We start from the raw sequence: 55889 nt of genomic DNA on the forward strand, positions 1-55889 counted from the left end.
AGCCTGATCAAGGGCTCCGTGCCGGTGCGCCCGGACGTGGATACCGCCGCCTTCGACAGCTGCGGCCAGACCGGCCTCGGCCTCCTGAAGGACGAGACCCGCCAGATCGGCAATCCGGAGATGCTGTCGAGCGCGGACCTGGTCGGCTCGGTGCGGGACGTGATCACCGAGTACTGGAACAGCCCGGACATGACGACGGACGCCTTCGTGGATCAGTTCGTGGAGGCCCTGGAGGTCGCCGGCTGAGGCCGTCAGCCGCGGGTCGCGCCCGCCTTCCTCCGACCGGTCCGGTGTTCGCCGGACCGGCGGACGGATCCAGGCGCGCCCGCCCTTCCCCGCGTCGTGCGGTCGGCCGGATCCCGTCGGCCGAACGGCGATCGCTCCTGACCGTCATGGCCGGAGTCCGCCGATCCGGCGCCATCCTGGCGCCGGATCGGTCGGATCCCTCGAAGTCGGAGACGCCCATGCGACCGCGTCGTCAGATCGCCACCGGTACGATTGCCCTCCTGCCCGTCTGGGCGGTGGTGGTGGTGGCCTACCTCGGCACCATCGCCTGGACGGTGCTCATCTCCTTCACCGGCTCGCGCACCCTGCCGGTCTATGATTTCGTGGGCTTCGCCCAGTACGAGCGCCTGTTCGGCACCAGCCGCTGGATCGTCTCCATCGGCAACATCGCCACCTTCGGGGTGCTCTTCATCGGCTGCTGCCTGATTATCGGCTTCCTGCTCGCCGTGGCGCTCGACCAGAAGGTGCGCGCCGAGGGGGCGCTGCGCACCATCTATCTCTATCCCTACTCCATGTCCTTCATCGTCACCGGCCTCGTCTGGCAGTGGATCATGAACCCGGAGCTCGGCCTGCAGCGCAGTCTGCGCGACGCCGGTTTCGAAAGCTTCACCTTCGACTGGGCGGTGAACCGCGACATGGCCATCTACGCGGTGGCGGTGGCGGGCATCTGGCAGGCCTCCGGCCTCGTCATGGCCATCCTGCTCGCGGGCCTTCGCGGCATCGACCAGGATCTCTGGAAGGCCACCAAGGTGGACGGCATCCCGACCTGGCGGGTCTACCTCTCCATCGTGCTGCCGCTCCTCAAGCCGATGATCGTCACCGCCGTGGTGCTCCTCTCCGTGGCGGTGGTGAAGGCCTACGACCTCGTGGTGGCGCTCACCCGGGGCGGGCCGGGCATCGCCAGCGAAGTGCCGGCCAAGTTCGTCATGGACAACCTCTTCGAGCGCTCCAACATCGGCCTCGCCACGGCCGCCTCCACGGTCATGCTGGTGACCGTGCTGACGGCGCTCGTTCCCTGGCTCTACGCGGAATACTTCCGCGGCGCGAAAGGACACGGCTGATGACCGCCCCGTCCGCCACGCTTCACCGCTCCGCCGCCGGCGTCGTGCCCCGCGGCGCCCGGCCGAAGACCCTCACCGCCGGCCGGATCGGCCTCATCGTCTTCCTCGCCGTGTCGGCCGCCTACGTGCTGACCCCGCTCTACGTGATGGTGGTGACGTCGCTGAAGACCATGGAGGAGATCCGCCTCGGCGCCATCTTCGCCCTGCCGGCGGCGCCGACCGTGGAGCCCTGGATCGCCGCCTGGTCCACCGCCTGCACGGGCCTCACCTGCGAGGGCATCCAGGTCGGCTTCTGGAACTCCGTCGCCATCCTGGTGCCGAGCGTCGTCTTCTCGGTGCTGGCCGGCGCCATCAACGGCTACGCCCTCGCCTTCTGGCGGCCGCGCGGCTCCAACCTGCTGTTCGCCTTCCTGCTCCTCGGCGCCTTCATCCCGGTGCAGGTCTTCCTCTATCCGCTGGTGCGCATCTCCGCCCTTCTCGGCGTCTACGGCACCTTGCCGAACATCGTCGCCATCCACGTGATCTTCGGCCTGCCGATCACCACGCTCCTCTTCCGCAACTACTACGCGGGCGTGCCGATCGAGCTCTTCAAGGCCGCGCGGGTGGACGGGGCCGGCTTTTGGCGGATCTTCTTCCAGGTGATGCTGCCGATGTCGACGCCGATCGTCATCGTCGCCTGCATCCTGCAGGTCACCGGCATCTGGAACGACTTCATCCTCGGCCTCGTCTTCGCCGGCCGCGAAAACCTGCCGATGACGGTGCAGCTCAACAACGTGGTCAACACCACCACGGGCGAGCGCCCCTACAACATCCACATGGCGGCGACCATCCTCACCGCCGCCGTTCCGCTCCTCGTCTACTTCGTCTCGGGCCGCTGGTTCGTCCGCGGCATCGCCGCGGGCGCGGTGAAAGGATGACAGCCATGCACGCCACCCTCCCCACCTCCGTGCCGCTGCGGTCGACCGCCCCCGTGGAGACCAGCGTCTCGGTCCGCGACCTGAAGATCGCCTACGGCTCCCTGACGGTCCTCGACAAGCTCTCCATCGATGTGGCCAAGGGCGAGTTCCTGGTGCTGCTCGGCCCGTCGGGCTGCGGCAAGTCCACCCTCCTCAACGCCATCGCCGGGCTGATGGACATCACCGACGGCGAGGTCTGGATCTCCGGCCGCAACGTCACCTGGGCCGAGCCCAAGGACCGCGGCATCGGCATGGTGTTCCAGTCATACGCGCTCTATCCGCGCATGACGGTGGCCGAGAACATGTCGTTCGGCCTGCGCATCGCCCGCCTGCCGAAGGCGGAGATCGCCGCGCGGGTGGACCGGGCGGCCAAGCTCCTCCACCTGACGCCGCTTCTGAAGCGCCGGCCGGCGGAACTCTCCGGCGGCCAGCGCCAGCGCGTCGCCATCGGCCGGGCGCTGGTGCGGGCGGTGGACGTCTTCCTCTTCGACGAGCCGCTGTCCAACCTCGACGCCCAGCTCCGGTCGGAATTGCGCATCGAGATCAAGAAGCTGCACCAGTCGCTCGGCAACACCATGGTGTACGTCACCCACGACCAGATCGAGGCGATGACGCTCGCCGACCGGATCGCCGTCATGAAGGGCGGCGTCGTGCAGCAGCTCGCCCCGCCGCAGGAGATCTACAGCCGGCCGGCCAACCGGTTCGTCGCCGGCTTCCTCGGCTCGCCCGCCATGACCTTCCTCTCCGGCACCCTGCGCGGCCGGGCGATCGACCTCGGCGGCGGCGTGACCGTCCCGCTCGACGGCTACGCCTTCGCCAGCCCGGAGCGGCTGACCGGCGCGGCGGAGCTCGGCGTCCGGCCGGAGCACGTGGCGCTCGTGGCGCCCGGCGCGCCGCCGCCGTCCCCCGGCGCCCACCGGGCGACCGGCACGGTGACGATGATCGAGCCGACCGGCGCCGACATGACGCTCTGGACCGACATCGCCGGCCAGCCTCTCACCATCCGGGCGCCGGCGGACCTTTCCGTCGCCGTCGGCGATCCGGTGCGCTTCTCCCTCGACCTCACCCGGGCGTCCCTCTTCGACGCCGAGACCGGCGCGCGGCTCTGACCCCTGCCGCCGCTTCCCGAGCCCTTCCCGTTCCGCCATCCCGGAGACCGGCCCCATGGCCCCCGCCAGCGACCTTTCCTTCCAGCTCTATTCTTCGCGCAACTTTCCGCCGCTGATCGACCAGCTCCGCACCCTGAAGGCGCTCGGCTATGCCAACGTGGAGCCCTACGGCGGCCTCTACGGAGACCTGGAGGCCCTGAAGGCGGGCCTCGACGAGACCGGCCTCACCGCCCGGAGCGGCCATTTCGCCCTCGACCTCCTGCGTGACGACCTCGACGGCGCCGTCCGCATCGCCGAGCGCCTCGGCATGGAGCTGATCGTCGCCCCTTATCTCGACGCGGCCCGCCGGCCGGCGGACGCCGCCGGCTGGCAGGCGCTCGCCGCCGATCTTGCCAAGATCGCCGCGGCCCTCAGGGCGCGGGGCTACGGTTTCGCCTGGCACAACCACGACTTCGAGTTCGTGGCGCTGTCCGACGGCAGCCTGCCGATCGACCACATCCTGGCCGCGCCGGGCGTCGACCTGGAACTCGATCTCGCCTGGGTGCTGAAGGCCGGCGCGTCGCCCCGCGCCTTTCTCGCCAAGGCGGCGGGCCGGATCGCGGCCGTGCACGTGAAGGACGTGGCGCCGAGCGGCGAGAACGCCGCCGAGGACGGCTGGGCGGATGTCGGCGCCGGCGTCATGGACTGGCCGTCCCTCTACGGGGCGGCGCTCGCCCCCGGGCCGCGGCTGATGATCGTGGAGCACGACAACCCCTCCGACTTCCGACGCTTCGCCGCCGCAAGCGCCGAGGCCGTCCGCGGCTTTGCGTCCGTCCCCTCCGCCCGCACGGCCTGAGCCCCGACCACGACGCGGCCCCGTCCGACCCCATTCCGGCGCCGGCGGCGCCGGGCGGCATCTCGACCGGCCGCGCGTCTTCTTCTCCCACGAGGACCTTCCATGACCTTTCGCATCGGCATCGTCGGCTGCGGCAACATCTCGGACATCTACCTCACCAACCTCGCCATCCTCCCCGGCGTCGCCGTCACGGCGGTGGCGGACATCGATCCGGCCGCCGCCCGGCGGAAGGCCGGCACCTACGCGGTTCCGGCGGTGCCGGTGGACGCGCTGTTCGGCCGCGACGACGTGGACGTGGTGCTGAACCTCACGGTCCCGACCGCCCACGCGGGCGTGTCGCTGGCGTCGCTCGCCGCGGGCAAGCACGTCTATACGGAAAAGCCGCTCGCCACGACGCTCGACGACGGCATCCGCATCCTGGAGACCGCCGCCGCCAAGGGCCTTCGCGTCGGCGCCGCGCCGGACACCATCCTCGGCGCCGGCATCGAGACCGCCGCCGGGCTGATCGCGGACGGCACCGTCGGCGAGATCATCACCGGCACCGCCACGGTGCTCGGCCGCGGCATGGAGCACTGGCATCCGAACCCGGGCTTCTTCTTCAAGGCGGGCGGCGGCCCCGTGCTCGACATGGGCCCCTATTACATCGCCGCCCTCGTCTCCCTCCTCGGCCCGATCGAGACCGTGCGGGCCACCGGGCGGATCGGCCGGCGCGAGCGGCTCGTCACCGCCGAGGGTCCGATGCAGGGCCGCACGGTCCCAGTGGAGGTGTTCACCACCGTGAGCGCCCTCTACACCTTCCGCTCCGGCGCCCAGATCACCTTCCTGGCCTCCTGGGACGTGCTCGCCCACGGCCACGTGCCGATCGAGCTGCACGGCACCGGCGCGTCGATCCGCGTCCCGGATCCGAACTTCTTCGGCGGCCCGGTCAAGGTGGCGGAAGCCGGCGGCGACTGGCGGACGATCGACACCGCCGGCCGGCCCTACGGGGCGATCAACTGGCCGGCCGCCGATCCGGTCCACGCCAACTGGCGCGGCCTCGGTCTCGTCGACATGGGGGCGGCCATCGCCGAGGATCGGCCGCACCGGGCGAACGGCGCCCTCGCCCTCCATACGCTCCGGGTGTTGCTCGCCACCCTGGAGGCGGCCGAGACCAACCAGGTGTTGACCATACCCTCGGAGAGCGTCCTCTCACCCGGTTGAAGGACGGGGGCGACGCGAAATCGCCCCTGGCAAGACCGACCCGTCAGGCCGGCCGCGACCCTCGCGGCCGGCCTTCGCCGTCTCGGGCCAGAAAGCGTTTGTCGGAGTCTTGCCAAAGGATGCGCCCGGACGCCCAAATGGGAACGCCGTGCTCGTCCAGTTGAAACGGAGCGGGGCAAGATCGCCGCACCGTCATCTTCCGATTAAGGATGCCGCTCATCTTAGGTTGCGGAGTCTCCGTCCAAAAAGATAGCCTAAGAGTAATCTATCGAGGGTGGATGGGTGGTTCTGATCGATTTGTTCACATCGTCCGGCTCCGAAACCGCATCCGCCACGACCGACTGGGTCGACGGGGACGCGCGCTCCGGCAGCGCCGTCGCGGCGACCCTCTTCGAGGCGTTCGACGACCCGCGCCTGCAGGCGCTGATCGGCGCCTCGACCGTCCGGCCGCTCACCGCCTTCCAGGACCCCGCCTTCTTCGCCGACCTTCTGTCGACCGTCGGCGCGGCCACCCGCGCGCGGCCGCTGTTCGTCGCCGTCACCGGCCCGGACGGCGGCCTTGTGATGGTGCTGCCCTTCGCGCTCGTCCGCTGCGGGCCGCTCCGTGTCATCGAGGGCCTCGACCTCGACGTCAGCGACTACTGGGCGCCGTTCGCCACCACCTGCCGCACCTGGACCGGCCCGGAACTGGAGGCCGTCTGGACGGCGGTGCGCAAGGTGCTGCCGCCGGCCGACGCGCTGACCCTGAAGAAGGTGCCGCTCTCCATCCACGGCACCGCCCACCCCTTCTCCGCCTGGCAGGGCCTCAAGCCCATGGGCGCGCAGGCGGTGCGCCTGGCGCTCTACGACGAGGCGGGCGCGCCCGTGGCGCTTTCGGGCCTTTCTGGCGTCAAGGACGGACGGCGCAAGTGCCGGCGGCTGGAGAAGACCGCCCCGGTCGTGATGCGCGAGGCGGACGAAGCCGGGCTCGACCGCATGCTGGAGCAGATGATCGGCCAGCGGCGCGAGCGCTTCCGCGCCATCGGCCGGCCGGACCTGATGGACCGGCCCGAGATCGAGATCTTCTACCGCCAGCGGGCCCGCGCCGGCCTTGCCGACGGCTCCGTGCGGGTGTTCGCCCTGGAGACCGAGGGCGAGACCCTGGCGGTCATCTACGGCCTCTGCCAGGGCGACGTGTTCACCATCGTGGTCACCAGCATGAGCTCCGATCCGCGCTGGACCCCGGCCTCTCCCGGCCTCGTCATCATGGTGAAAGCCATCGAATGGGCCGTCGCCGAGGGTTATCGCACGGTGGACCTCAGCGTCGGCGCGCTGCCCTACAAGACCCGCTTCGCCGCCACGGCGACGGAACTCGCCGAGGCCCAGTTCGCCCTCACGCCCGCCGGCCTGCCGGTGGTGCTGGTGGCGACGCTGCGCCGCTGGCTCCGGCACGGGGCGCTCCGCCACCCGATGCTCGCCCGGCTCCGCTCGGCTCTTCGGCGCTGAACGGCCCCGCGACGCCGGCCGCGCCCGCCATCCGCGATCCCTCTTCCCGTCATCGCCCCTTGCGCCCCGCCCCGTCCTGGTGCGCGCGAACCCGACGTTAACTCGAGAAATGCCATCCTTTCTGCGAAAAGGAGACGGCGTGATGCATGACGTCGAGATCGAAGATGGCCTGACGGTGCGCTTTCCCGGTCGCACGGGCGAATTCCTGCAAGGGGTGGACATCGGGCTCCTGCTCGCCGACCTTGCCGCCGGCCGCAGCGACATCAACCGGCGGATCCGCCGGGCGAGCCTGAAGCAGGCGGCCGACGTGGCGCTCGGCTTCGGCTACCGCTGCGTCACCGTCGCCGAGGGCGACGGCTGGGCGGACATCCACGTGACCAACCGGCGCCAGCGCCCGGCCTTGCGGGTCGTCTGAGCGGACGCCCGCCGCGGCCGGCCGACCTTGCCGGCCCCCGCCGCCACCGGTCCTCCGCTTCGCCCGCGCCGACGCGCCCCCTTGTGAGGCGGGCCGTCCCCCTCTACCGTCCCGCGTCGACCGCAACGCGAACGGACGGACACTTCCCATCATGCTCTTTGCCGTGACCTGCCTCGACAAGCCGGGCCACACGGATGTGCGCGCCGGCAACCGGGCCGCCCATCTGGACTTCCTCAAGGCCAACGCCGCCGCCGTGAAGCTCGCCGGGCCGTTCACCTCCGACGACGGCAGCGCCATGATCGGCTCGCTCCTCGTCATCGAGGCGCCCGACCGGGCCGCCCTCGACGCGCTCCTGGCCGCCGACCCCTACGCCACGGCGGGCCTGTTCGAGACGGTCGAGATCCGGCCCTGGCGCTGGGTCATCGGCAACCCGGGTTGACGACCGCCATGGCCAAGTGGCTGTTCAAGTCCGAACCCTTCAAGTGGTCGTTCGAGCAGATGAAGGCAGCCGGCGCCCGCGGCACCCAGTGGGACGGCGTGCGCAACTACCAGGCCCGCAACAACATGCGCGCCATGCGGCTCGGCGACCTCGGCTTCTTCTACCACTCCAACGAGGGGCTGGAGGTGGTCGGCATCGTGGAGGTCGCGGCCCTCGTCCACCCGGACAGCACCACGGACGACCCGCGCTGGGAGTGCGTGGACGTGCGGGCGGTGCGCGACATGCCCCGGCCGGTCTCCCTCGTCGCCATCAAGGCGGAGCCGGCCCTTGCCCAGATGAGCCTCGTCACCTCCATGCGCCTCTCGGTCCAGCCGGTGACCGAGGCCGAATGGGCGGTCGTCTGCCGGATGGGCGGCCTTTCGCCGGACGAGATCGCGGCGCTCGACGCAACCCGCGGCGTCTCCGCCGGGGTGGATTCGTGACCGGCCCTGGGCCGGTTCCGACCGGCCCCCGGCCGGTCCACGATCCCGCCGCCTTCATCCGGGCCGAGACCCGGCTGATCGCCCCGCCCCACGTGCCGGAGATCCGCCTCCACCTCGCCGACGAGGCCCTCGACCTCTGGCGCCGGACCGAGGAGGAGCTCGACCGCATGGGCCTGCCGCCGCCCTACTGGGCCTTCGCCTGGGCGGGCGGTCAGGCGCTCGCCCGCTACATCCTCGACAACCCGCACCTGGTCGCCGGCCGGCGGGTGCTCGACTTCGCCGCCGGCTCGGGCATCGTCGCCATCGCCGCCGCCAAGGCCGGGGCCGCGTCCGTCCTGGCGACGGACATCGACGGCTTCTCGCTTGCGGCGATCGCCCTCAACGCGGCGGCGAACGGCGTCGTCGTGGAGGCGTCGAGCATCGACGTGCTGGCGACCGGCGCGGCCGGCCACGACGTGGTGCTCGCCGGCGACGTCTTCTACGAAAAGCCCATGGCCGACCGGGTGGAGCCTTTCCTGCGGTCCGCCAAGGCCGACGGCGCCCTGGTGCTCTTCGGCGATCCGGGACGGAGCTACATCCCGAAGTCCGGCGTGGAGGCCATCGCCACCTACGAGGTGCCGGTCACCCGCGCCCTGGAGGACAGCGAGGTGAAGCGCACCCGCGTCTGGCGCTTCACCGACTGACGAGATCCCGCCCGCATCCGCGCTTTTCCCACGCGGGCCGGCCCTATTCGACGAAGTGTCGAGACCCGGCGCCCTGCGGCGGGCGGCTTTCTCAACGAAAGTTCGACCCCGGCAAGGTGGACGCTTCACGGCCGACCACCGATAATGCCGGCCAACTGAAGAGAGGCCGTCGCGGGGAGGAAAGCGCCGGCCGCCCTGGGGAGAAAGCCATGTCCGTTGAACTGTTTCCCGTCCCGGAATCCATCGCCGCGTCGGCTCTGATCGATGACGCCAGGTATCAGGACATGTATCGCCAGTCGGTGGAGGACCCGGAGGCCTTCTGGGGCCGCGAGGGCAAGCGGCTCGACTGGATCAAGCCCTACACCAAGGTGAAGAACACCCGCTACGCCCCGGACGTCTCGATCAAGTGGTTCGAGGACGGCGAGCTCAACGTGTCGGCCAACTGCATCGACCGGCATCTGGCCACCCGCGGCGACCAGACCGCCATCATCTTCGAGGGCGACGATCCGAACGACTCGCGCCACATCACCTATCGCGAACTCCACGCGGAGGTGTGCAAGTTCGCCAACGTCCTGAAGGCGCACGGGGTAAAGAAGGGCGACCGGGTCACCATCTACCTGCCGATGATCCCGGAGGCGGCCTATGCCATGCTCGCCTGCACCCGGGTCGGCGCCATCCACTCCATCGTGTTCGCGGGCTTCTCGCCGGACAGCCTCGCCGGCCGCATCGAGGACTGCGCATCCAAGATCGTGCTCACCGCCGACGAGGGCCTGCGCGGCGGCCGCAAGGTGCCCCTCAAGGCCAACGTGGACGCGGCGCTGAAGAAGACGCCCGGCGGCGAGACGGTTATCGTCGTCAAGCGCACCGGCGGCGCCATCGCCATGACCGAGGGCCGCGACTTCTGGTACGAGGAGGAGGCCGCCAAGGTCTCCGCCGACTGCCCGCCGGAGCCGATGAACGCGGAGGATCCGCTCTTCATCCTCTACACCTCCGGCTCCACCGGCAAGCCGAAGGGCGTCCTCCACACCACCGGCGGCTATCTGGTCTACGCGTCGATGACGCACCAGTATGTGTTCGACTACCACGACGGCGACATCTACTGGTGCACCGCCGACGTCGGCTGGGTCACCGGGCACAGCTATATCGTCTACGGCCCGCTCGCCAACGGTGCCACCACGCTGATGTTCGAGGGCGTGCCCACCTATCCGGACGCCGGCCGCTTCTGGCAGGTGATCGACAAGCACAAGGTGACCATCTTCTACACGGCCCCGACCGCCATCCGCTCGCTGATGGGCGCCGGCAACGACCCCGTGAAGAAGACCTCGCGCGCCTCGCTGCGCATCCTCGGTTCGGTCGGCGAGCCGATCAATCCGGAAGCCTGGCTCTGGTACCACAACATCGTCGGCGACGGCCGCTGCCCGATCGTCGACACGTGGTGGCAGACCGAGACCGGCGGCATCCTGATCACGCCGCTGCCGGGCGCCACCGCCCTGAAGCCGGGCTCCGCCACCCTTCCGTTCTTCGGCGTGAAGCCGGCGGTGGTCGACGCGGAGGGCAAGTTCCTGGAAGGGGCCACCGAGGGCAACCTCGTCATCACCGATAGTTGGCCCGGCCAGATGCGCACCATCTACGGCGACCACGAGCGCTTCGAGCAGACCTACTTCTCCACCTACAAGGGCCTCTACTTCACCGGCGACGGCTGCCGGCGCGACGCGGACGGCTACTACTGGATCACCGGCCGCGTGGACGACGTGATCAACGTCTCCGGCCACCGCATGGGCACCGCCGAGGTGGAAAGTGCGCTCGTCGCCCACCCGAAGGTATCGGAGGCGGCCGTGGTCGGCTATCCGCACGACATCAAAGGCCAGGGCATCTACTGCTACGTCACCCTGATGGCGGGCGAGGAGCCGACCGAGGCCCTGAAGAAGGAGCTGAAGGACTGGGTGCGCCGGGAGATCGGCCCGATCGCCACGCCCGACCTCATCCAGTTCTCCCCCGGCCTGCCGAAGACCCGCTCCGGCAAGATCATGCGCCGCATCTTGCGCAAGATCGCCGAGGACGAGTTCGGCAATCTCGGCGACACCTCCACCCTCGCCGATCCGGGCGTCGTCAGCGACCTGATCGACAACCGGCAGAACCGCAAGGCGGGCTGACCCGTCCCCGGGTTTTCGGCGGCGCCGACTTGTACCGAGCCCGTCAAGACCCGACCTGTCGGGACTTGACGGGCGCCGGCAAGCCCGAACGGGCGCCGGCCGGTCAGGCCGTACCGCTCGTGAAGGTCGGACGGAGTCCGACCTTCACGAGCCGGATCTCGAATCGACGCCGCCTCGCCTTGGCCCTCCCGCACCGCGGGAGGGCTTTTTCGTTGCATCCGGTCGCCCCGGAGGCGATCATGACAGGGCAATGACCACTCGAACCGGGAGGCTCGGTTGACCGAGAGGGTGGACGACGACGAGCGGCCGACCGCATCGCTGGTGGCCTTGAGACCGACCGACGGCGCTCCGGCCGCCAGCCCGCAGACCCCGCCGGGGCAGGGCGGGGCGCGCGAGCCGCCCTTCACGGCCTTCGATCGGCGGGAGCTGTCCGAGATCCTGAAAGTCTACGGGCGCATGGTGGCCGCCGGCGAGTGGCGCGACTATGCCATCGACACGCTGAAGGACCGGGCGGTCTTCTCCATCTTCCGCCGCACCTCCGAGGTGCCGCTTTACCGCATCGAGAAGAACCCCCGCCTCGCCCGCCGCCAGGGCGCCTACGCGGTCATCTCCCAGACCGGCATGATCCTGAAGCGCGGCCCGGACCTCGCCCGGGTGCTGAAGGTGCTCGACAAGAGCCTGAAGCTGGTCGACGCATAAGGGGGTGGGTGGCGAGGTTCGATCGGGGCGAGCCCGCGCGCCCTTTTTCGCTCACCCCCTCGACCCGTCATCCCGGCAAAAGCCGGGATCCAACCGACCGGTCCATAGCCGCACCGGCTGAGAGGTCGCCGCCGTCGGCTGGGCCCCGGCTTTCGCCGGGGTGACGCCTTGGACGACGGACACGGCCGACCTTCCGGGTGGGCGCCCCACGCCATACCCACCCTCATCGTCATGGTCCGCGAAGGCGGACCACCCACGCATTCCTTCCGCACCTCCCCCACAACGAAAAAGGGGCGCGGTCGCCCGCGCCCCTCGTCTCGTCCGACGCCCGTCCTCAGTCGCGCTGCTGGCCGAACAGCTGCAGCAGCATGAGGAAGAGGTTGATGAAGTCCAGGTAGAGCGCCAGGGCGCCCATGATGGCCTTGCGGCCGGCGGTCGCCACGTCGTCGCCGGCGAAGTACATCTCCTTGATGCGCTGGGTGTCGTAGGCGGTGAGGCCGGAGAACACCAGGACGCCGATCACCGACACCGCGAAGGCGAGCGCCGAGGACTGCAGGAAGATGTTGACCACCATCGCGATGATGATGCCGAAGAGGCCCATGATCAGGAAGGAGCCCATCGCCGACAGGCTGCGCTTCGTGGTGTAGCCATAGAGGCTGAGACCCGCGAAGGCGGCGGCCGTAACGAAGAACACCTGGCTGATGGACGTGCCGGTGTAGACGAGGAAGATCGACGACAGCGACAGGCCGACCAGCGCCGCGTAGACCCAGAAGGTCAGCTGGGCCGCGGCGAGACTCATCCGCTCGATGCGGAAGGAGAGGAAGAACACCGCCGCCAGGGGCGCCAGCATCACCACCCACCGCAGCGGGCTCTGGTAGAGCGCCTCGCCGAACGGCGTCAGCGCCGTGCCGGTGGCGTCCACCGCCATCTGGAAGGCGCCGAAGGCGACCACGCCCGTCAGCACCAGGCCGATGGCCATGTAGTTGTAGACCTTGAGCATGTAGGCGCGGAGACCCTGGTCGATCTCCGCCGCGACGGCGCGGTTCTCGAACCGTGCGTCGACGTTGCGATCCGGGTAGGCCATGAAGCACATCCCTCTTGGACGGGAGCCATTCCTCGCCGAGCGGGCGTGTCCGTCCGGCAAATCTGCGCTCGGGTCGTCCGAACAAAGTCCGGCCCCATGCCGGACACTCTTGTCACACCATATGGGTCCCGGCGCGGATGTCCACAAGCGCCGAGCCCCACGGACGCCCCCACCGGGCGGGCGTTCGACGAGACGGTTAAAGGTCCCTCAGCACCGGCGCCGCCTTGCGGCCGAGGATGCGCCAGGTGCCGGCGAGCCCGAGGCCGACGGTGAGCACCAGGGCGACGCCCGCCGCCCCGAGCGCGACGGCCGGATCGAGCGTCGCGTCGATCTCCATCACGCCCTCCAGCACCCCGAAGGCCGCCGCCGAGCCCGCCACCACGCCGAACACGGCGGCCGCGAGCCCGAGCAGCGCGTACTCGGCCACGAAGGCGGAAAGCACCCGCCGGCGGGTGGCCCCGAAGGTCTTCAGGAGCACCGCGTCGTAGATGCGCTGCCGGTGGCCGGAGGCAAGGGCGCCTGCGAGCACCAGCACGCTCGCCACCAGGGCGACCGAGGCCGCCGCCCGGATCGCCACCGCCAGGTTGGCCACGATGTCGTTGACGGCGGTGAGCACGTCCTTCACCCGCACCGCCGTGGCGGTCGGGAAGGCGTCGACCACCGCCTTCATCAGGGCGCGCTCCTGATCCGCCGTGCCGCCGTCCGGCAGCGAGGCGGTGGCGAGCCACGTGTGCGGCGCGCCCGCGAAGGTGTTCGGCGAGAACACCATGACGAAGTTGATGGAAAGGCTCTCCCACTCCACCCGCCGGGTGTTGGCGATCCGGGCGGTGATCTCCCGGCCGAGCACGTTCACCGTCACCGTGTCGCCGACCGCGAGCCCGAGTTCGCCCGCCAGTTCGTCGTCGTAGGAGACGAGCGGCTCGCCCGTGTAGTCGGCCGGCCACCAGGCGCCCTCCACCAGGGTGGAGCTCTTCGGCAACGAGGGCGCGTAGGTGACGCCGCGCTCCCCGTCGAGCGCCCAGCGGGCGCCCGGCGGCGCCTCGATCTGGTCGACCGGCACGCCCTTCAGCGACACCATGCGGCCGCGAAGCATGGGCACCCGTTCCAGCACCACGCCGGGGGCCGTCTCCTCCATCAGGGCCGCGAAGGCGTCCACCTCGGCCGACTGGATGTCGAGGAAGAAGAAGCTCGGCGCCTGTTCGGGCAAGGTGCCCACCAGCTGGCGGCGGAGGTTGCCGTCGATCAGCGCCAGCGTCACCAGGAGGGCGAGGCCGAGACCGAGCGACAGCACCACCGACACGGTGAGCCCGCCCGGCCGGTGGATGTTGCGGATGGCGAGCCGGAGGCCCGCGGACCGCACCTGGGGTGCCCGGCGGGCGAGCGCCATCACCCCGTGCGCCACCATCCAGAGCACCAGGAAGGCGCCCGCCGTGGCGCCGACGAAGATGGACGCCACGTAGCGGTCGTAGGCGAGCAGGATGGCGAGGCCCGCGAGCGTCACCACCGCCAGCACCGTGGCGGCCAGATAGGACCGGCGCGGGATGCGCCGCTCCGGCGCGATGCGCTCGCGAAAGAGCGCCGACACCGGCACGTCGTGGGCCCGGCCGAGCGCATAGGTGGCGAAGGCGAGCGCGGTCAGCGCCCCGTAGAGCGCCGCGAGCGCCAGTTCCCCCGGATAGACGCCGATGCGGATCGGCAGATTGAGCGCGTCGGCGAGCGCGTCGCCGCCGAGCCAGGGCACCATCACGCCGAGCGAAAGCCCGATGGCGACGCCCACCGCCGTGATGCCGACGATCTGCAGCAGGTAGACCACCACCACGAAGCCGCCCGGCGCGCCCAGCGACTTGAAGGTCGCGATGGTGTCGCGCTTGCGGTCCACATAGGCCTTCACCGCGTTGGTGACGCCGACGCCGCCGACCACCAGGGCCGTGAGGCCGACGAGCGTCAGGAACTGGGCGAAGCGCTCCACGTTGCGCTGCAGGCCGGGGGAGGCGTTGTCGCGGGTGGAGATGCGCCATCCGGCGTCCGGGAAGCGGGATTCCGCCTCCGCCTTGACGGCGGCCACCCGCTCGTCGGAGGCCGGCGGGGCGAGCACCACGCGCGTGGCGTAGCGCACCAGACTGCCCGGCTGGATCAGGCCGGCGGCGTCGAGGCCCGCCCGGCTCATCATCACGCGCGGCCCGAAGTCGATGCCGGAGCCGATCTTGTCCGGCTCGGAAGCGACCGTCGCCCGCACCTCGTAGACCGCCCGGCCGATCCGCACCCGGTCGCCGACGGCCGCGGCGAGGCGCACCGACAGGAGCGGGTCGACCGCGATACCATGCACGCCGTCCCGCTCGGCGAAGGCGTCGGCGCGGGTCGCGCCGTCGAGCTCCAGCGTGCCGCGGAGCGGATAGGCGTCGTCCACTGCCTTGATCTCCACCAGCGCCTGACCGTCGCCGGTCTCGTCGCGGGCCATGGCCCGCATGGAGGCCAGCGTCGACGTGGTGCCGAGCCCCTCCAGGAAGGCGCGCTGCTCCGGCGCTGGCTCCTGGTGGATCTGCGAGAAGCTGAGGTCGCCGCCGAGGATGGTGCCGCCCTCCGCGGAAATGCCTTCCGTGATGCCCCGCGTGGTGGAGCCGACGCTGGCGATCGCCGCCACCCCGAGGGCGATGCAGGCGACGAAGATGCGAAAGCCCGCAAGGCCGCCGCGAAGCTCGCGGAGGGCGAAGACGAAGGCCTTGGAAAGGGGCGGGCCGGACCGCGCCGGCAGGAAGGCGGCCATCAGGCTGGTCTCCGGTCAGACAGGCCGCTTGGGCGGCCAAAAGAGTAAGGCAGCCGCTCGGGCGGCCGAAGGGGCAGGACAGCCGCTCGGGCGGCCGGGATGGTCAGAGGGGCGCGGGGGCGGAGGCGGGCGCGTTCGTCCGGACCGCGGCGGTCGCCACGTCCTCCACGATCGCGCCGGAGCGCATGGAGATGCGCCGGTCGCAGCGGTCGGCCAGACTCTTGTCGTGGGTCACCAGAACGAGCGTGGCGCCGCGCCGGGCGCGCGCCTCGAACATCAGCCGGATGATCTCGGCGCCGGTCTCCGCGTCGAGGTTGCCGGTCGGCTCGTCGGCGATCAGGATGGAGGGCTCCGGCGCCAGCGCCCGGGCGATCGCCACCCGCTGCTGCTCGCCGCCGGAGAGCTCCGCCGGATGGTGGTTCAGCCGGTGGCCGAGGCCGACCGCCGTCAGCTCCGCCTCCGCCCGCTCGAAGGCGTCGCGCCGGCCGGCGAGTTCCAGCGGCACCGCCACGTTTTCCAGCGCCGTCATGGTGGGCATCAGGTGGAAGGACTGGAACACGATGCCGACGGACCGGCCGCGGAACAGGGCGAGGCCATCCTCGTCCAGCCGCTCCAGGCTCTCGCCCGCCACGGTGATCGTGCCGCTGTCGGCCCGCTCCAGGCCGGCCAGCACCATCAGGAGCGTCGACTTGCCCGACCCCGACGGCCCGACGATGCCGACGCTCTGGCCGGTCGGGATGGTCAGCGACAGGGACTTCAGGATGTGCACCCGGGCCGCGCCTGTCCCGAGGCTCAAATCGACGTGTTCAAGGCTGATCGCTGGTTTCGCCACGGTTTGGAGCCCTATATGAAACGGCCGGCTCGAACGGGCTGGCCAAGGGAGGGGGCGTCACGCCGGAACGGCGCCGCGGGGCCAGCCGTCGGGTGCGGGCCACCGGTCGCCCCGGCGAGGACGCAAGGTCGATCCTAGGACATACGCGGCAACGCGGAAACGACGAGGTCAAAAGCCCGTGAGAAGTGTAACGGTCCGTATCCGCGCCCTCCTGGCGCTGGCCGCCCTCCTGCTGGCCCCCCATCTGGCGCCCCTCATGGTGACAGCCGCCGCCGCCGAGCCCATCCGCCTCGTCGCCTTCGGCGACAGCCTGACGGCCGGCTACGGCCTCGGCCCGAAGGACGCCTTCCCGGTCAAGCTGGAGGCGGCGCTGCGCGCCCGCGGCCACGACGTGACGGTGGCGAACGCCGGCGTGTCCGGCGACACGGTGGCGGCCGGTCTCGCCCGGGTGGACTGGACCTTCTCCGAACCCTACGACGGCGTCATCGTGGAGCTCGGCGCCAACGACGCCCTCCGCGGTCTCGATCCCGCCCGCACCCGCGCCGACTTCGACCGGCTGGTCGGCCAGATCGCCGAGAAGGACATCCCCATCCTGATCGCCGGCATGCTGGCACCACCCAACCTCGGCGAGGACTACGGCCGCGCCTTCAACGGCATCTTCCCGGACATCGCCGCCAAGTACGACGCGCTCCTCTATCCCTTCTTCCTCGACGGGGTGGTGGCCGACCGCCGGCTCAACCAGCCGGACGGCATCCACCCGACCGCCGAGGGGATCGACATCATCGTGGCGCGCATCCTGCCGAGCGTGGAAGCGCTTCTGGAACGGATCCGCGCCGAGGGCTGATTTCACGCCAGAAGGGGGACGGCCGGCGCGACCGCGCGACGCTTGCGCCCGCCGGTCGCCGCGCTATGGTGCGCTGCACAGTCCGCACGCTCCCGCACGCGAAGGCAGTCCGCCCATGGAATTCCGCCGGCTCGGCCGCACCGATCTCACCGTCAGCACCATCTGCCTCGGCACCATGACCTTCGGCGAGCAGAACACCGAGGCCGAGGGCCACGCCCAGCTCGACCGGGCCGTCGACTTCGGCATCAATTTCATCGACACCGCCGAGCTCTACGCGATCCCGCCGCGCAAGGAGACCCAGGGCCGGACCGAGGAGATCATCGGCACCTGGCTCGCCGGCCGTCCCGACCGGGACAAGCTGGTGATCGCCACCAAGGTCGTGGGCCGCACCGTCAACACCTGGTTCCGCGACGACGGATCGCCCGGCCGGCTCACCCGGCGCCAGATCACCGAGGCGGTGGAGAAGTCGCTGCGGCGCCTCTGCACCGACGTGATCGACCTCTATCAGGTGCACTGGCCCGACCGGGAGGTGTCCCAGTGGGGCACCAACCCGACCCGCTTCAAGCCCTTCACGCCGGCCGCCGACGAGGCGCCGATCGAGGAGACGCTCGCGGTCTTCGCCGACCTGGTGGCCGCCGGCAAGATTCGCCACGTGGGCCTTTCCAACGAAAGCCCGTACGGCACCATGCAATGGCTGTTCGGAGCGGAGAAGGGGATCGGCCCGCGCGTGCAGTCGATCCAGAACGCCTACAATCTCCTCAACCGCACCTTCGAGACGGGTCTGGCCGAGATTGCGCAGCGCGAGGACGTGGGGCTCCTCGCCTATTCGCCGCTGGCGCAAGGCTATCTCACCGGCAAGTACCAGGGCGGCGCGCTGCCGAAGGGCAGCCGCAAGCAGCTGTTCAACCGGCTGCAGCGCTACGAACTGCCCGGCGCGGCGGAGGCGGTCGACGCCTACCTGTCCGTCGCCCGCGATTTCGGCGTCCACCCGGTCGCCTTCGCCAACGCCTTCGTGATTGCCCAGCCCTTCGTGACCGCCTCCATCATCGGCGCCACGTCTCTTCCCCAGCTGGAGGAAAACCTCGCCGCCGCGTCCGTCACCTGGACCGAGGAGATGCAGCGCCGGGTCGACGAGATCCACCAGCTCCACGGCAACCCGGCCCCTTGAGGCGGGCGAGGGGAGGCCGCACCGGATTTGGGGTGGCCTCTCCGTCATCCCCGGGACGTCACCCCGGCGAACGCCGGGGCCCAACCGTCGGTGCCATCATCCGCAACGGTGCCGAAGCCCCGCCGTCGTCTGGATCCCGGCGTTCGCCGGGATGACGGTCGGGGGCAGCGCCCGACGGTTGACGCCGCCTCCCCGTCCCACGGCTCCATCGTCATGGTCCGCTTCAGGCCGACCATCCACGCTTTCCTAACCCTTACGCCGCCGCCTTGGCCTTCAGGAGCTTGCGGTTCACCAGAACCTCGGCGATCTGCACCGCGTTGAGGGCCGCGCCCTTGCGCAGGTTGTCGGAGACCACCCACATGGAGAGGCCGTTCTCCACCGTGATGTCCTCGCGGATGCGGCTGATGTAGGTGGCGTCCTCGCCGGTCGCCTCGTAGGGCGTGATGTAGCCGCCGGGCTCGCGCTTGTCGATCACGAGGCAGCCGGGCGCCTCGCGCAGGATGGAGCGGGCCTCGTCGGCGGAGATCGGGTGCTCGAACTCGATGTTCACCGCCTCGGAATGGGAGACGAACACCGGCACGCGCACACAGGTGGCGGTCAGCTTGATCTTGGGGTCGAGGATCTTCTTGGTCTCGGCCACCATCTTCCACTCTTCCTTCGTGTACCCGTCCTCCATGAACACGTCGATCTGGGGGATCAGGTTGAAGGCAATGCGCTTGGGGAACTTGGAAGCTTCCACCGGATCGGACACGAACACCGCGCGGGTCTGGGTGAAGAGCTCGTCCATGGCATCCTTGCCGGCGCCGGAAACCGACTGGTAGGTGGCCACCACCACGCGGGTGATCGTCGCCTTGTCGTGCAGCGGCTTCAGCGCGACGACGAGCTGGGCGGTCGAGCAGTTCGGGTTGGCGATGATGTTCTTCTTGCGGAAGCCCGCCACCGCGTCGGCGTTCACCTCCGGCACCACCAGCGGCACGTCCGGGTCCATGCGGAAGGCCGACGAGTTGTCGATCACCACGCAGCCCATGGCGGCGATCTTCGGCGACCACTCCTTGGAGATGGTGCCGCCGGCCGACATCAGGCAGATGTCGACGCTGGAGAAGTCGAAGGTGTCGAGCGCCTTCACCTTCAGCGTCCGGTCGCCGTAGGAGACCTCCTGGCCCTGGCTGCGACGGGAGGCGATGGCGATCACCTCGTCGGCGGGAAAGCCCCGCTCGTCGAGGATGGCGAGCATTTCTCGGCCCACGTTGCCCGTGGCACCGACGACGGCGACCTTGTAACCCATTGTGGCTGACCCTTGATCTGTTCCGTCCCCCCGCTCGGCTCCGGCCGCCTCGAAGGGGCGCCCCCTGAGGGGGCCCGGAGGCTCGCCGCCGCCCCCTCGAACCCCGAGGAGGACAGGCGGGGAGCGAGAGGGTCGATCACGTCGTGGTCGTGGTTTTCGTCCCCGTCGTCAGCCCGCGCGCCGGCGACCGTCGCGCGGACGGCAGGGCGGCGTGGATGCGGGGGGCGGCACAAGACGACATCGACCGGACAACCTCTCGAATGGCGACGTTCTTCAAGGATCGGGCCGATGAAGTCAAGCAGAAGCCGCCACCCTTCGGCAAAGCACGGACGGCTCAACAGCCGGTGAACGAAGTGTTGGCGTGGAACGTCAACTTCGCCGGGTCGTTTCAAACCGGTATTGGCGTCTGCGCGCTATCCTACCTGTCGCAACAGCGGCCAGACCGGCCACGCGGAAAGCCCCATGGACCCGTCCTTCGCCCAGCCCCTCGCGCTCCTCCTCTGCGCGGTCGCCTTCTTCGGAACGCTCGCGTCGGCCACCGCGATCGGCGTGCTGAAAGGCGCGCTGCGCACCGCGTCCGTGCCCATGTCGGAGACCGCCGATCCGATGATGGCGATCCGCGGCCTGCACATGACCATGATGGTCGCCTGGATGGGCTTCTCCGGCTGGCGCTTCGGGATCGCGGTGCTGGCCGTGCACCTCCTCGCCGCCTTCCAGTTCTCCCGGCTTCAGACCGGCCGCGTGCTCGGCGCCGAGGCCATGCGCCGCTACGGTGTCGACGCGGTCGCCCGCGCCACCCTGGCGGCGCCCGCCGTCCTCGCCATCGGCGCCATGGCCATCTACGCGGCCGGCCGCCCGGGCTGAGGCGCACGCCGGCCAGGATCCGCACCGGAAACGACACCGGCCGGCGGGTCGCCCCGCCGGCCGGTGTCGTTCGTCGCGATCGCTCGGCGAGCCTTGCCTCAGGCGGCGAGGCTGCGCAGCACGTATTGCAGGATGCCGCCGTTCTTGAAGTAGTCGAGCTCGTCCAGCGTATCGATGCGGCAGAGGAGCTGGACCGACTTGGTCGACCCGTCCGCGAACGTGATCTCCGCCGTCAGCATCTCGCGCGGCTTCACGGTCTCGATGCCCCGGATGGTGACGGTCTCGTCGCCCTTGAGGCCGAGGGTCTGCCAGCTCTCGCCGTCCTTGAAGGTCAGCGGCACGATGCCCATGCCGACGAGGTTGGACCGGTGGATGCGCTCGAACGACTGGGCGATCACGGCCTTCACGCCAAGAAGATAGGTGCCCTTCGCCGCCCAGTCGCGGGACGAGCCGGTGCCGTATTCCTTGCCGGCGAAGACGACCAGCGGCACGCCCTCGTCCTTGTACGTCATGGCGGCGTCGTAGATCGGCAGCTGGGTCGCGTCCGGATAGTGCACCGTCACGCCGCCTTCCACGCCCGGCACCATCTGGTTCTTGATGCGGATGTTGGCGAAGGTGCCGCGCATCATGACTTCGTGGTTGCCGCGCCGGGTGCCGTACTGGTTGAAGTCCGCCGGCTTGACGCCGTTGTCGACCAGATACTTGCCCGCCGGGCTCGCCGCCTTGATGGAGCCGGCCGGCGAGATGTGGTCGGTGGTGATCGAATCGAGGAAGAGACCGAGCACGCGCGCGCCGTGGATGTCGCTCACGTCGCCGGGCTTGCGGCCCATGCCGACGAAGTAGGGCGGGTTCTGCACATAGGTCGAGCCCTCGTCCCACGCATAGGTGAGACCGGCCGCCACCGAGATGGCCTGCCAGTTGGCGTCGCCCTTGAAGACGTCCGCGTACTTCTTCTCGAAGATCTCCTTGGTGACGTTCTGCCGGATGAACTCGGCGATCTCCTTGGAGGAGGGCCAGATGTCCTTCAGATAGACCGGCTGGCCGTCCGAACCCGTGCCGAGCGGCTCGGTGGCAAGGTCGATCTGCATGGAGCCGGCGAGCGCGTAGGCGACCACCAGCGGCGGCGAGGCGAGGTAGTTCGCCCGCACGTCCGGGTTCACGCGGCCCTCGAAGTTGCGGTTGCCCGAGAGCACCGCCGCGGCCACCAGGTCGGCGGCGTTGATGGTCTTGGAGATCGCCTCCGGCAGCGGGCCGGAGTTGCCGATGCAGGTGGTGCAGCCGAAGCCGACGAGGTTGAAGCCGAGCGCGTCGAGGTCGCCCTGCAGGCCGGCCTTCTCCAGATACTCGGCCACCACCTGGGACCCCGGCGCCAGGGAGGTCTTCACCCACGGCTTGGAGGTGAGGCCCTTGGCGACCGCGTTGCGGGCGAGAAGGCCCGCGCCGATCATCACGCTCGGGTTGGAGGTGTTGGTGCAGGAGGTGATCGCCGCGATCACCACGTCGCCGTGGCCGAGGTCGAAGTCGGTGCCGGCGACGAGGCTGCGCTCGGCGGCGTCGGTCTTCTTGAACTCGGTCTCCAGGCTCTTCAGGAAGCCGGCCTTGGCCTCCTTCAGAAGCACCCGGTCCTGCGGCCGCTTCGGGCCGGCCAGCGACGGCTCCACGTCGCCGAGGTCGAGGGCGAGGGTGGAGGTGAACACCGGGTCTTCCGCGTCCGGCGTCAGCCACAGACCCTGGGCCTTGGCATAGGCCTCCACAAGCGCCACCCGGGCCGGGTCGCGGTTGGTGTCGGCGAGGAAGCGCACGGTCTCCGCGTCGGTCGGGAAGAAGCCGCAGGTGGCGCCATACTCCGGCGCCATGTTGCCGATGGTGGCGCGGTCCTCAAGGCTCATGTTGGCGATGCCGGGGCCGTAGAACTCCACGAACCGGCCGACCACGCCGTGCTTGCGCAGCATCTCGGTGACGGTCAGCACCAGGTCGGTCGCCGTCACGCCCTCCTTCAGCTTGCCGGTCAGCTTGAAGCCGACCACTTCCGGGATCAGCATGGAGAGGGGCTGGCCCAGCATGGCGGCCTCCGCCTCGATGCCGCCGACGCCCCAGCCGAGCACCGCCATGCCGTTCACCATGGTGGTGTGGCTGTCGGTGCCGACGAGCGTGTCCGGATAGGCGACCTCCGCGCCGTCCTCCATGCGGGTCCAGACGGTCTGCGCCAGGTATTCCAGGTTCACCTGGTGGCAGATGCCGGTGCCGGGCGGCACCACGCGGAAGTTGTCGAACGCCTGGGCGCCCCAACGCAGGAAGCGGTAGCGCTCGCCGTTGCGCTCGTATTCCAGCTCCACGTTGCGGTCGAACGCCTTCGGAGTGCCGAACTCGTCGACGATCACCGAGTGGTCGATGACGAGGTCGACGGGCACCAGGGGGTTGATCTTCTGCGGGTCGCCGCCGAGGGCCGTCATGGCGTCGCGCATGGCGGCGAGGTCGACCACCGCCGGCACGCCGGTGAAGTCCTGCATCAGCACCCGGGCCGGCCGGAAGGCGATCTCGCGGGTGGACTTGCGGGTCACCATCCACTCGGCCACCGCGCGGATGTCGTCCGCCGTCACGGTGCGGCCGTCCTCGAACCGCAGGAGGTTCTCAAGCAGCACCTTCAGCGAGAAGGGCAGCCGGGAAATGCCGGCAAGGCCGTTCTTCTCGGCTTCGGTCAGGCTGAAGGTGACGTAGGTCTTGTCTCCTACGGTCAGCTCCTTGCGGCAGTGAAAGCTGTCGAGCGACGACATCGGCGGTAGGTCCCTCGTTGTTGGGACGGCATCGACCGCGAAGGGGAACGGTGGGGACGGGCGCCCGAAGGCGGGCACGCCGCACCTGCCGGTCCGCTCCACCGGCCAGCCCCGCGTTTTTCGCGGTGCATGCGTGCCGTCAGGGCGGATTTGATTGACGTTTACGTAAGGGCCAGGACGCGACCCTCCATGAACTCGCGGGCGTTATAGAGATATTCGTAGCACGTGACTAGGATGACGAAAGACTCTAAATCGGACTCCTGATGCAGCGCGGCAAGGCTCGCGCAAGGCCGTTCCGGCCGTGCGTCGCCACGATCGCACCTGGACCGAACCAGGACCGAAAAGGACCGCTCCGCTCCTTGCCCCCGCGCCCCGAACCCGATCCCGTCACCGGTCCCGCTCCGCGCTTCCGGCCGCTGCCGCCGGTCCGCCTCGTCGTCGACGACCTGGTGGTGGAGCGCGGCGGCCGGCGCGTGCTCGACGGGGTCGGCCTGACGCTCGGCCCCGGCGAGGCCCTGCTCCTCACCGGGCCGAACGGCGTCGGCAAGTCGACGCTGATCCGCGCCCTCTTCGGCCTCGTGCGGCCGGAGGCGGGGCGCATCCGCCTGGAGGGGCCGGACGTGGAGGAGCCGGACGAGGTGGCGCCGCGCTGCCACTATCTCGGCCACCGGGACGCGCTGAAGACGGCCCTGACGGTCGCGGAAAACCTCGCCTTCTGGCGCCGCTTCCTCGGCGATCCCGGCCTCGAGGTCGACGCGGCCCTCGACCGGGTCGGCCTTCTCGATCTGTCCGACCTGCCCGCCGCCTATCTCTCCGCCGGCCAGCGCCGCCGGCTCGCCATCGCCCGGCTGATCGCGGTGCGCCGGCCGATCTGGCTCCTGGACGAGCCGACCGCCGCCCTCGACGCCGCCTCGGAGGCGACCCTCCTCGCCCTGATGGCGGCGCATCTGGCCGCCGGCGGCTCGCTTCTTGCCGCCACCCACCTGGCGCTGCCCCTTTCCGGCGCCCGCCGGCTGGCCCTCACCCCCGCCGACGTCGACGCGGGCTTCGATCCGGACCAGCCGGAAATCCCGCCCGCCGCGCCCGCCCGGGTGCCCCGGCCATGAGCGCCATGCTGGCCCTTTATGTGCGCGAGGTGCGGCTCGCCGTCCGCGTCGGCGGCGGCGCCCTCATGGGCGTGCTCTTCTTCCTGATCGTGGTCTCCGTCATTCCGTTCGCGGTCGGGCCGGACCTCAACCTTCTCTCCCGCCTCGGCCCGGCCGTGCTGTGGATCGGCGCGCTCCTTGCCACGCTCCTCGGCCTCGACCGCCTGTTCGAGGCCGACCGGGACGACGGCGCCCTCGACCTCATCGCCGGCTCCGGCCAGCCGCTGGAACTGGTGGCGCTCGTCAAGGCGCTCGCCCACTGGACGGCGACCGGCCTGCCGCTGGTGCTCGCGGCGCCGCTCTTCTCGCTTTTCCTCGCCATGACGCCGGAGACCATCGGCTCGACCATGCTGACGCTCCTCGTCGGCACGCCGGCGCTCACCTTCCTCGGCTCCATCGGGGCGGGCCTCACCGTGTCGCTCCGCCGGGGCGGGCTCCTGGTGCCCATCCTGATCCTGCCCTTCTGCATCCCGGTGCTGATCTTCGGCGTCTCCGCCTCCACCGCCGTGCAGTTCGACCCGGCGGCCTTCCACACGCCCTTCTATCTCCTCTGCGCCGTTTCCCTGGTGGCGGCCGTCACCGGACCGATCGCGGCGGCGGCGGCGCTCCGCGGCGGTCTCGACTGAGCCGGCCTCCATAGCGCGACATGGCGGGTCTGGCGAACACCGGATGGAGAGGCGGTTCGCCGCAGGCGGCCGCCGAAAATCCGCCCAGGTGGTCGCCCTTCATTGCGCCGAAATGGGAGCCGGACTAGATAGATCACCATGGCCCTCTCGATCACCGCCCTCGCCAACCCCACCCGCTTCCTCGGTCTCGTGGACCGGGCCGTGCCCTGGCTCGCCGGGTTGACGGCGGTGCTCTTCGCCGTCGGGCTCGTGCTCACGGCCCAGTCGCCCGCCGACTACCAGCAGGGCGAGACGGTGAAGATCATGTACATCCACGTGCCCGCCGCGTGGCTCTCCATGTTCACCTACGGCCTGATGACGGTCTCCGCCCTCGGCACGCTCGTCTGGCGCCACCCGCTCGCCGACGTCAGCGCCAAGGCGGCCGCCCCCATCGGCGCCGCCTTCACCTTCCTCGCCCTCGTCACCGGCTCGCTCTGGGGCAAGCCCATGTGGGGCACCTGGTGGGTGTGGGACGCCCGGCTGACGTCCGTGCTCGTCCTCTTCATCATGTATCTCGGCCTGATCGCCCTCTGGCGCACCATCGAGGACCCGAGCCGCGCCGCCCGCCCGGCCGCCGTGCTCATCCTGGTCGGCTCGGTGAACCTCCCCATCATCAAGTTCTCGGTCGACTGGTGGAACACCCTGCACCAGCCGGCGTCCGTCTTCCGCATGGACGGGCCGACCATCGACGGCTCCATGCTGACGCCGCTTCTGGTCATGGCGCTCGCCTTCACGCTCCTGATGCTCACGCTCCACCTGCTCGCCATGCGCAACGAGGTGCTCCGCCGGCGGGTGCGCGCCATCGGCCTCGTCACCGCCGGAGGCGCCCGCTGATGCTGACCGATCTCCTCGGCCCCCACGCGGGCTTCATCGTCGCCTCCTACGGGCTGACCGCCCTGGTGATCGCCGGCCTGATCGCCTGGGTTCTCGTCGATCACGGCGCGCAGAAGCGGCAGCTCGCGGCGTTGGAGTCCCGCGGCGTCCGCCGCCGCTCCGCCGCCCGGACCCTCGATCCGGAGGGCGCCGCATGAGCCCGCCGCGCGAGCCGTCCCCGACCGCCGCCGACAACGGGACCCCGCCGGCCACCCCCCGGCGCTCGATCCCGATCTGGGCCTTTCTGCCGGTCCTCCTCTTCGCGGCGCTCGCCACGCTCTTCTACGTGCGCCTCTACGCGGGCGATCCGTCCCAGCTGCCTTCGGCCCTCATCGGCCAGCCGGTGCCGGCCTTCACGCTGCCGCCGGTGGACGGGCTCACCGCCGGCGGTGAGCCGGTTCCGGGGCTCGCCGCCGCAGACCTTTCCGGCGGCGTCACCGTGGTCAACGTCTGGGCCTCCTGGTGCGGCCCCTGCCGGGCCGAGCACCCGCTCCTGATGGATCTGGCGGCGGACGACCGGTTCCGCCTCGTCGGCCTCAACTACAAGGACAGCCCGGCCAACGCGACGCGCTTCCTCAACGCCCTCGGCAACCCCTTCTCGGCCGTCGGTGCCGACCAGAGCGGCCGGGTCGGCATCGACTGGGGGGTCTATGGTGTGCCGGAGACCTTCGTGGTCGGGGCCGACGGCACCATCGCCTACAAGCACGTGGGTCCGCTCGATCCGGACAGCCTCGCCAACCGGCTGATGCCGGCGATCGACGCGGCGCTCGCCGCCGCCCGTCCCGCCAGCTGACGAAGGTCCGCGCCGCGCGCCCTATCGTGCCGTCACGTCCGATGGCATACCATCCGCGCGCCGCCCTAACCGGATGCCGCCCGCCCGATGACCGTCGCCGCTCCGCCGTCCGCCGTCCCGCTCGCCCCGCCGCCGACGCTCGGCGCCCTTGCCGGCGTGTTCGCCCGCGTCGGCCTCCTCGGCTTCGGCGGTCCGGCCGGACAGATCGCCCTCATGCACCGCATGATCGTCGACGAGCGCGGCTGGCTCACCGAGCGGCGCTACCTCGCCGCGCTCAACTACTGCATGCTGCTGCCCGGCCCCGAGGCCCAGCAGCTCGCCACCTACGTGGGCTGGCACCTGCACGGGGTGCGTGGCGGCCTCGTCGCCGGCACGCTCTTCCTCCTGCCCGGCTTCGTGCTCATCACGGCCATCGCCGCCGTCTACGCCGCGGTCGGCGAGACGCCGCTGGTGGAGGCGCTCTTCCTCGGCCTCAAGGCCGCCGTGCTCGCCATCGTGGTGGAGGCGCTGATCCGGATCGGCCGGCGGGCACTCACCACGCGGCTCGCCCTCGGCCTTGCGGCCGCCGCCTTCCTGGCCATCTTCGTCTTCCGGATTCCGTTTCCGCTGGTCATCCTCGCCGCCGCGCTGATCGGCGCCGTGGCCGGCCGGGGCACGCCCCGCGCCCTCGACACCGGGGATCCGCCGCGCCCGCGGGGCGCCGCCGGCACGGTCGCGACCGCCGCCACCTGGATCGCCGTCTGGGCCTTTCTGCCGGTCCTCGTCGCGCTGGTCACCGGCCTCGACGGCACCTTCGCCCGGCTCGGCGCCTTCTTCTCCTCGCTCGCCGTCGTCACCTTCGGCGGCGCCTATGCGGCGCTCGCCTACGTGGCCCAGGCGGCGGTCGAAACCTACGGCTGGCTCACCGCGCCGGAGATGCTGGACGCCCTCGCCATGGCGGAGACGACCCCCGGTCCGCTGGTGCTGGTGCTCGTCTTCATCGGCTATCTCGCCGGCTTCCGCGAACCCGGCGGGCTCGATCCGACGGTCGGCGGGCTCCTCGGCGCGCTCGTCACCGCCTGGGTCACCTTCGTGCCGTCCTTCCTGTGGATCTTCGTCGGCGCCCCCCACGTGGAGCGCATCCTCGCCTCGCCCCGGCTCGGCGCCGCGCTCTCGGCGGTGACGGCGGCGGTCACCGGCGTGATCCTCAACCTCACGGTCTGGTTCACTCTCAACGTGCTCTTCACCCGGGTGGAGACGGTGGCCGTCGGCCCGCTCGCCCTGACGGTGCCCGACCCGGCCAGCCTCGACGTCACGGCTCTCGGCCTTGCCCTCGTCGCCGCCGTCCTGGTGTTCCAGGTGAAGGCCGGCCTTGCCGTCACCCTCGGCGCCTCGGCCGCCCTCGGCCTCCTCGTCACCTACGGCCCCAAACTCTTCTGAGCCCGACTTTCTAAAGCTGCTCCGGGACCCCGTCCGACCCGTCAGGCCTGGGAGGGTCGCCCGCCGAAGATGGCGCTGCCCACCCGCACGTGGGTGGCGCCGTGGCGGATCGCCGTCTCGAAGTCCGCCGACATGCCCATGGACCGGCCTGGAACGCCGGCCCGCGCGGCGAGCTCGTCGAGGAGCGCGAAGTGGAGCGAGGGATTGTCGTCCACCGGCGGGATGCACATCAGCCCCTCGATGGCGAGCCCGTGCACCGTCCGGCAGCGCTCCACGAAGGCGACCGCCTCGGCCGGCGCGATGCCGGCCTTCTGGGCCTCCTCGCCGGTGTTGACCTGGACGAAGAGCCGCGGCCGGCGGTCCTGGCGGGCCATCTCGCTGGCGAGCGCCGCGGCGATCTTGTCCCGGTCCACCGTGTGGATCACGTCGAAGAGGGCCACCGCCTCGCGCGCCTTGTTGGACTGCAGCGGCCCGATCAGGTGCACTTCGAGGCCCGGTGTCTCGGCGCGGAGGATCGGAAACTTGGCGTCCGCCTCCTGCACCCGGTTCTCACCGAACACCCTCTGCCCGGCCGCGATCACCGGGCGGATCTCCTCCACCCCGAAGGTCTTCGACACGGCGATCAGCGTCACGCTCCCGGCCGGCCGGCCGGCATCCCGTTCGGCGGTGGCGATGCGGTCCTTGATGGCGGCGAGGGCGGCGGCGGATGACATGGGAACTCCTCAAGCGTCCGCCGACCTGACCCGGCCGGGTCACCCGCTGTCAAGTCTCGGCCTGTCGCAGCGGGTCTTCAGCCTGTCGCACCGGCTCTTCAGCCGGTCGCAGCGGCTCTGCGGCATTGACCGGCCAGTGCATTTCTGGTGATGGTCTGGCACCCTCTCATGCGCGGGTTCATGGCCGGGCAGGCCATGACCGGGGCCGCCGCACCGGCGCGGAACCCGGCATCCCACTGACCAGGACGTACGAAGCGAACCCATGGCGACCGAGCGCTACAACGCCCGCGAGGCGGAAGCCCGCTGGCAGACCGTGTGGACCGAAGGCAAGGTCTACCAGACGCCGAACGACGACCCGCGGCCGAAATACTACGTCCTTGAGATGTTCCCCTATCCGTCCGGGCGCATCCACATGGGCCACGTGCGCAACTATTCCATGGGCGACGTGGTGGCCCGCTTCAAGCGCGCCAAGGGTTTCAACGTCCTGCATCCCATGGGCTGGGACGCCTTCGGCATGCCGGCCGAGAACGCCGCCATGCAGAACAAGGTCCATCCGAAGAGCTGGACCTACCAGAACATCGCCACCATGCGCGGCCAGCTGCAGTCCATGGGCCTGTCGCTCGACTGGAGCCGCGAGTTCGCCACCTGCGACGTGGAATACTACACCCGCCAGCAGCACCTCTTCCTGGATTTCCTCGCCGCCGGCCTTGTCACCCGCCGCCAGTCCAAGGTGAACTGGGACCCGGTGGACATGACCGTGCTCGCCAACGAGCAGGTGATCGACGGCCGCGGCTGGCGCTCCGGCGCCCTTGTGGAGCAGCGCGAGCTGACCCAGTGGTTCCTGAAGATCACCGACTACGCGGAGGATCTCCTCACCGCGCTCGACGGCCTCGACCGCTGGCCGGAGAAGGTGCGCACCATGCAGCGCAACTGGATCGGCCGCTCGGAGGGCCTGCGGATCCGCTTCGCGCTCGCCGGCAACGGCGCGCCGGAGAGCGCCCGCACCGTGGAGGTCTTCACCACCCGGCCGGACACGCTGTTCGGCATGAGCTTCCTCGCCCTCTCGCCGGACCATCCGGTGACGAAGATGCTCGCCGCCGACAACCCGGATCTCGCCGCCTTCGTGGACGAGTGCCACCGCATGGGCACCTCCGTCGCCGCCCTGGAGACGGCGGAGAAGAAGGGCTTCGACACCGGCCTCAAGGTCGTGCACCCGTTCACCGGGGACATGCACCCGGTCTATGTGGCCAACTTCGTGCTGATGGACTACGGCACCGGCGCCCTCTTCGGCTGCCCGGCCCACGACCAGCGCGACCACGACTTCGCGTCCAAGTACGGCCTGCCCATTCACCCCGTGGTGGTGCCGGAGGGGGTCGATGCGGCCGGCTTCTCGGTCGCCGACGCGCCCTTCCTCGACGACGGCCGCATCGTCAACTCCGCCTTCCTCGACGGCCTCTCGGTCGGCGAGGCCAAGGAGGCCGTCGCCCGCCGGCTGGAGGCCGTCACCCTCGACGGAGCGCCCGCCGCCGCGCGCCAGGTGAACTATCGCCTGCGCGACTGGGGCATCTCGCGCCAGCGCTACTGGGGCTGCCCCATCCCGGTCATCCACTGCGAGACCTGCGGCGTGGTGCCGGTGCCGAAGGCCGACCTGCCGGTCGCGCTGCCGGACGACGTGGAGTTCGACCGTCCGGGCAACCCGCTCGACCGGCATCCCACCTGGCGCCACGTGGCCTGCCCCGCCTGCCGCGAGCCCGCCCGGCGGGAGACGGACACCATGGACACCTTCGTGGACAGCTCCTGGTACTTCGCCCGCTTCACCGCCCCGGACGCGGACGATCCGACCATCCCGGCGGTGGCCGACGCTTGGCTGCCGGTGGACCAGTATATCGGCGGCATCGAGCACGCCATCCTGCACCTCCTCTATTCGCGCTTCTTCACCCGCGCCATGCGGGCGACCGGCCATGTGAACCTCGACGAGCCGTTCCGCGGCCTCTTCACCCAGGGCATGGTGGTGCACGAGACCTACCGCGGTCCGGACGGCGCCTGGGTGTCGCCGGCGGACGTGCGCTTCGAGGAGACGGACGACGGCCGCAAGGCCTTCCTGGCGACGACCGGCGCGCCGGTCGTCATCGGGTCGATCGAGAAGATGTCGAAGTCCAAGAAGAACACCGTGGACCCGACCGACATCATCGAGAGCTACGGCGCCGACACGGCCCGCTGGTTCATGCTGTCGGACTCGCCGCCGGAACGGGACGTGGAGTGGACCGACGCGGGCGCGCAGGGCACCAACCGCTTCTTGCAGCGGGTCTGGCGCCTCGTCACCGAAGCCGCCCGCGACCTGCCGGCCGCGTCCCCCGCCGGGGCGCCGAGCGCCGAGGCGACCGCCATCCTGAAGGCCGCCCACAAGGCGCTCGCGGCCGTGGACGAGGCGATCGAGGGCCTGCGCTTCAACGTGGCACTCGCCAAGATCTACGAGCTCGTCAACACGCTCGGCTCCGCCTTCGCCAACGACAAGCCGCGCTTTGCCGCCGACGCCAGCTTCACGGCCGCCTTCCGCGAGGCGCTCGGCATCCTCGTCCAGGTGATGGCGCCGATGACGCCGCATCTGGCCGAGGAGTGCTGGCAGGCGCTCGGCCGCGACGGCCTCGTCGCCAACACCCCCTGGCCGGCGGTCGACCCGTCGCTCCTCGTGGAGGACGAGCTGACGCTGCCCGTGCAGGTGAACGGCAAGAAGCGCGCCGACGTCACCGTTCCCCGGGACGCGGACGCCGCCACGGTGGAGGCCGCCGCCCTCGCGCTCGAGGCCGTCATCAAGGCGCTCGACGGCAAGCCGCCGCGAAAGGTCATCGTCGTGCCCCAGAGGATCGTCAATGTCGTCGCCTGACCAAGGTCCCGCCCGCCCCGCCGGACGGCGGACGGCCGCCATCCTCCTCGGCCTTGCGGTCGCCGTTTCCGGCTGCCAGGTCCGGCCGCTCTACGCCCCCACGGCGACGGGCGCCGGAGCCGACAGCACGGTCGTCGCCGAACTTTCCGCGATCGGCATCGAGCCGCTTCGCGACCGGCTCGGCCAGAGCCTCGTCAACGAGCTGATCTTCGCCCTGCGGGGCGGCGCCGCGCTCACCGACCCGCGCTACCGGCTGCGGCTGATCGTGACCAGCCGCAAGTCCGAGCTCGCCATCCAGGAGTTCGAGGACGTGCCGACGGCGAACCTCATCGCCGTCACCGCCTCCTATACCCTGACGGAGACGCGCACCGGGCGGGTCGTCACCACCGGCACCACCTACACCACCGCGTCCTACGACTTCTCGTCCCAGCGCTTCGCCAACCTCCGGGCCGAGCGCGACGCGGAGGACCGCGCCGCCAAGGCCGCCGCCGAGGACATCCGCACGCGCCTCGCCGCGGTCCTCGCCACCGCACCCCCGCCCGCACCCCCGACCGCCTCGGGCACCTGACGGCCCATGGTCGCCCCCAAGGCCCAGGACATCGACCGGATCGTCGCCCGCCCCCCGGCGGGCGTCGGCTTCTACCTCGTCTACGGCCCGGACAGCGGCCTCGTCGCCGAGCGCGCCGCCGCGATCGCCGCCAAGAGCGCGGACGCGGCCGACCCCTTCTCGCTGATCCGGCTGGACGCCGCCCAGATCGCCCAGGACCCGAGCCGGCTTGCCGACGAGGCCTACGCGGTCTCCATGTTCGGCGGCCGGCGCGCCATCCTGATCCGGGAAGCCGGATCGCGCCCGACCGTCGCCACGGCGGTGACCGCCCTGATGAAGACGCCGCCGGCCGAGACGGTCGTGGTGCTGGAGGCGGGCGACCTGAAGAAGAGCCACGCCCTCCGGACCCTCTTCGAGCGCGACAAGACCGCCTACGCCTTGCCCTGCTACGTGGACGACGACGCCGCCATCGGCCGGCTGATCGAGCAGGAGACCCGCGAGGCGGGCCTTGCCATCGACGCGGACGCCCGCGCCGCCCTCCTCGCCCATCTCGGCGGCGACCGGCTGGTCACCCGGGGCGAGGTTCAGAAGCTCTGCCTTTACGCGCTCGGCCGCGACCGCATCACCCTCGACGACGTGGAGGCGCTGATCGGCGACAGCTCCGGCATCGGCGCCGACGAGGTGGTGGACCACGCCGCGACCGGCGATCTGCCCGGTCTGGTGGCGGCGCTCACCCGGGCCGCCCACGAGGGCGTGGAGGCGGGCACCATCGCCCAGACCGCCCTTCGCACCTTCCAGATGCTCGACGATGCCCGCGGCGACGTGGACGGCGGCCGCCGACCCGAGGACGTGGTGGACGGCCTCCGGCCGCCGCTCTTCTTCAAGCGGAAGGGCAAGGTCGCCGCCGCCCTCCGCCTCTGGACCGCCGCCCGCCTGGAGCGCGCCCTCGCGCTCGTCGCCGACACCGTCCGCGACGCCCGCCTCAACCCGGTCCTTGCCCGCGAAATCGTCGGCGACACCCTCATTACCCTCGCCCGCGTCGCCCACCAGGCCAAGGGCCGCGACCGGTAGCGGGGTTGCCCGGCGCTAAGGAAAGCGTGGGTGGTCCGCCTCCGCGGATCATGACGACGGTGGAGCGAGACGAGCCGGTTTGCCGAAATCCCGCGACCTCGTTGCCGTCATGATCCGCGCAGGCGGACCACCCACGCATTGATCTCCCCCCACCCCCCAACGCAAAACGGCCCACCTCCCGGCGGGCCGTTCCCCCTTGCTACTCCCCAACCGGCCCTTACCCGCCGATCAGCCGCCGGGTCACCTCTTCCAGCTGCTCCAGGCTCTGGTACCGGATCCGCACCTCGCCGGAGCCGTTCGGCTTGTGGCTGATCTCCACCTTGAGGCCGAGCGCGTCGAGGATCTGCTGCTCCAGCGCCTTGGTGTCGGCGTCCTTCTCCGGCTTCGGCGCCTTGGCCCGACCCTTCGTCTCCACCATCGTCGACTGGGCGAGGCTTTCGGCGGAGCGGACCGTCAGGCCCTCGTCCACGATCTTGCGGGCGAGGCCTTCCGGATCCGGCGCCGAGACGAGCGCGCGGGCATGGCCGGCGGTCAACTGACCATCGATCAGATACTGGCGCACGGGTTCGGGCAGCTTCAGGAGACGCAGCGTGTTGGCCACGTGGCTGCGGCTCTTGCCGATCACCTGGGCGAGATCGTTCTGCGTGTAGGCGAAGTCGGCGATCAGCTGGTCGTAGCCGTAGGCTTCTTCCAGCGGGTTGAGGTCCTGCCGCTGCACGTTCTCGATGATGGCGATCTCCAGCGCCTCCTTGTCGTTCACCTCGTGGATGACGACGGGGATTTCGTGGATGCCGGCCTTCTGGGCCGCCCGCCAGCGCCGTTCGCCGGCGATCAGCTCGTAGTAGTTGCCGCTCCCCGCGGCCGGGCGGACCACCACCGGCTGGATCACGCCGTGCTGGCGGATTGAACCGGCCAGCTCGTCGAGCTCCTCCTCGCGGAACAGCCGGCGCGGATTCTTCGGGTTGGCCTTGATCAGGTCGATGGGCACCTTGCGGGTGCCGCGAACCCGCTCCACCACCTCGAACTCGGAGCTCGCATCGCCGATCAGCGCTGCCAGCCCGCGCCCGAGACGCCGCCGTCCGGTTTCGTCCGTCATCGTCATAGGGGGGTCTCTTCTGGTCCAAACCGTTGCGGGAAGCCGGTCGTCAGGCCGCGTTGGCGGCCCGGAGGCGGCGTTCCCGCTGGATGATCTCGGAGGCGAGCTTCAGGTAGGCCTGGCTGCCGCTGCACTTCAGGTCGTAGAGAAGCGCCGGCTTGCCGTAGGACGGCGCTTCGGACACCCGCACATTGCGCGGGATGATGGTCTCGTAGACCGTCTCGCCCATGTGCGAGCGCACGTCGCTCACCACCTGGCCGGAGAGGTTGTTGCGGCTGTCGTACATGGTCAAGACGATGCCGTGGATGGTGAGGTCCGGGTTCAGCGAGCGCTTCACCTGCTCCACCGTCTGGAGCAGCTGGCTGAGACCCTCCAGAGCAAAGAACTCGCACTGGAGCGGCACCAGGATGGAGTTGGCCGCCGACATGGCGTTGACGGTCAGAAGGTTCAGGGACGGCGGGCAGTCCACCAGGATGTAGGTGAAGCGCTTCATCGTGCCGGTGGTGTCGGCAAGCGCCCGCTCCGTGTGCGCCTTGATGGCGTGGCGCAGGCGGAAGGCGCGGTCGCCTTCACGGGCGATCTCCAGCTCCACGCCGAGATTGTCGAGGGTGGAGGGCGCCACGGTCAGCCGGGGCACCACGGTCTCCACCAGCGCCTCGTCGAGGCGCGCGTCCCCGACGAGGACGTCGTAGGTGGAGACGTCGCGGGCCTTGCGGTCGATGCCGAGGCCCGTGGAGGCGTTGCCCTGCGGGTCGAGATCGACGATGAGCACTTCTTCGCCGATCGCCGCCAGGGCGGTTCCGAGATTGATGGCGGTGGTCGTCTTGCCGACGCCGCCCTTCTGGTTGGCAAGCGCCAGGACACGCGGATGATCAGTGGTCATGGATGGCCTCTCGTCCCCGGCCGCCGGGACGTTTCGTCTCCGCATCAATCCCCGGCGCGGCGGCGCACGTGCGTCAGCACGGCGATCCGCCCGTCCGGTTCGATCCGGCTCTGATGTTCTAGCAGATCGAACGTCCAGGAATGAACGGCTGCGTTAACTTCGGATTCAAAATCCCGTCCTTTGTGGAAAACACCCCGCGCACCGGCCGAAAGCCAGGGTTCGGCGAGGCCGAGAAGCGCGTCGAGCGCCGCCAGCGCCCGCGCCGAGACCGCCTCCACGGGACCGTCGATTCGTTCCGCCGCCGACTCGATTCGCGCCACCACCACCTTGGCCGGCAGGCCGAGCTCGCGGATCACGGTCTGGAGGAAGGCGCCCTTGCGACCGTTGGATTCCACCAGCGTCACGCGCGAGCCCGGCCGCTCGGCGATCAGGATGGCCGTGACGAGCCCCGGGAAGCCCGCCCCGGAGCCGAGGTCCACCCACCGGTCGGCGTCCGGCGCGGCGAGATGCGCCTGCGCGCCGTCGGCCACATGGCGGCGCCAGATGTCCGGCAGCGTGGACGGCGCGATCAGGTTCTTGGCCGGCTGCCAGCGGCGGACGAGGCCCACGTACGCGACGAGCCGGTCGCGGGCGACGGCCGTCAGCGGCACGATCGCCTCCACGGCCGCAAGGCCCGCCGCGTCCTCCGCCGTCATGCCACACCCCGCGAGGGCGCGGCGTCGTCCGCCGTGCCGTCCGGCTCGCGCCCCGCCGCCGCCTTCCGCACATGGGCGAGCAGCAGCGTCACGGCCGCCGGCGTCACCCCGTCCACCCGCGCGGCCTGGCCGAGGGTCGCCGGCCGGGTCGCGGCGAGTTTCTGCCGCACCTCGTTGGAAAGACCCGGCACGGCGCCGTAGTCGAAGTCCGCCGGGATGCGGAGGCTCTCGTCGCGCCGGAAGGCCGCGATATCGGCCTCCTGGCGGCCGAGATAGACCGCGTAGAGCGCCTCGATCGACAGCGCCTCGCGTACCGGCGGCGGAATGCCGTCGAGCGCCGGCCAGATCGCCGCCAACCGCTCCAGCGTCACGTCCGGATAGGCGAGGAGGTCGTAGGCGCTTCGCCGCTGGCCGTCCTGGTTGAGGGTCAGCCCGTGGTCGGCCGCGCGGCTCGGCGTGATCGTCAGGCCGCGGGCAAGATCCCGCGCGGCATCGAGCGCCGCCATCTTCGCCCCGAAGGCGGCCGCGCGCGTCTCCCCCACGAGCCCGAGGGCGATGCCCCGGCCGGTCAGCCGCTGGTCCGCGTTGTCGGCGCGGAGCGTCAGGCGATACTCCGCCCGCGAGGTGAACATGCGGTAGGGCTCGGTGATGCCCTTGGTGACGAGGTCGTCGATCATCACGCCGAGATAGGCCTCCGACCGGTCGAACACCACGCCGTCCGCCCCGCCCGCCCGCCGGGCCGCGTTCAGCCCCGCCACCAGCCCTTGCGCCGCCGCCTCCTCGTAGCCGGTCGTCCCGTTGATTTGGCCGGCGAGGAAGAGGCCCGGCAGCGCCTTCGCCTCCAGGGTGGCGAAGAGGGCGCGCGGGTCCACGTGGTCGTACTCGATGGCATAGCCCGGCTGCAGGATCACCGCCCGCTCCAGCCCCGGAATGGTGCGCATGAAGTCCGCCTGCACGCTCTCCGGCAAGGAGGTGGAGATGCCGTTCGGGTAGACCACCGGCGTATCGAGCCCCTCCGGCTCCAGGAAGATCTGGTGCCCGTCCCGGTCGCCGAAGCGGACGATCTTGTCCTCGATGGACGGGCAGTAGCGCGGGCCGCGGCTCTCGATCCGGCCGGAATACATGGCCGAGCGGTGGATGTTGTCGCGGATCACCCGGTGGGTGGCGTCCGTGGTGCGCGTCACCCCGCAGGCGATCTGCGGCGTGGTGATCGCGGTCGTCAGCGTGGAGAAGGGCTCCGGCGTCTCGTCGCCCGGCTGCATCTCCAGCGACGCCCAGTCGATCGTCCGCCCGTCGAGCCGCGCCGGGGTTCCGGTCTTCAGCCGGCCGAGCGGCACCTTCAGCCGCGCCAGCGTCCGCGTCAGCCCGTAGGCCGGCGCCTCGCCCACCCGGCCGGCCGGAATGGTGCGGTCGCCCATGTGGATGAGCCCGCCGAGGAAGGTGCCGGTGGTCAGCACCACAGCCCCGGTCCGGATCCGGCACCCGTCCGCCATCGCCACCGCGGCGACCCGACCGTCCGCCACCACCAGATCGTCCGCCTCGCCCTCGATCACGTCGAGCCCGGCGCGGTCGCGGATCGCCGCCTGCATGGCCGCCCGGTAGAGCGACCGGTCGGCCTGGGCGCGCGGGCCGCGCACCGCCGGACCCTTCCGCCGATTGAGCAGGCGAAACTGGATGCCGGCCGCGTCCGCCACCCGGCCCATCAGGCCGTCGAGCGCGTCCACCTCCCGCACCAGGTGACCCTTGCCGAGCCCGCCGATGGCCGGATTGCAGGACATGACGCCCACCGTGTCGAACCGGTGGGTGACGAGCGCCGTCCGGGCGCCGAGCCGGGCGGCGGCGTGCGCCGCCTCGACGCCCGCGTGGCCGCCGCCGATGACGACCACGTCATAGGAGGGAGAAGACATGGGTCCGATCCGGAAAAGGAGAGGGCGCGACCGGCGCGCCATTGCGGCATTTTCTACAGGCAAAGCGGCCGAAGGTCAAAGCGCTGAGGTCGGTATGGACGCGGCGGAGAGCGCGCCGGAACGCCATCGGATTGGATCCGAATCGACCGATCGGAAACCTTGTCCACAGCCTGTGGAGTGTTTCACGTGAAACGTCCACAGGCCTGCACCGGTTATTTACCGATGCAGAAATTGGCAAAGATCGCCCCCAGGACTTCCTCGACGTCCACCTGGCCCACCAACCGCCCCAAGGCCTGCGACGCCCGGCGGATCTCGTCCGCCCGCACCTCCAGCGGCGCGCAAGCGTCCTCCGCCCGCAGAAGCGCCTCGACCGCTTCGGCCACGCACACCCGCTGACGCTCCTGTGCGATCAGCGACGGCTCGGCCGACTTGGACTGGAGAACCCTTGCGATCGCGTCCAGCAGACCGTCGATGCCAAACCCTGTTCGACTGCTCACCGCCAACCGGTTCGGATCCGACTCGATCGCGCCTAATTGATCCGCCTGCGAGCGCACCGCAATCACCGGCACCCCGCCATTACCCGGGTCGCCTCCTTCCGGCCGCACACCCACTCCCGCCAAAAGGTCTGACGGCGGCGCCCCCCCGTCGGGATCCAGCCACAGAATCACGTCCGCGACACCCGCCCGCGACCGCGCCCGCCGCACGCCTTCCTGCTCCACCCGGTCGTCGCTGTCCCGCAGCCCCGCCGTATCCACCAGCACCACCGGCAGGCCTTCAAGGTCCAGGTGCACCTCCAGCACGTCCCGCGTCGTTCCCGGCACTTCCGTGACGATTGCCACCTCTCGCCCCGCCAGATGGTTCACGAGGCTGGACTTGCCGGCGTTCGGCGGCCCCATGACCACCACCTGGAACCCGTCGCGGATCCGCTCGCCCCGTCCGCCGTCCGCCAACACCCGCTCCATCTCGGCCCGCACCGCGGTGACCCGCGCGAGCCCGTCGTCGGCAACGGACCCCGGCACATCCTCCTCCTCGGCGAAGTCGAGATCGGCCTCCACAGCCGCCCGCGCCGCCAGCAGGTCGGCCCGCCAGCGCATCGCCCCCTGGCCGAACGCGCCTTCGGCAAGCCGAAGCGCCTGCCGGCGCTGCGCCTCCGTTTCCGCCTGCACCAGATCGGCGAGGCCCTCCACGGCTGTCAGGTCCATCCGGCCATTCTCGAAGGCCCGCCGGGTGAAGGCGCCGGCCGGCGCGGCCACCAGACCGGGCAGGCCACCCAGCCGTCGCAGCAGGGCCGCCACCACGGCGCGCCCGCCATGCACCTGAAACTCCGCCACGTCGTCGCCCGTGAAGCTCCGCGGGGCGGGGAAGAAGAGCACCAGCCCCCGATCGAGGATCGACCCGTCCGCGTCGCGCAGGGCCCCATAGGCCGCCGCGCGGGGCGCCGGCACGCGCCCGAACACGGCCTGAAGCGCCGACCGGACCGCCGGACCGGACATACGGATCACCGCCACCCCCGCCGGACCCCGTCCGGAGGAGAGCGCGTAGAGCGTCGGCGCTTGGCTGTCGGTCACCGTCTGGTCTCCCTTGTGCGCGACGCGCGCCACGGTCGGTCATTCCGATCATCGACCCGGACGCGCCGGGACCGCGCCCAAGTCGCCGCCGCCATCCAACTGGCCCTCGACGCGATTCACGTGAAACACAGGAAGCGCGGACCCGTCCAGATCCATCACCGCCTGTCCCTCAAACAGCAAGAGGCCGCCCGGTCGCCCGGACGGCCTCTTGCTGTTTCACGTGAATCCGAGGCGTGCCTCAGGTGTTCATGCTGTCGAAGAAGTCGCCGTTGGTACGGGTCTGGCGCAGCTTGTCGATCAGGAACTCGGTCGCGTCCGTGGTGCCCATGGGGTTCAGGATGCGGCGGAGCACGAAGGTCTTCTTCAGCTTGTCCGGCGGCACCAACAGGTCCTCCTTGCGGGTGCCGGAGCGCTGGATGTCGATGGCCGGGAACACGCGCTTGTCCGAGATCTTCCGGTCCAGGATGATCTCCGAATTGCCGGTGCCCTTGAACTCCTCGAAGATCACCTCGTCCATGCGGCTGCCGGTGTCGATCAGCGCCGTGGCGATGATGGTCAGCGAGCCGCCCTGCTCGATGTTGCGGGCCGCGCCGAAGAAGCGCTTCGGCCGCTGCAGAGCGTTGGCGTCCACGCCGCCGGTCAGCACCTTGCCGGAGGACGGCACCACGGTGTTGTAGGCGCGCCCCAGGCGGGTGATGCTGTCGAGGAGGATCACCACGTCGCGGCCGTGCTCGACGAGGCGCTTGGCCTTCTCGATCACCATCTCGGCCACCTGCACGTGGCGCACCGCCGGCTCGTCGAAGGTGGACGACACCACCTCGCCGCGCACCGACCGCTGCATGTCGGTCACTTCCTCCGGCCGCTCGTCGATCAAGAGCACGATGAGATAGCATTCCGGATGGTTGGCCGTGATGGAGTGGGCGATGTTCTGCAACAGCACCGTCTTGCCGGTGCGCGGCGGCGCCACGATCAGGGCGCGCTGGCCTTTGCCGAGCGGCGCCACAATGTCGATGATGCGGGCGGAGAAGTCCTTGCCCACATGGCCCTCCACCTCCATGCGGAAGCGATCGTCCGGATAGAGGGGGGTCAGGTTGTCGAAGTGGACCTTGTGGCGAGCCTTGTCCGGGTCCTCGAAGTTGACCGTGTTGACCTTCAGGAGCGCGAAATAGCGTTCGCCGTCCTTCGGGCTGCGGATCTGGCCTTCCACCGTGTCGCCGGTGCGCAGCGAGAAGCGGCGGATCTGCGACGGCGAGATGTAGATGTCGTCCGGACCCGGCAGATAGTTGGCGTCCGGCGAGCGCAGGAAGCCGAAGCCGTCCTGCAGCACTTCCACCACGCCCTCGCCGATGATGTCCGTGTCCTGCGCCGCCAACTGCTTCAGGATTGCGAACAGCAGTTCCTGCTTGCGCATGGTGGAGGCATTTTCCACCTCGAGTTCTTCCGCGACCGCCAGGAGCTCGGTCGGGGTCTTCTTCTTCAGATCCTGGAGTTTCATCTCCGCCATGAAGGCTCGTCTCGTGTCTGGTGTGAGGGTGCGACGGCGGGCTTTGAGAACAATCCCGGTCGGGTCGGCAAGGAAAGGGGAAGGGGTGTCGGCGGGGCTGCTCGGCAGGCTCGAACGGCGGGGAGGAAGGGCCGTGGGTCCGGGGGACAGGTCTTCGGCGATCCGACGACCGGCCACGTCCGGATCGTGGCGTCAGGGGCCTCGGCGTGGGCGTGCACCCGGGGAGAGTGCGTCAATGCCGCGTCGACATCGGATGAGGTCCAGCCGGATATAGCTGCTTCGAACGGCCGCCACAAGGGGAGGCGCGCCGGGAAATCGTCAGGATCGACGCCGATCTCCCAGGGGCAAAGCGGCCGCCGGCGCCATCGGCGTCCGACGGCCGGCCGGCGTCAGAAGGGCTTCAGGACGACCAGAACCAGGATGACGAGGAGAAGGAGCGTCGGCACCTCGTTGGCGATCCGATAGAAGCGCCCCGGTTTCACGTTGCGGTCCTCGGCAAAGGCCCGGGTCCAGGCCGCGCAGGCGCCGTGGAAGCCAGAGAGGAGCAGCACGAACAGGATCTTGGCGTGCAGCCAGCCGTCGGTGAACCAGCCGCCCTGCCAGGCGAGCACCAGGCCGAACACCCAGGTGGCGATCATGGCCGGCGTCATGATGGCCTTGAGGAGCCGCCGCTCCATCACCTTGAAGGTCTCCGAGGCGGGCGACCCGGCCGGCGCGTCGGCGTGGTAGACGAAGAGGCGCGGCAGGTAGAAGAGCGCCGCCATCCAGGCGATCAGCGCGAACAGGTGGCCGACCTTCAGCCAGCCGTAGAGATCCGTCACGAAATCCTCCTTGCCGCCGCCATCGGCGGGCTTTGGGTGAAAAAAGCGGAAGGATGGGCGCCTCAGCCGGCGCCGCCCGCCCGCACCCGCGCCACCATGCGGGCGACCGCCTCCGGCGTGGCATCGGGCGTGATGCCGTGGCCGAGGTTGAAGATCAGCGGTCCGCCGCCGAGCGCCGCCAGCACCTGGTCGACGCCCCGGTCCACCGCCTCCCCGCCGACCACCAGGCGAAGCGGGTCCATGTTGCCCTGCACCGGCACCAGCGGCTGCACGTGGTCGCGGGCGAAGGCGGCCGGCGTCTGCCAGTCGAGCCCGACCGCCGTCACCTTCGTGCGCCGCACATAGTCCGGCAGGCGGGCCGAGGCGCCCTTCGGGAAGCCGATGATGCGCGCGCCCGGCACCAGAGCCCGAACGCCCGCCACGATGCGCGCCACCGGTTCCACCGCGTAGCGTTCGAAGCCCGCGTCGTCGAGGGCGCCCGCCCAGGTGTCGAAGATCTGCACCGCGTCGGCGCCGGCCTGGAGCTGCGCCACCAGATAGCGCACCGAGGCCTCCACCAGCACGTCCATCAGCCGGTCCATGGCAGCCGGATGGGTGAGGGCGGCCTTGCGGGCCGGCCCCTGGTCCGGCGTGCCCCGGCCGGCGATAATGTAGGTCGCCAGCGTCCAGGGCGCCCCGCAGAAGCCGAGGAGCGTGGTCTCGGCCGGGAGGGCCGCCCGGATCGACGCGACGGCGTCCAGCACCGGCGCCAGCCGCTCCAGGAGGCGCGTGGGGTCGAGGGCGTCGAGCCGATCGAGGTCGATCGGGTCGAGCCGCGGACCCTCCCCTTCGGCAAACCAGACGTGCTGGCCGAGGGCGTGCGGCACCACCAGGATGTCGGAGAACAGAATGGCGGCGTCGAAGCCGAAGCGGCGGATCGGCTGCAGCGTGACTTCCGTCGCGAACGCCGGGCTGTAGCAGAGGTCGAGGAAGCCGCCGGCCTCCGCCCGGGTGGCCCGGTACTCCGGCAGGTAGCGGCCGGCCTGACGCATCATCCAGATCGGCGGCGGGAAGATCCGCTCGCCGTCGAGCACCCGGAGCACGGTGCGGGCGCTGGACGCCCCACCCGTGTCTTCAAAGCCCGTCCCCTCGAAGCCCTTGCCTGCGGGGGCGGGGGCGGCGGGCGCGCCGGCCTCCGGTCGATCGCGATCCTGGTCCACGGGCGCCGTCCTCTTCTATCGATAAAGAGAGTCTGAAGTTTTCTTTTCTCTTTCTATTAGGTCGGTGGATACCAGTGATGCCGGGTCGTCCACAATCCGTCCCGCCGGCCGACACGCGGTGTTGACCATCGGAGCCGAATCGATCGCGTCCCGCCGGGCTGTGGACGGTCCGGTCCCCGGGCCGCTGTTTCGCGCCCGAATCGAGCGTTCCGCCGCCGGCCCGGCCCTGTGGACCGGGAGTCGACCGGCAAAGGCCGCCTCCGCGGATCCGGACCCGGTCCCCGTCGCCCACAGCCGCCACGGGGATTGCCGCGATCGTTAACGCTCTGTTGACGGTTCGGCCCTCGCCGGGAGAGGCCCGGCCCGCCCGGCCCGGACGGCCGGTCTTCTCCCCACCCGTCGACAGGCGGGCGCGGGGGCCGGTGGACAAGATCGGCCCGGCGAAGGCGAGAGCGTTGGAATCCATCCCTGAATCCAGCCCTCCCGGCGTCCGGCGAACCGTCGGACGCGCCCCTCCGTCCCTATCCCTTCGGGACCGATCCCGGGCTCGCGCCGTCCGGCGGGCCGTGGCAGAGTGAGGCCGTCCGAGGAGACCCCATGAAGCGCGGCCACATCTACTTCCACCTCCATCTCGTCTCCGACAGCACCGGCGAGACCCTCCTCACCGTCGGCCGGGCGGCGGCGGCCCGCTACGAGAGCATCGCGCCGATCGAGCACGTCTACCCCCTCGTCCGCTCCGCCCGCCATCTGGAGCGGGTGATCGCCGACATCGAGGCCTCGCCCGGCATCGTCCTCTACACGCTGGTGGAGCGCGACATCGCCGACCGGCTGGAGGCCGCCTGCCGCGACGCCACCCTCCCCTGCCTCAACGTGCTCGACCCGATCGTGGACGTCTTCCGCAGCTACCTGAACCTGCCGGCGACCGGCAAGGCCGGCGCCCAGCACGCCCTCGACGCGGACTATTTCCGCCGCATCGACGCGCTCAACTTCACCATGATGCACGATGACGGCGTGCTGCCGGACGACATCGAGGAGGCCGACATCGTGCTCGTCGGCATCAGCCGCACGTCGAAGACGCCGACCAGCATCTATCTGGCCAACCGCGGCATCCGCGCCACCAACATGCCGCTGGTGCCCGGCGTGCCGGTGCCGGAGAAGATCATCGCGGCGCGCCGGCCGCTGGTGGTCGGCCTCATCGCCAGCCCCGAGCGCATCATGCACATCCGCCAGAACCGGCTGCTGTCGCTCAATGCCGGCGACCGGGACACGCCCTACGTGGACAAGCAGGCGATCGCCCGCGAGATCGCCTACTCGCGCCGGCTCTGCAGCGAGAACGACTGGCCGATGATCGACGTCACCCGCCGGTCCATCGAGGAGACCGCCGCGGCCATCCTTGCGCTCTACGATCAACACCGCTACGGCAGGCTGAAGGAACCCTTCGTCTGACGGCGCCGTTTCCGGCGGCGCGCCCGGTTCGTTCCGGGCCCGCCGGTCGCCGCCGTCCCGAAGGCGTCCCCAGCCTGTCCACAAGGCGCGGACGCGTCCGTCCCTCCCTTCAGAGTGCGCTCCCATGTCCCTCATCCTCGCCTCCGGCAGCGCCACCCGGGCCGCCCTCCTCACCCAGGCCGGGCTCATCTTCGAGCGCCGGGCGCCGGAGGTGGACGAGCGGGCCGTGGAGGCGACGCTCACCGACAGCGGCGTCGGCGCCGACGACATCGCCCTGGTGCTGGCCGAGGTGAAGGCCACCGAGGTCTCCGCCCGCCATCCGGGCGCCCTCGTCATCGGCGCCGACCAGACGCTGGCCCTCGGCGAGGAGCGCTTCCACAAGCCCGCCGACATGGAGGCGGCCCGCCGCCAGCTCTTGTCGCTCGCCGGGCGCACCCACCAGCTCCATTCGGCCGTGGTGGTGGCGCGCGACGGCGAGGTGCTGTTCCGCGCCGTCGACACCGCCGACCTCACCATGCGGGCCTACACGCCCGCCTTCGTCGGCCACTATCTGGCGGTCGTCGGCGACCGGGCCCTCACCAGCGTCGGCGCCTATCAGGTGGAGGGTTACGGCATCCAGCTGTTCGAGGCGATCGACGGCGACCATTTCACCATCCTCGGCCTGCCGCTGCTGCCGCTCCTGGAATTCCTCCGCGACCGTGGCATCATCGAGACATGACCGCACCGCCCCGTCCGACCGTCGGCGTGATCGGCTGGCCGATCGCCCACTCCCGCTCGCCCCTCATCCACAACCACTGGCTCGCCGTCCACGGCCTTGCCGGCCATTACGACCGCCTGCCGGTGCCGCCGGAGGCGATCGAGGGCTTCCTCGCCGACTTTCCCGCAAGCGGCCTCCTCGGCGCCAACGTCACGATCCCCTACAAGGAGATCGCCTACCGGGCGGTGGCCGCGCGCGACCCGGTGGCGGACCGCCTGATGGCCGTGAACTGCCTCTGGCTGGAGGCCGGCCGGCTGATGGGCGCCAACACGGACGTGGAAGGCTTCGTCGCCAACCTGGACCAGACCGTGCCCGGCTGGGACGCCGCCGCCGGCTCCGCCTTCGTGCTCGGGGCCGGGGGCGCCGCCCGCGCGGTGGTGGACGGCCTCGTCCACCGGGGGTTTCAGGTCCGCCTCGCCAACCGCACCCGGCCGCGCGCCGAGGCGCTCGCCGCGCTCTATCCGGGCGCCGTCACCGTCCACGCGTTCGAGGACGCGCAAGCGGCCGCCGAAGGGGCGGCGGTCGTCGTCAACACCACCTCCCTCGGCATGAAGGGCGAGGGCGAGATCCCGCTCCGGCTCGATCGTCTCGGCCCCGACTCGATCGTCGCCGACATCGTCTACGTGCCGCTGGAAACGCCCTTTCTCGCCACCGCCCGCGCGGCCGGCCTTCGCACCGTCGACGGCCTCGGCATGCTCCTCCACCAGGCTGTGCCGAGCTTCGAGCGCTGGTTTGGCGTCCGCCCGGCGGTCACCCCGGCGCTCCGGGCGCGCGTCGAGGCGGATCTCGTCCCATGATCGTCCTCGGCCTCACCGGCTCCATCGGCATGGGCAAGTCCACCACGGCCGGCCTCTTCCGGGCCCGCGGCGTGCCGGTGTTCGACGCCGACGAGACCGTGCACCGGCTTTATGCCGGCCCGCTCGCCCCGGCCGTGGAGGCCGCCTTCCCGGGCACCGCCCCGGCCGGCGCCGTCGATCGGGCCGCCCTCGGCGCCCGCGTGCTCGGCGACGCGGATGCGATGAAGCGCCTGGAGGCCATCGTCCACCCGGCCGTGCGGGCCGCCGAGCGGGCCTTCCTCGCCACCGCCCGCGAGGCCGGCGCCAAGGTGGCGGTGCTCGACATCCCGCTCCTCTTCGAAACCGGCCGCGACCGCGACGTGGACCGGGTGGTGGTGGTCAGCGCCCCGGCGGACGTCCAGCGCGCCCGCGTCCTTGCCCGGCCTGGCATGACGGCGGAGAAGCTCGACGCCATCCTCGCCCGCCAGCTGCCGGACGCGGAGAAGCGCGCCCGCGCCCACCACGTGATCGACACCGGCGCCGGCATCCCGGCCGCCGAGGCGGCCGTCGCGGCGCTCCTTTCGGACCTTGGCGCCTCCTGATCCGGTCCGCCTCGTCCGGCCCTCCCCTGTGGCGCTCCGGCCACCGCTTCGGATAGCGTGGGATCACGGTCGATCGGCCGTTGCGCCGGCCCGCCCCTGGTGGCACGGTCGGCCGGAAGATGCCGTCCCGCCCGGACGTGCCGTCACCGAGGCGCCGTTCACGGCGCGCCGGCCAACCGGATCCCTGATGCGCGAGATCGTCCTCGACACCGAAACCACCGGCCTCGATCCGAAGACGGGCGACCGTCTCGTGGAGATCGGCTGCGTGGAACTCGCCAACCAGTTTCCCACCGGCCGCAGCTACCACGTCTACATCAACCCGGAGCGCGCCATGCCCCGGGAAGCCTTCGAGGTGCACGGCCTGTCGGAGGCCTTTCTCGCCGACAAGCCGCGCTTCGACGACGTGGCGGACGCCTTCCTCGCCTTCATCGGCGACGGCCGGCTGGTGATCCACAACGCCCAGTTCGACATGGGCTTCATCAATTTCGAGCTGAAGCGGAGCGGCCGCGGCACCATCGCGGGCGACCGGGTGGTGGATACCCTGCAGCTCGCCCGGCGCAAGCATCCGGGCGCCCCGGCGAGCCTCGACGCGCTTTGCGCGCGCTACGGCATCGACACCTCCAAGCGCGTCAAGCACGGCGCGCTTCTCGACGCGGAACTCCTCGCCGAGGTCTATATCGAGCTGAACGGCGGCCGTCAGGCCAACCTCGGCCTCGTCTCGGCCGCCGCGTCCGGCGCCCGCCAGCGCGCCATCGGCCGCACCGTGCAGCCGCGCCCGGCGGCGCTGCCGTCCCGCCTCACCGCCGACGCGGTCGCCGCCCACCGGGCCTTCATCGCCTCGCTCGGCGGCCATGCCCTGTGGACCCGCTACCTGGAACAGGAAGAGCCGCCGGCGGCGGCCGGCGGCTCTCTTTAGCGTATTCCTTGACGGCCTGACCGGCCGGCGCCCGGTCGGGCTTGCCTGCTCCCGCGAAGCCCTTGCAGGCCCGTCACTGCTGCTGGGTGGTCTGCGCCTGCATGCGGGCGAGATACTGCTGGTAGAGCTGCACGAAATCGATCGGGTCGATCATCAGCGGCGGGAAGCCGCCGCGCACGCTCGCGTCCGCCACGATCTGGCGGGCGAACGGGAACAGCAGGCGCGGGCACTCGATCATCACGAAGGGGTGCAGGTGGGCCTGCGGCACGTTGCGCACCTGGAAGAGGCCGCCGTAGAGCATCTCGATCTGGAAGACCATCTCGCCCTTCTGCTCGGCCTTCACCTCGATCTTGAGGTCCACCTCGTACTCCACGCCCGAGCGTTGGCGCGACGCCACGTTGACGCCGACGCTGATCTCCGGGCTGCCTTCCCGGTTGCGCAGGCTGTCCGGCGCCTTCGGGTTCTCAAAGGAAAGGTCCTTCAGATACTGGGCAAGCACGTTGAGGGACGGCTGCGGCGGGACGGCGCCCGGGGTGTCGATCGAGCTCATGGGACTTTCCTTCTTGCCGCGTCCCGGAACGGCACGCGCGTCGGGTCAAGCGGCTATCACCGGCAGGCCCGTTTCGCAAGGCGGGTGGTGGGCGGCAAGCGCCCTCGGGCTCAGGGACCGCCGAGCCGCGGCGGATCGTCCGAAGCGCGCCACGGGCTGCCGGTCCCGTCGCCGTCCCGGTCCACCTCCACGGCCTCCAGATCGATCACGGCCGGCCCGCCGGTGCGCCCGCCGGCGCCCGCTCCCGCGGACGACCAGGACGCCGTGGTGGCGCCCGCGCGGGTCACCACGGTCATGTTGCGCGCGACGAGACGGACGAGGAGCGCGCGCACCGGCGGCAGGAGCAACAGGAAGGCCACGATGTCGCTGAGGAAGCCGGGCAGGACCAGGAACAGCCCGGCGAGGGCTAGGAAGGCCCCGTGCACGATGGTGGCGGCCGGCATGCGGCCGGCGGCGATGTCCGCGCGGGCGGCGGTCAGCAGGCGCAGGCCCTCGAAGCGCAGGAGCGCCGCGCCGGCAAGACCGGCGCCGATCAGAAGGGCCAGCGTCCACAACACGCCGATCTCGCGGCCCACCACGATGAACATGGCGATCTCGGCGATCGGGACCAGAAGCAGCATCAGCGGTATGAGGGCGGCAAAACGCATCGGTCGATCCTGTCCGGCGGCGCTGGCCCGGGTCCGGACGATCCGGACCCGTCCCGGGGCGAACCATGAGTCCGGTCGATCCGGACCCGTCGAGGGGCGAGACATGAGTCCGGTCGATCCGGACCCGTCCCGGGGCGAAACAACGGTCATCGGGCGGCGGCGGGGCGGTCACGGCGACCTCTCGGACACCATGAACGATTGAAAGACGGCGACGGAACGGGCATAGGCTTGCCGTCACGCTTTGTATCCTGGCCTTTGCCCCTTTATGCTGGCCGGACGCGGCTTATGTAAGGGGTGGCACGGCGTCGCGCCAGAGACTGGCCGCGAGCGCCGAACACTCTTCCTCGAAAACGGGTCCGATAGCCGAGATGAACGGATTCCTCGACGTCTACAGCCTGGTCTTCCTCCTGGTGGCGGTGGCCATCTTCTGGAAGCTCAGGAGTGTGCTCGGCCGGCGGACCGGCAACGAGCGACCGCCGACCGATCCGTTCGCCCGTCGAGAAGAGCGTCCGGCGGCCCCGGCCGGCGACACCAACGACAATGTGGTGGCCTTGCCGCGGTCCGGCCGTGCGCCCGCGGCGAAGGCCGAGCCGGTGCAGCCGGGCTCGGTCGACCAGGTGGCCCCGGCGGGCTCGGCGCTCAACACGGCACTGCGCACGATCGTGTCGGCGGACCGCTCGTTCGACGCCCGGCACTTCGTGGAAGGGGCCCGCTCGGCCTACGAGATCATCGTCGGGGCCTTCGCCTCCGGCGACCGCGACACCCTGAAGGCCCTCCTCGGCCCGGATGTCTACGAAGGCTTCAACGCCGCCATCGCCGAGCGCGAGCAGCGCGGCGAGACGGTGGAGACCACCTTCGTCGGCATGGACAAGGCGGATATCGTGGAGGCGGCCCTGAAGTCCGGACAGGCGCAGATCACCGTCCGCTTCGTCAGCCAGCTCATCTCCGTCACCCGCAACAAGGCCGGCGCCGTGGTGGAAGGCGATCCGGTGAAGGTCGGCGAGGTCACGGACGTGTGGACCTTCGCCCGCGAGGTGAAGTCGCGCGATCCGAACTGGCGCCTGATCGCCACCGAGGCGGACAGCTGATCCTCGTCCGATAGGCCCCGGCGATGAGCATGCCGCGATGAGCGACTGGTTATGAGCGACATGACCGCCCCGGCCCGGTTCCGCCGGGTCGCCTTCGACCGGCTGGCCGGCTGGGCGCGCGACGACCACGCGGCCGCCTTTTCGGCCTTCCGCCGCTCCGCCGCCCGCATCCTGGTCGCCGCGCCGAAGACCCGCGGCCTCGCCCTCGACGGCGACGCCCTCCGGGCTCCCGCCGCGGCCGCCCTCGCCGCCCCCGACCGGCCGACCGGCACTGACGCGCGCGCCTTCTTCGAACGCTGGTTCGAGCCGCGCCGCATCGTCCCGGCGGAAGGCGGCGGCTTCGTCACCGGCTACTACGAGCCGGAGGTGAAGGGCGCCCTCAAGCCCTCGGCGGCCTTCCCCGTGCCCCTCCATCGGCGCCCGGACGACCTTCACGAGATCAAGCCCGGCGACGAGCGCTTCGACCTTCCCGAAGACCTCACCTGGGCGGTCCGCCGCGACGGCCGGCTCCTTCCCCATCCGGACCGGGCGGCCGTGATGGCCGGCGCCCTCGACGGCCGCGGGCTGGAGCTTGCCTATGTGGCGAGTTGGGCGGAGGCCTTCTTCATCCACGTGCAGGGCTCCGCCCGCATCCGCCTCGCCGAGGGCGGCACGCTCCGGGTCGCCTTCGCGGCGAAGAGCGGCCATCCCTATTTCCCGATCGCCCGCGTGCTGGTCGAGAAGGGCCTGATGACCCCCGCCGAGGCGACGGCGGACGTGCTCCGCGCCTGGCTCGACGCCAACCCGGCGGAGGCGTCGGCCGTGATGGGGCGCAACCGCTCGTACATCTTCTTCGCCGAGGCCCCCGTGCAGGACCCCGCCCTCGGGCCGCTCGCCGCCGCCGCGGTGCCGCTGACGCCCGGCCGGTCGCTTGCGGTCGACCGGCACCTGATGACCTTCCACATGCCGATCTACGTGGAGGCGGACCTTCCGGGCGAGACGCCCGGCCAGCGCCTGCCCTTCCGCCGGCTGATGATCGCGCAGGACACCGGCTCGGCCATCCTCGGCCCGGCGCGCGGCGACATCTTCTTCGGCACCGGCCCGGAGGCCTTCGCCAAGGCTGCCCGCGTGCGCCATCCGGCCCGCTTCACCGTGCTCGTCCCGCGCCGGGAGCCGACCGGTGGCCCGTGACCGGCGCCGGCTCGGGCCGGAGGAGGAGGCGCTCTGGGCCCTGGTGCAGCGCTCCGTCAACCCGCTGAAGCGCGCGCGGGCGGAGCCGAAGCCCCCGCCACCGCCCTCGCCGGAGGCGGTGCCGCCGGCGCCGGCCGACATCGCCGCCATCACGCCGAAGGTGGAGGCGCCCCGCGCGCCCGCCCGCCCGGCCATGCCGACCCTGCAGCCGCTCGACCGGCGCGAGAAGAAGCAGGTGGTCCGCGGCACGCGGGCGATCGACGCGCGCCTCGACCTGCACGGTCTTCGCCAGGACGAGGCCCGCGCCCGGCTCCTCGGCTTTTTGTCGACCGCCCAGGCGCGCGAGGCCAAGATCGTCCTCATCATCACCGGCAAGGGCACCGGTGGCGGCTTCGAGACGCTTTACGGCGACGAGCGCGGCGTCCTGAAACGCATGGTGCCGCTCTGGCTCAGCCTGCCGGAGTTCCGCGACAAGGTGCTCGGCTACGAGGACGCGCACCTCACCCACGGCGGCGCCGGGGCGCTCTACATCCGGATCCGCCGGCGGCGGAGCTGACCCGCGCGGGGCACCCGCCCGCACGGCAACACGGGAGGCAGGCCATGACGCCGTTCGGGGCGCGGATGCGGGAGCTGAGGGCGGAGCGCCAGGTCACCCTGAAGGAGATGGCGGCCGCCCTTGGCGTCTCCAGCACCTACCTGTCGGCCCTGGAGCACGGCCGCCGCGGCCGGCCGAGCTGGTTCCTCCTGCAGCGCATCCTCGGCTATTTCAACCTGATCTGGGACGAGGCGGAGGACCTGCAGCGCCTCGCCGACCTCTCCCACCCGCGCGTCGTCATCGACACCGCCGGCCTCGACCCGCGCGCGACCCGGCTCGCCAACCTTCTCGCCGAGACGATCGCCGGCCTCGACGGCGCCAGCCTCGACCGCCTCACCCGCGACCTGGAGGCCTCCCGCCGCCGCCCGTCCGGCCGGCCGCCCGCGACTCCGCCCGGCGGCTAGCGCCCCCGCCCCGTTCAGCCCGCCCCGCTCAGGCAGCCTTGAGGCCGAGCCGGGCGCGCACCGCCTCGGCGGCGGGCTCCGCTTCGGCGATCGCCAGCAGCAGGCGGGCGAGCGCCGCGGCATCCGTCGGCACCGGGTCGGCGAGAAGGTCGGAGGCGATGTCGGCGATCGCCATGAAGCCGACGTTGAGCGCCGATCCCTTCAGCGTGTGGAGCACGGCCCGGAGCGCCGCGGCGTCGTCGGCCTGGAGCGCCGCCATCAGCTCGCCCACCAGCCCGGCCGTGTCGTCGAGGAAACTGGTCATCAGGAAGTCCACCACCTCGCCGCCGAGTTCGGCATGGAGCGCGTCGATCCGGTCGAACGCGATCGGCGGCGCGGCCGCCCCGTCCTCGTGCCCCGCCTCCGTGCCGCCCGTCGACGGCACGAGCGTCCCGGCCGCCGCGGCGGCGATCACTTCGGCGAGGCGGGCGCGCTCCACCGGCTTGGCCACGAACCCGTCCATGCCGGCGGCGAGGCAGGCGTCCCGGTCGGTGGTGAAGGCGTTCGCCGTCATGGCGACGATCGGCGTGCGCCGCTTGGCCGGCTCGCTCGATCGGATGGCGCGGGTGGCTTCCAGGCCGTCCATCACGGGCATCTGCATGTCCATCAGGATCAGCCCGAAGCTACGCGTGGTGGCGAGCGCCAGCGCCTCCGCGCCGTTGCCCGCCACCGTCACCCGGTGGCCGAGCTTGCCCAGCATGCGCACCGCCACCTCCTGGTTCACCGGATTGTCCTCGGCAAGCAGGATGTCGAGCGGCGGCGTCGCCGCCAGGGCGGGCGCCGGGCCCTGGTCGGCCGACGGGAGGACGGCGGCGCCGAAGAGGTCGCCGAGGATGGCCGGCGACAGGGCCGCCGCCTCGCTCTCCCGCGCCGGCAGGTCCGGCGGCCCGATCCGTGTGACGAGCCGCGGCGGCATGTGCTCCTCGCGCACCTCCAGCAGGCACGTGGGCGTCTGGCCCGGCCCGGCGATGACGGCGCCGGCATGGACGACGGCGGCCTCCAGCGCCTCGGTCTCCAGCGGGCTGCGGCCCCGCACCGCCACGCGGCGGCCGGCGAGGGGGGCCGAAAGGGTCGTCTTGCCGGGGGCGACGGCGAGCGGCAGCTCGAACCAGAAGGTGCTGCCCTCCCCTTCCTGGCTCTCCACCCCGAGGGTGCCGCCGAGCCGCTCCACCACGCGCCGGCAGATGGCAAGGCCGAGCCCCGTGCCGCCGAAGCGCCGGCTGATGCTGGCGTCCACTTGGCTGAACTCGCGGAAGAGGCGCGCGCGCCCGGCCTCCGAAATGCCGATGCCGGTGTCCGTCACCGCCATCCGGAGCCAGGTGGTCTCGTCCACGCGCCGCTCGGACACGTGCACCACCACGGACCCGCTCTCGGTGAACTTGAGGGCGTTGGCGAGGAAGTTGAGCAGCACCTGCCGCACCCGGCCGGGGTCGCCCACGAACAGCCGGTCGTTCGGCAGCACCGGGGCGAGCACCAGCATCAGCCGCCGGTCCCGGGCGCGCGAGGCCACCACCCGAAGGGCGGTCTCGGCCTCGGCGACCGGGTCGAACACGGTGTTCTCCGTGTCGAAATGGCCCGCCTCCAGCTTGGAGAAGTCCAGGATGTCGTCGATGATGTCCATCAGCGCCACGCCGCAGGACCGGATGGTGCGCGCGGTGCGGGCCTGCTCGGCGGAGAGCTCGGTGTCCATCAGGAGGTCCGACATGCCGATCACACCGTTCAGCGGCGTGCGGATCTCGTGGCTCATGGTGGCGAGGAAGGCCGATTTCGTGCGCGCCCCGGCTTCCGCCGCCTCGGCCGCGGCGGCAAGGTCGCGCGTCATGGCGTGCAGCCTGGCCCGCGACCGGGTGATCTCCCGGATCTGCCGCACCAGCATCAGGATCACCATGACCATGCTCAGCGTCAGCGCCAGCACCAGGCCGCCGAGCAGGCCGTAGAGGTTCTGCAGATAGGCGCGGTCGGCGCTCCTGAGGCCGGAGAGCACGCCGTTGGCGCGCACCACCAGCGTTTCCGTCGCCTTGGAGGTCTGCTCGAACTGGGCCTCCATGATGTCCAGCAAGGCCGGGGTCACCGGTCGGCCCGCCGCGATGGCGTCGAACAGCGCGACCTCGGCCGCCACCGTGCGCTCCACCACGGCCCGCGCCGCGACCGCCTCGCCGTCCTTCAGGAAGACGGTCGGGTAGGATCCGTTCTGCAAGAGCGAGAGCCGGCTGTAGAGGATGTCGAAGCGGCGGGAGACGGCCTCGACCGCCTCCGGCGAGATCCCGGTGTGGCGCACCTCGTCGACGGCGCGGAGCAGCTTGTTGACCTCGCGGTCCAGCTGGTAGGTCGCCCAGAGGGCGTCCTCCTGGATGCTGGACCGCACGGTCCGCGCCTGCTGCAGCAGCACGGCGAGCACCGCGATGGCGGCCACCAGGAAGACCACCGCCACGGCGGCCAGAAGGGCGGCGCTGCGCAAGTGGGCAGGGGAGCGGCCGACGGCGGCGTCCAACGGCATCGGTCCGCCCCCGGCGCGCTCAGCGAACCTCGATCGTGGCGATCTGCCAGACCGAGCGGTTGAAGTAGACCTCGGTGAAGAGGTCCGGCTCCGCGTCGAACGGATAGATGATGAAGAGCGGGCCCTTGTCGCGCACCGACATGGGCTTGCCGTCCATGGTGGTGGCCAGGATCACGTCGTGCTTCTCCAGGTCCTCAACCGGCACGTCGGCCGAATAGTCGTTGAGCGCGGTGACCTTCAGCATGGTGCCCGTCGCGCCCACCGCCTCCAGGACGGCGCGGGCGAGCGGCCCCTCGAAGCGCGGCTTGCCCGATGTCCACGGGGTCTCCACCTCGGTGACGCGGCCGGGCAGGGCGGTCAGCATGGCAAGGTCGAACTCGGCGCCGGCGTCGCTGTTGGTGTTGGCGATGGCGCCCTTGACGGTGAGCACCACCGGGCCGGTCGGCTTGTCCAAGGCGGCGGCGGGGGAGAGGCCGGCGACGAGGACGGCGGCGGCAAGCAAGGCGAGGATCTTCATGGCGGGATCCCTTTCTCTTCAAGGGGGATTGCTTCGGTGAGGGGACGGGCGGATCCGGCGCCAACGAGGTCTGCTGAACGGGCGGGTCCGCGGCTTGGCAACACGGCCGCCCGGTCGGGCTGCCGCGCCGGCTTGGCGTGCGGTCAGGCGGCGGCGGTGGCGTCGTCGTCCGGCTGCTCCTCCAGGATCCGCATGATCCTGAGGAGCCGCGCCTCGAACGCGGCCACCACCTTGGGGTCGAACAGGGTGCCGCTGTTCTCCTTCAGGAAGGCCACGGCCCGCGGCACCGGCCAGGCGTCCTTGTAGGGCCGCGCGCAGACGAGGGCGTCGAACACGTCGGCCACCGCGGCGATCCGGCCGGACACCGGAATGGTGGTGCCGCTCAGCCCGCGCGGATAGCCGGAGCCGTTCCAGCGCTCGTGATGGGTCTCGGCGATTTCCGCGGCGAGGCGGATCAGGCGGGATTCGGAGCCGGACAGGATGGCGGCGCCCACCGACGCGTGGGTCTCCATCTGGGCCCGTTCCTCCGCCGTCAGCGGCCCGGGCTTGCGCAGGATGCAGTCCGGCACGCCGATCTTGCCTACGTCGTGCATGGGCGCGGCGAGATAGATGTCGCGGCAGAACTGGGCGGTCATGCCCATCTCCTCGGCGAGTTCGCGGCAGGTGCGGGCCACCCGCACCACGT

Annotated in this window: 53 protein-coding genes (2 of these 53 cut by a window edge); 34 read left to right on the forward strand and 19 right to left on the reverse strand. The window is 71.0% G+C overall.

Annotation, left to right across the window (positions count from 1 at the left end; genetic code table 11):
* The 13 genes from BUQ68_RS01645 to BUQ68_RS01705 all read left to right on the forward strand — a co-directional run.
* Window positions 1–246, forward strand: the final stretch of a protein-coding gene (locus BUQ68_RS01645; protein ID WP_075214176.1) for an ABC transporter substrate-binding protein. Its footprint begins 984 nt before the window's first position; the window shows 246 of its 1230 coding nt (coding positions 985–1230); the start codon falls outside the window, past its left edge; it ends in the stop codon at window positions 244–246.
* A gap of 218 nt (window positions 247–464) precedes the next feature.
* On the forward strand, window positions 465–1346 hold the full coding sequence (locus BUQ68_RS01650) for a carbohydrate ABC transporter permease (protein WP_075214353.1): 882 nt from the start codon (window positions 465–467) through the stop codon (window positions 1344–1346).
* Window positions 1346–2263 (forward strand): carbohydrate ABC transporter permease, encoded by a 918-nt coding sequence (locus BUQ68_RS01655; RefSeq protein ID WP_075214177.1) that lies wholly within the window; start codon window positions 1346–1348, stop codon window positions 2261–2263. The genes BUQ68_RS01650 and BUQ68_RS01655 overlap by 1 nt, the downstream gene beginning before the upstream one ends.
* Window positions 2264–2316: 53 nt before the next feature.
* A complete protein-coding gene (locus BUQ68_RS01660) occupies window positions 2317–3411 on the forward strand; it encodes an ABC transporter ATP-binding protein (RefSeq protein WP_075214354.1) in 1095 nt (364 codons plus the stop codon).
* A 55-nt stretch (window positions 3412–3466) separates the two neighbouring features.
* Window positions 3467–4246 (forward strand): sugar phosphate isomerase/epimerase family protein, encoded by a 780-nt coding sequence (locus BUQ68_RS01665; protein ID WP_075214178.1) that lies wholly within the window; start codon window positions 3467–3469, stop codon window positions 4244–4246.
* Window positions 4247–4348: 102 nt separating this feature from the next.
* Entirely contained in the window at window positions 4349–5446 is a 1098-nt protein-coding gene (locus BUQ68_RS01670; protein ID WP_075214179.1) for a Gfo/Idh/MocA family protein, read from the forward strand.
* Window positions 5447–5728: 282 nt separating this feature from the next.
* On the forward strand, window positions 5729–6931 hold the full coding sequence (locus BUQ68_RS01675; protein ID WP_075214180.1) for a GNAT family N-acetyltransferase: 1203 nt from the start codon (window positions 5729–5731) through the stop codon (window positions 6929–6931).
* 142 nt (window positions 6932–7073) lie between these two features.
* On the forward strand, window positions 7074–7346 hold the full coding sequence (locus tag BUQ68_RS01680) for a hypothetical protein (RefSeq protein WP_075214181.1): 273 nt from the start codon (window positions 7074–7076) through the stop codon (window positions 7344–7346).
* 151 nt (window positions 7347–7497) lie between these two features.
* Complete coding sequence (locus BUQ68_RS01685) at window positions 7498–7785, forward strand: YciI family protein (RefSeq protein WP_075214182.1); 288 nt, start codon at window positions 7498–7500, stop codon at window positions 7783–7785.
* Window positions 7786–7793: 8 nt separating this feature from the next.
* A complete protein-coding gene (locus BUQ68_RS01690) occupies window positions 7794–8267 on the forward strand; it encodes an EVE domain-containing protein (RefSeq protein ID WP_075214183.1) in 474 nt (157 codons plus the stop codon).
* Complete coding sequence (locus tag BUQ68_RS01695) at window positions 8264–8950, forward strand: class I SAM-dependent methyltransferase (RefSeq protein ID WP_075214184.1); 687 nt, start codon at window positions 8264–8266, stop codon at window positions 8948–8950. Before BUQ68_RS01690 ends, BUQ68_RS01695 begins: the two co-directional genes overlap by 4 nt.
* 209 nt (window positions 8951–9159) lie before the next feature.
* The gene (gene acs, locus BUQ68_RS01700; protein ID WP_075214185.1) at window positions 9160–11103 is read left to right on the forward strand and encodes an acetate--CoA ligase; all 1944 of its coding nucleotides are present in this window, start codon (window positions 9160–9162) and stop codon (window positions 11101–11103) included.
* A 276-nt stretch (window positions 11104–11379) separates the two neighbouring features.
* Complete coding sequence (locus BUQ68_RS01705; protein WP_245293129.1) at window positions 11380–11802, forward strand: DUF2794 domain-containing protein; 423 nt, start codon at window positions 11380–11382, stop codon at window positions 11800–11802.
* A gap of 334 nt (window positions 11803–12136) precedes the next feature.
* Here the strand turns inward: BUQ68_RS01705 and BUQ68_RS01710 are convergent, their stop codons facing one another.
* The 3 genes from BUQ68_RS01710 to BUQ68_RS01720 all read right to left on the reverse strand — a co-directional run bounded on the left by BUQ68_RS01710 (window position 12137) and on the right by BUQ68_RS01720 (window position 16446).
* Window positions 12137–12886: a Bax inhibitor-1/YccA family protein gene (locus BUQ68_RS01710; RefSeq protein WP_075214356.1), complete on the reverse strand. Its 750-nt coding sequence runs from the start codon at window positions 12884–12886 to the stop codon at window positions 12137–12139.
* A 196-nt stretch (window positions 12887–13082) separates the two neighbouring features.
* Window positions 13083–15650, reverse strand: a complete 2568-nt coding sequence (locus BUQ68_RS01715) for an ABC transporter permease (protein ID WP_075214186.1) — start codon at window positions 15648–15650, stop codon at window positions 13083–13085.
* 103 nt (window positions 15651–15753) lie between these two features.
* Entirely contained in the window at window positions 15754–16446 is a 693-nt protein-coding gene (locus BUQ68_RS01720) for an ABC transporter ATP-binding protein (protein WP_425349483.1), read from the reverse strand.
* A gap of 292 nt (window positions 16447–16738) precedes the next feature.
* On the opposite strand from BUQ68_RS01720, the gene BUQ68_RS01725 reads away from it, so the two are divergent.
* On the forward strand, window positions 16739–17326 hold the full coding sequence (locus tag BUQ68_RS01725) for an arylesterase (RefSeq protein WP_083656161.1): 588 nt from the start codon (window positions 16739–16741) through the stop codon (window positions 17324–17326).
* Window positions 17327–17441: 115 nt separating this feature from the next.
* Complete coding sequence (locus tag BUQ68_RS01730; protein ID WP_075214189.1) at window positions 17442–18494, forward strand: aldo/keto reductase; 1053 nt, start codon at window positions 17442–17444, stop codon at window positions 18492–18494.
* 253 nt (window positions 18495–18747) lie between these two features.
* On the opposite strand, the gene BUQ68_RS01735 is transcribed toward BUQ68_RS01730, so the two are convergent.
* Window positions 18748–19779, reverse strand: a complete 1032-nt coding sequence (locus BUQ68_RS01735; RefSeq protein WP_075214190.1) for an aspartate-semialdehyde dehydrogenase — start codon at window positions 19777–19779, stop codon at window positions 18748–18750.
* Window positions 19780–20241: 462 nt separating this feature from the next.
* On the opposite strand from BUQ68_RS01735, the gene BUQ68_RS01740 reads away from it, so the two are divergent.
* On the forward strand, window positions 20242–20643 hold the full coding sequence (locus tag BUQ68_RS01740; protein ID WP_075214191.1) for a hypothetical protein: 402 nt from the start codon (window positions 20242–20244) through the stop codon (window positions 20641–20643).
* Window positions 20644–20741: 98 nt separating this feature from the next.
* On the opposite strand, the gene acnA is transcribed toward BUQ68_RS01740, so the two are convergent.
* A complete protein-coding gene (gene acnA / locus BUQ68_RS01745) occupies window positions 20742–23417 on the reverse strand; it encodes an aconitate hydratase AcnA (protein ID WP_075214192.1) in 2676 nt (891 codons plus the stop codon).
* A gap of 359 nt (window positions 23418–23776) precedes the next feature.
* Between acnA and ccmA the strand changes: the two genes are divergently transcribed.
* The 6 genes from ccmA (at window position 23777) to chrA (ending at window position 28312) form a co-directional block, all read left to right on the forward strand.
* A complete protein-coding gene (gene ccmA / locus BUQ68_RS01750; RefSeq protein WP_075214193.1) occupies window positions 23777–24523 on the forward strand; it encodes a heme ABC exporter ATP-binding protein CcmA in 747 nt (248 codons plus the stop codon).
* A gap of 5 nt (window positions 24524–24528) precedes the next feature.
* A complete protein-coding gene (ccmB, locus tag BUQ68_RS01755) occupies window positions 24529–25188 on the forward strand; it encodes a heme exporter protein CcmB (RefSeq protein ID WP_075214194.1) in 660 nt (219 codons plus the stop codon).
* A gap of 138 nt (window positions 25189–25326) precedes the next feature.
* Window positions 25327–26061, forward strand: coding sequence for a heme ABC transporter permease (locus BUQ68_RS01760; RefSeq protein ID WP_075214195.1), 735 nt, complete (start codon window positions 25327–25329; stop codon window positions 26059–26061).
* Window positions 26061–26258 (forward strand): heme exporter protein CcmD, encoded by a 198-nt coding sequence (ccmD, locus tag BUQ68_RS01765; protein WP_075214196.1) that lies wholly within the window; start codon window positions 26061–26063, stop codon window positions 26256–26258. The genes BUQ68_RS01760 and ccmD overlap by 1 nt, the downstream gene beginning before the upstream one ends.
* Window positions 26255–26893: a DsbE family thiol:disulfide interchange protein gene (locus BUQ68_RS01770; RefSeq protein ID WP_075214197.1), complete on the forward strand. Its 639-nt coding sequence runs from the start codon at window positions 26255–26257 to the stop codon at window positions 26891–26893. The genes ccmD and BUQ68_RS01770 overlap by 4 nt, the downstream gene beginning before the upstream one ends.
* Before the next feature lie 87 nt (window positions 26894–26980).
* Window positions 26981–28312 carry a chromate efflux transporter gene (chrA, locus tag BUQ68_RS01775; protein WP_075214198.1) on the forward strand — a complete coding sequence of 444 codons (1332 nt, stop codon included), beginning with the start codon at window positions 26981–26983 and terminating at the stop codon, window positions 28310–28312.
* A 41-nt stretch (window positions 28313–28353) separates the two neighbouring features.
* Here chrA and BUQ68_RS01780 read toward each other — a convergent pair whose 3' ends face one another.
* On the reverse strand, window positions 28354–29025 hold the full coding sequence (locus tag BUQ68_RS01780; protein ID WP_075214199.1) for a YggS family pyridoxal phosphate-dependent enzyme: 672 nt from the start codon (window positions 29023–29025) through the stop codon (window positions 28354–28356).
* Window positions 29026–29287: 262 nt separating this feature from the next.
* Between BUQ68_RS01780 and leuS the strand changes: the two genes are divergently transcribed.
* From leuS to holA, 3 genes are read left to right on the forward strand one after another with little or no spacing between them, the layout of a single operon-like run.
* Window positions 29288–31909, forward strand: coding sequence for a leucine--tRNA ligase (gene leuS / locus BUQ68_RS01785; protein WP_075214200.1), 2622 nt, complete (start codon window positions 29288–29290; stop codon window positions 31907–31909).
* The gene (gene lptE / locus BUQ68_RS01790) at window positions 31896–32477 is read left to right on the forward strand and encodes an LPS assembly lipoprotein LptE (RefSeq protein ID WP_075214201.1); all 582 of its coding nucleotides are present in this window, start codon (window positions 31896–31898) and stop codon (window positions 32475–32477) included. Before leuS ends, lptE begins: the two co-directional genes overlap by 14 nt.
* Before the next feature lie 6 nt (window positions 32478–32483).
* Window positions 32484–33527, forward strand: coding sequence for a DNA polymerase III subunit delta (gene holA, locus BUQ68_RS01795; RefSeq protein WP_075214202.1), 1044 nt, complete (start codon window positions 32484–32486; stop codon window positions 33525–33527).
* A 217-nt stretch (window positions 33528–33744) separates the two neighbouring features.
* Here holA and BUQ68_RS01800 read toward each other — a convergent pair whose 3' ends face one another.
* The 8 genes from BUQ68_RS01800 to hemE form a co-directional block, all read right to left on the reverse strand.
* A complete protein-coding gene (locus BUQ68_RS01800) occupies window positions 33745–34629 on the reverse strand; it encodes a ParB/RepB/Spo0J family partition protein (protein ID WP_075214203.1) in 885 nt (294 codons plus the stop codon).
* A gap of 43 nt (window positions 34630–34672) precedes the next feature.
* Window positions 34673–35506 carry a ParA family protein gene (locus tag BUQ68_RS01805; RefSeq protein WP_075214204.1) on the reverse strand — a complete coding sequence of 278 codons (834 nt, stop codon included), beginning with the start codon at window positions 35504–35506 and terminating at the stop codon, window positions 34673–34675.
* A gap of 44 nt (window positions 35507–35550) precedes the next feature.
* Window positions 35551–36201 (reverse strand): 16S rRNA (guanine(527)-N(7))-methyltransferase RsmG, encoded by a 651-nt coding sequence (gene rsmG, locus BUQ68_RS01810; protein WP_075214205.1) that lies wholly within the window; start codon window positions 36199–36201, stop codon window positions 35551–35553.
* Window positions 36198–38108, reverse strand: coding sequence for a tRNA uridine-5-carboxymethylaminomethyl(34) synthesis enzyme MnmG (mnmG, locus tag BUQ68_RS01815; RefSeq protein WP_075214206.1), 1911 nt, complete (start codon window positions 38106–38108; stop codon window positions 36198–36200). Before mnmG ends, rsmG begins: the two co-directional genes overlap by 4 nt.
* 212 nt (window positions 38109–38320) lie before the next feature.
* Entirely contained in the window at window positions 38321–39676 is a 1356-nt protein-coding gene (mnmE, locus tag BUQ68_RS01820) for a tRNA uridine-5-carboxymethylaminomethyl(34) synthesis GTPase MnmE (RefSeq protein ID WP_075214357.1), read from the reverse strand.
* A 238-nt stretch (window positions 39677–39914) separates the two neighbouring features.
* Window positions 39915–41180: a transcription termination factor Rho gene (rho, locus tag BUQ68_RS01825; RefSeq protein WP_075214207.1), complete on the reverse strand. Its 1266-nt coding sequence runs from the start codon at window positions 41178–41180 to the stop codon at window positions 39915–39917.
* A gap of 389 nt (window positions 41181–41569) precedes the next feature.
* Window positions 41570–42001 carry a protoporphyrinogen oxidase HemJ gene (gene hemJ, locus BUQ68_RS01830; protein ID WP_075214208.1) on the reverse strand — a complete coding sequence of 144 codons (432 nt, stop codon included), beginning with the start codon at window positions 41999–42001 and terminating at the stop codon, window positions 41570–41572.
* 62 nt (window positions 42002–42063) lie between these two features.
* Entirely contained in the window at window positions 42064–43035 is a 972-nt protein-coding gene (gene hemE, locus BUQ68_RS01835) for a uroporphyrinogen decarboxylase (RefSeq protein WP_245293142.1), read from the reverse strand.
* Between the two features lie 762 nt (window positions 43036–43797).
* On the opposite strand from hemE, the gene BUQ68_RS01840 reads away from it, so the two are divergent.
* The 5 genes from BUQ68_RS01840 to dnaQ all read left to right on the forward strand — a co-directional run bounded on the left by BUQ68_RS01840 (window position 43798) and on the right by dnaQ (window position 47697).
* Window positions 43798–44646, forward strand: a complete 849-nt coding sequence (locus BUQ68_RS01840; protein WP_075214209.1) for a pyruvate, water dikinase regulatory protein — start codon at window positions 43798–43800, stop codon at window positions 44644–44646.
* A 124-nt stretch (window positions 44647–44770) separates the two neighbouring features.
* Window positions 44771–45364, forward strand: a complete 594-nt coding sequence (locus BUQ68_RS01845; RefSeq protein WP_075214210.1) for a Maf-like protein — start codon at window positions 44771–44773, stop codon at window positions 45362–45364.
* Entirely contained in the window at window positions 45361–46200 is an 840-nt protein-coding gene (locus tag BUQ68_RS01850) for a shikimate dehydrogenase (protein WP_075214211.1), read from the forward strand. Before BUQ68_RS01845 ends, BUQ68_RS01850 begins: the two co-directional genes overlap by 4 nt.
* The gene (coaE, locus tag BUQ68_RS01855; RefSeq protein ID WP_075214212.1) at window positions 46197–46781 is read left to right on the forward strand and encodes a dephospho-CoA kinase; all 585 of its coding nucleotides are present in this window, start codon (window positions 46197–46199) and stop codon (window positions 46779–46781) included. Before BUQ68_RS01850 ends, coaE begins: the two co-directional genes overlap by 4 nt.
* 187 nt (window positions 46782–46968) lie before the next feature.
* Window positions 46969–47697 carry a DNA polymerase III subunit epsilon gene (gene dnaQ / locus BUQ68_RS01860; protein WP_075214213.1) on the forward strand — a complete coding sequence of 243 codons (729 nt, stop codon included), beginning with the start codon at window positions 46969–46971 and terminating at the stop codon, window positions 47695–47697.
* A 73-nt stretch (window positions 47698–47770) separates the two neighbouring features.
* Here the strand turns inward: dnaQ and secB are convergent, their stop codons facing one another.
* Both secB and BUQ68_RS01870 read right to left on the reverse strand, forming a co-directional pair.
* Window positions 47771–48247, reverse strand: a complete 477-nt coding sequence (gene secB / locus BUQ68_RS01865) for a protein-export chaperone SecB (protein ID WP_075214214.1) — start codon at window positions 48245–48247, stop codon at window positions 47771–47773.
* 110 nt (window positions 48248–48357) lie between these two features.
* A complete protein-coding gene (locus tag BUQ68_RS01870; RefSeq protein WP_075214215.1) occupies window positions 48358–48894 on the reverse strand; it encodes an FxsA family protein in 537 nt (178 codons plus the stop codon).
* Between the two features lie 368 nt (window positions 48895–49262).
* On the opposite strand from BUQ68_RS01870, the gene BUQ68_RS01875 reads away from it, so the two are divergent.
* From BUQ68_RS01875 to BUQ68_RS01890, 4 genes are read left to right on the forward strand one after another with little or no spacing between them, the layout of a single operon-like run.
* Window positions 49263–49982, forward strand: a complete 720-nt coding sequence (locus BUQ68_RS01875; protein ID WP_075214216.1) for a Tim44/TimA family putative adaptor protein — start codon at window positions 49263–49265, stop codon at window positions 49980–49982.
* 51 nt (window positions 49983–50033) lie between these two features.
* Window positions 50034–51152: a murein transglycosylase A gene (gene mltA / locus BUQ68_RS01880; RefSeq protein WP_075214217.1), complete on the forward strand. Its 1119-nt coding sequence runs from the start codon at window positions 50034–50036 to the stop codon at window positions 51150–51152.
* Entirely contained in the window at window positions 51142–51708 is a 567-nt protein-coding gene (locus BUQ68_RS01885) for a Smr/MutS family protein (RefSeq protein ID WP_075214218.1), read from the forward strand. Before mltA ends, BUQ68_RS01885 begins: the two co-directional genes overlap by 11 nt.
* A 44-nt stretch (window positions 51709–51752) precedes the next feature.
* Window positions 51753–52151, forward strand: coding sequence for a helix-turn-helix domain-containing protein (locus BUQ68_RS01890; protein WP_075214219.1), 399 nt, complete (start codon window positions 51753–51755; stop codon window positions 52149–52151).
* Between the two features lie 28 nt (window positions 52152–52179).
* Here BUQ68_RS01890 and BUQ68_RS01895 read toward each other — a convergent pair whose 3' ends face one another.
* The 3 genes from BUQ68_RS01895 to BUQ68_RS01905 form a co-directional block, all read right to left on the reverse strand.
* Window positions 52180–54687 (reverse strand): hybrid sensor histidine kinase/response regulator, encoded by a 2508-nt coding sequence (locus BUQ68_RS01895; RefSeq protein WP_075214220.1) that lies wholly within the window; start codon window positions 54685–54687, stop codon window positions 52180–52182.
* 19 nt (window positions 54688–54706) lie between these two features.
* Entirely contained in the window at window positions 54707–55204 is a 498-nt protein-coding gene (locus tag BUQ68_RS01900) for a putative pterin-binding protein (protein ID WP_075214221.1), read from the reverse strand.
* A 143-nt stretch (window positions 55205–55347) separates the two neighbouring features.
* A protein-coding gene (locus tag BUQ68_RS01905) for an HD domain-containing phosphohydrolase (RefSeq protein WP_075214222.1) crosses the window boundary here: on the reverse strand, window positions 55348–55889 show its 3' portion. Its footprint extends 511 nt past the window's final position; only the last 542 of its 1053 coding nucleotides appear in the window; its start codon lies beyond the right edge, outside the window — the gene reads right to left on this strand; its stop codon occupies window positions 55348–55350.

The organism is Mongoliimonas terrestris, assembly GCF_001927285.1.
GTDB lineage: Bacteria > Pseudomonadota > Alphaproteobacteria > Rhizobiales > Pleomorphomonadaceae > Chthonobacter > Chthonobacter terrestris.

What these genes read in the sequence shown, in the direction of transcription:
- BUQ68_RS01650 (WP_075214353.1), top strand. Translation starts at nt 465, where the DNA reads ATGCGACCGCGTCGTCAGATCGCCACCGGTACGATTGCCCTCCTGCCC.
- BUQ68_RS01655 (WP_075214177.1), top strand. Translation starts at nt 1,346, where the DNA reads ATGACCGCCCCGTCCGCCACGCTTCACCGCTCCGCCGCCGGCGTCGTG.
- BUQ68_RS01665 (WP_075214178.1), top strand. Translation starts at nt 3,467, where the DNA reads ATGGCCCCCGCCAGCGACCTTTCCTTCCAGCTCTATTCTTCGCGCAAC.
- BUQ68_RS01670 (WP_075214179.1), top strand. Translation starts at nt 4,349, where the DNA reads ATGACCTTTCGCATCGGCATCGTCGGCTGCGGCAACATCTCGGACATC.
- BUQ68_RS01680 (WP_075214181.1), top strand. Translation starts at nt 7,074, where the DNA reads ATGCATGACGTCGAGATCGAAGATGGCCTGACGGTGCGCTTTCCCGGT.
- BUQ68_RS01685 (WP_075214182.1), top strand. Translation starts at nt 7,498, where the DNA reads ATGCTCTTTGCCGTGACCTGCCTCGACAAGCCGGGCCACACGGATGTG.
- BUQ68_RS01690 (WP_075214183.1), top strand. Translation starts at nt 7,794, where the DNA reads ATGGCCAAGTGGCTGTTCAAGTCCGAACCCTTCAAGTGGTCGTTCGAG.
- acs (WP_075214185.1), top strand. Translation starts at nt 9,160, where the DNA reads ATGTCCGTTGAACTGTTTCCCGTCCCGGAATCCATCGCCGCGTCGGCT.
- BUQ68_RS01710 (WP_075214356.1), bottom strand. Translation starts at nt 12,886, where the DNA reads ATGGCCTACCCGGATCGCAACGTCGACGCACGGTTCGAGAACCGCGCC.
- BUQ68_RS01715 (WP_075214186.1), bottom strand. Translation starts at nt 15,650, where the DNA reads ATGGCCGCCTTCCTGCCGGCGCGGTCCGGCCCGCCCCTTTCCAAGGCC.
- BUQ68_RS01725 (WP_083656161.1), top strand. Translation starts at nt 16,739, where the DNA reads ATGGTGACAGCCGCCGCCGCCGAGCCCATCCGCCTCGTCGCCTTCGGC.
- BUQ68_RS01730 (WP_075214189.1), top strand. Translation starts at nt 17,442, where the DNA reads ATGGAATTCCGCCGGCTCGGCCGCACCGATCTCACCGTCAGCACCATC.
- BUQ68_RS01735 (WP_075214190.1), bottom strand. Translation starts at nt 19,779, where the DNA reads ATGGGTTACAAGGTCGCCGTCGTCGGTGCCACGGGCAACGTGGGCCGA.
- BUQ68_RS01740 (WP_075214191.1), top strand. Translation starts at nt 20,242, where the DNA reads ATGGACCCGTCCTTCGCCCAGCCCCTCGCGCTCCTCCTCTGCGCGGTC.
- acnA (WP_075214192.1), bottom strand. Translation starts at nt 23,417, where the DNA reads ATGTCGTCGCTCGACAGCTTTCACTGCCGCAAGGAGCTGACCGTAGGA.
- ccmB (WP_075214194.1), top strand. Translation starts at nt 24,529, where the DNA reads ATGCTGGCCCTTTATGTGCGCGAGGTGCGGCTCGCCGTCCGCGTCGGC.
- BUQ68_RS01760 (WP_075214195.1), top strand. Translation starts at nt 25,327, where the DNA reads ATGGCCCTCTCGATCACCGCCCTCGCCAACCCCACCCGCTTCCTCGGT.
- ccmD (WP_075214196.1), top strand. Translation starts at nt 26,061, where the DNA reads ATGCTGACCGATCTCCTCGGCCCCCACGCGGGCTTCATCGTCGCCTCC.
- BUQ68_RS01770 (WP_075214197.1), top strand. Translation starts at nt 26,255, where the DNA reads ATGAGCCCGCCGCGCGAGCCGTCCCCGACCGCCGCCGACAACGGGACC.
- chrA (WP_075214198.1), top strand. Translation starts at nt 26,981, where the DNA reads ATGACCGTCGCCGCTCCGCCGTCCGCCGTCCCGCTCGCCCCGCCGCCG.
- BUQ68_RS01780 (WP_075214199.1), bottom strand. Translation starts at nt 29,025, where the DNA reads ATGTCATCCGCCGCCGCCCTCGCCGCCATCAAGGACCGCATCGCCACC.
- leuS (WP_075214200.1), top strand. Translation starts at nt 29,288, where the DNA reads ATGGCGACCGAGCGCTACAACGCCCGCGAGGCGGAAGCCCGCTGGCAG.
- lptE (WP_075214201.1), top strand. Translation starts at nt 31,896, where the DNA reads ATGTCGTCGCCTGACCAAGGTCCCGCCCGCCCCGCCGGACGGCGGACG.
- holA (WP_075214202.1), top strand. Translation starts at nt 32,484, where the DNA reads ATGGTCGCCCCCAAGGCCCAGGACATCGACCGGATCGTCGCCCGCCCC.
- BUQ68_RS01800 (WP_075214203.1), bottom strand. Translation starts at nt 34,629, where the DNA reads ATGACGATGACGGACGAAACCGGACGGCGGCGTCTCGGGCGCGGGCTG.
- BUQ68_RS01805 (WP_075214204.1), bottom strand. Translation starts at nt 35,506, where the DNA reads ATGACCACTGATCATCCGCGTGTCCTGGCGCTTGCCAACCAGAAGGGC.
- rsmG (WP_075214205.1), bottom strand. Translation starts at nt 36,201, where the DNA reads ATGACGGCGGAGGACGCGGCGGGCCTTGCGGCCGTGGAGGCGATCGTG.
- mnmG (WP_075214206.1), bottom strand. Translation starts at nt 38,108, where the DNA reads ATGTCTTCTCCCTCCTATGACGTGGTCGTCATCGGCGGCGGCCACGCG.
- rho (WP_075214207.1), bottom strand. Translation starts at nt 41,180, where the DNA reads ATGGCGGAGATGAAACTCCAGGATCTGAAGAAGAAGACCCCGACCGAG.
- hemE (WP_245293142.1), bottom strand. Translation starts at nt 43,035, where the DNA reads ATGATGCGTCAGGCCGGCCGCTACCTGCCGGAGTACCGGGCCACCCGG.
- BUQ68_RS01840 (WP_075214209.1), top strand. Translation starts at nt 43,798, where the DNA reads ATGAAGCGCGGCCACATCTACTTCCACCTCCATCTCGTCTCCGACAGC.
- BUQ68_RS01845 (WP_075214210.1), top strand. Translation starts at nt 44,771, where the DNA reads ATGTCCCTCATCCTCGCCTCCGGCAGCGCCACCCGGGCCGCCCTCCTC.
- BUQ68_RS01850 (WP_075214211.1), top strand. Translation starts at nt 45,361, where the DNA reads ATGACCGCACCGCCCCGTCCGACCGTCGGCGTGATCGGCTGGCCGATC.
- coaE (WP_075214212.1), top strand. Translation starts at nt 46,197, where the DNA reads ATGATCGTCCTCGGCCTCACCGGCTCCATCGGCATGGGCAAGTCCACC.
- dnaQ (WP_075214213.1), top strand. Translation starts at nt 46,969, where the DNA reads ATGCGCGAGATCGTCCTCGACACCGAAACCACCGGCCTCGATCCGAAG.
- secB (WP_075214214.1), bottom strand. Translation starts at nt 48,247, where the DNA reads ATGAGCTCGATCGACACCCCGGGCGCCGTCCCGCCGCAGCCGTCCCTC.
- BUQ68_RS01870 (WP_075214215.1), bottom strand. Translation starts at nt 48,894, where the DNA reads ATGCGTTTTGCCGCCCTCATACCGCTGATGCTGCTTCTGGTCCCGATC.
- BUQ68_RS01875 (WP_075214216.1), top strand. Translation starts at nt 49,263, where the DNA reads ATGAACGGATTCCTCGACGTCTACAGCCTGGTCTTCCTCCTGGTGGCG.
- mltA (WP_075214217.1), top strand. Translation starts at nt 50,034, where the DNA reads ATGAGCGACATGACCGCCCCGGCCCGGTTCCGCCGGGTCGCCTTCGAC.
- BUQ68_RS01890 (WP_075214219.1), top strand. Translation starts at nt 51,753, where the DNA reads ATGACGCCGTTCGGGGCGCGGATGCGGGAGCTGAGGGCGGAGCGCCAG.
- BUQ68_RS01895 (WP_075214220.1), bottom strand. Translation starts at nt 54,687, where the DNA reads ATGCCGTTGGACGCCGCCGTCGGCCGCTCCCCTGCCCACTTGCGCAGC.
- BUQ68_RS01900 (WP_075214221.1), bottom strand. Translation starts at nt 55,204, where the DNA reads ATGAAGATCCTCGCCTTGCTTGCCGCCGCCGTCCTCGTCGCCGGCCTC.